Annotated in this window: 58 protein-coding genes and 4 pseudogenes (1 of these 62 running past the window's edge); 30 read left to right on the top strand and 32 right to left on the bottom strand. The window is 44.0% G+C overall.

Features of this window, described 5'->3' with window-relative positions:
* The 3 genes from E5342_RS03435 to radC all read left to right on the top strand — a co-directional run.
* Positions 1-702, top strand: partial view of an LrgB family protein gene (locus E5342_RS03435; protein ID WP_135958827.1) — the 3' portion only. 3 nt of this gene lie to the left of the window's left edge; the window shows 702 of its 705 coding nt (coding positions 4-705); its start codon lies beyond the left edge, outside the window; its stop codon occupies positions 700-702.
* Between the two features lie 101 nt (positions 703-803).
* Positions 804-1,370 carry an elongation factor P gene (efp, locus tag E5342_RS03430; protein ID WP_121737042.1) on the top strand — a complete coding sequence of 189 codons (567 nt, stop codon included), beginning with the start codon at positions 804-806 and terminating at the stop codon, positions 1,368-1,370.
* An 83-nt stretch (positions 1,371-1,453) separates the two neighbouring features.
* Entirely contained in the window at positions 1,454-2,158 is a 705-nt protein-coding gene (gene radC, locus E5342_RS03425) for a RadC family protein (protein ID WP_121737041.1), read from the top strand.
* Between the two features lie 15 nt (positions 2,159-2,173).
* Here the strand turns inward: radC and E5342_RS03420 are convergent, their stop codons facing one another.
* Entirely contained in the window at positions 2,174-2,929 is a 756-nt protein-coding gene (locus E5342_RS03420) for an outer membrane beta-barrel protein (RefSeq protein WP_121737040.1), read from the bottom strand.
* 207 nt (positions 2,930-3,136) lie between these two features.
* Here E5342_RS03420 and E5342_RS03415 point away from each other — a divergent pair, with 207 nt between their 5' ends.
* On the top strand, positions 3,137-3,454 hold the full coding sequence (locus tag E5342_RS03415; RefSeq protein ID WP_121737039.1) for a metal-sulfur cluster assembly factor: 318 nt from the start codon (positions 3,137-3,139) through the stop codon (positions 3,452-3,454).
* Positions 3,451-4,209 carry a UDP-2,3-diacylglucosamine diphosphatase gene (locus E5342_RS03410; RefSeq protein WP_135958826.1) on the top strand — a complete coding sequence of 253 codons (759 nt, stop codon included), beginning with the start codon at positions 3,451-3,453 and terminating at the stop codon, positions 4,207-4,209. The genes E5342_RS03415 and E5342_RS03410 overlap by 4 nt, the downstream gene beginning before the upstream one ends.
* Before the next feature lie 135 nt (positions 4,210-4,344).
* On the opposite strand, the gene E5342_RS03405 is transcribed toward E5342_RS03410, so the two are convergent.
* Positions 4,345-5,163 (bottom strand): PstS family phosphate ABC transporter substrate-binding protein, encoded by an 819-nt coding sequence (locus E5342_RS03405; RefSeq protein WP_135958825.1) that lies wholly within the window; start codon positions 5,161-5,163, stop codon positions 4,345-4,347.
* An 85-nt stretch (positions 5,164-5,248) separates the two neighbouring features.
* Positions 5,249-6,535, bottom strand: coding sequence for a hypothetical protein (locus tag E5342_RS03400; protein WP_135958824.1), 1,287 nt, complete (start codon positions 6,533-6,535; stop codon positions 5,249-5,251).
* A 245-nt stretch (positions 6,536-6,780) separates the two neighbouring features.
* Between E5342_RS03400 and E5342_RS03395 the strand changes: the two genes are divergently transcribed.
* Entirely contained in the window at positions 6,781-7,851 is a 1,071-nt protein-coding gene (locus E5342_RS03395) for an NAD(P)H-dependent flavin oxidoreductase (protein ID WP_121737035.1), read from the top strand.
* Between the two features lie 56 nt (positions 7,852-7,907).
* Here the strand turns inward: E5342_RS03395 and E5342_RS03390 are convergent, their stop codons facing one another.
* From E5342_RS03390 to E5342_RS20095, 14 genes and pseudogenes are all read right to left on the bottom strand, one after another.
* A complete protein-coding gene (locus E5342_RS03390) occupies positions 7,908-9,356 on the bottom strand; it encodes a DUF3868 domain-containing protein (protein ID WP_135958823.1) in 1,449 nt (482 codons plus the stop codon).
* Between the two features lie 18 nt (positions 9,357-9,374).
* A complete protein-coding gene (locus tag E5342_RS03385; protein WP_005861186.1) occupies positions 9,375-9,941 on the bottom strand; it encodes a DUF3575 domain-containing protein in 567 nt (188 codons plus the stop codon).
* A gap of 171 nt (positions 9,942-10,112) precedes the next feature.
* The gene (locus E5342_RS03380) at positions 10,113-10,724 is read right to left on the bottom strand and encodes a response regulator transcription factor (RefSeq protein WP_005861184.1); all 612 of its coding nucleotides are present in this window, start codon (positions 10,722-10,724) and stop codon (positions 10,113-10,115) included.
* 10 nt (positions 10,725-10,734) lie between these two features.
* Positions 10,735-11,424, bottom strand: a complete 690-nt coding sequence (locus tag E5342_RS03375) for a hemerythrin domain-containing protein (RefSeq protein ID WP_010185248.1) — start codon at positions 11,422-11,424, stop codon at positions 10,735-10,737.
* A gap of 82 nt (positions 11,425-11,506) precedes the next feature.
* Entirely contained in the window at positions 11,507-12,661 is a 1,155-nt protein-coding gene (locus E5342_RS03370) for a Rid family hydrolase (RefSeq protein ID WP_081031951.1), read from the bottom strand.
* Positions 12,662-12,672: 11 nt separating this feature from the next.
* The gene (locus E5342_RS03365) at positions 12,673-13,380 is read right to left on the bottom strand and encodes a hypothetical protein (protein ID WP_005866753.1); all 708 of its coding nucleotides are present in this window, start codon (positions 13,378-13,380) and stop codon (positions 12,673-12,675) included.
* A gap of 9 nt (positions 13,381-13,389) precedes the next feature.
* A complete protein-coding gene (locus E5342_RS03360) occupies positions 13,390-14,625 on the bottom strand; it encodes a porin (RefSeq protein WP_121737033.1) in 1,236 nt (411 codons plus the stop codon).
* Between the two features lie 22 nt (positions 14,626-14,647).
* Positions 14,648-16,054, bottom strand: coding sequence for a di-heme oxidoredictase family protein (locus tag E5342_RS03355; protein WP_135958822.1), 1,407 nt, complete (start codon positions 16,052-16,054; stop codon positions 14,648-14,650).
* Between the two features lie 17 nt (positions 16,055-16,071).
* Positions 16,072-17,283: an imelysin family protein gene (locus E5342_RS03350; RefSeq protein WP_135958821.1), complete on the bottom strand. Its 1,212-nt coding sequence runs from the start codon at positions 17,281-17,283 to the stop codon at positions 16,072-16,074.
* Positions 17,284-17,315: 32 nt separating this feature from the next.
* On the bottom strand, positions 17,316-18,629 hold the full coding sequence (locus tag E5342_RS03345; protein ID WP_121737031.1) for a porin: 1,314 nt from the start codon (positions 18,627-18,629) through the stop codon (positions 17,316-17,318).
* A gap of 517 nt (positions 18,630-19,146) precedes the next feature.
* Complete coding sequence (locus E5342_RS03340) at positions 19,147-20,052, bottom strand: transcriptional regulator (RefSeq protein ID WP_135958820.1); 906 nt, start codon at positions 20,050-20,052, stop codon at positions 19,147-19,149.
* A gap of 15 nt (positions 20,053-20,067) precedes the next feature.
* Entirely contained in the window at positions 20,068-20,337 is a 270-nt protein-coding gene (locus E5342_RS03335; protein WP_005861164.1) for a hypothetical protein, read from the bottom strand.
* Positions 20,338-21,033: 696 nt separating this feature from the next.
* A pseudogene (locus tag E5342_RS20100) lies at positions 21,034-21,307 on the bottom strand (HTH domain-containing protein); the annotation flags it as partial.
* An 8-nt stretch (positions 21,308-21,315) separates the two neighbouring features.
* Positions 21,316-21,480, bottom strand: a pseudogene (locus E5342_RS20095) (AAA family ATPase); the annotation flags it as partial.
* Between the two features lie 367 nt (positions 21,481-21,847).
* Between E5342_RS20095 and E5342_RS03310 the strand changes: the two are divergent.
* From E5342_RS03310 to E5342_RS03295, 4 genes are all read left to right on the top strand, one after another.
* Complete coding sequence (locus tag E5342_RS03310; RefSeq protein ID WP_135958819.1) at positions 21,848-23,395, top strand: sulfatase family protein; 1,548 nt, start codon at positions 21,848-21,850, stop codon at positions 23,393-23,395.
* Positions 23,395-24,957 (top strand): arylsulfatase, encoded by a 1,563-nt coding sequence (locus E5342_RS03305; RefSeq protein WP_135958818.1) that lies wholly within the window; start codon positions 23,395-23,397, stop codon positions 24,955-24,957. The genes E5342_RS03310 and E5342_RS03305 overlap by 1 nt, the downstream gene beginning before the upstream one ends.
* A gap of 104 nt (positions 24,958-25,061) precedes the next feature.
* Positions 25,062-25,721 (top strand): LysE family translocator, encoded by a 660-nt coding sequence (locus E5342_RS03300; RefSeq protein ID WP_005861153.1) that lies wholly within the window; start codon positions 25,062-25,064, stop codon positions 25,719-25,721.
* 1 nt (position 25,722) lies between these two features.
* Positions 25,723-26,364 carry a carbohydrate-binding family 9-like protein gene (locus E5342_RS03295; RefSeq protein ID WP_121735404.1) on the top strand — a complete coding sequence of 214 codons (642 nt, stop codon included), beginning with the start codon at positions 25,723-25,725 and terminating at the stop codon, positions 26,362-26,364.
* Between the two features lie 43 nt (positions 26,365-26,407).
* Here E5342_RS03295 and E5342_RS03290 read toward each other — a convergent pair whose 3' ends face one another.
* The gene (locus E5342_RS03290; protein WP_121735405.1) at positions 26,408-26,815 is read right to left on the bottom strand and encodes a DUF6249 domain-containing protein; all 408 of its coding nucleotides are present in this window, start codon (positions 26,813-26,815) and stop codon (positions 26,408-26,410) included.
* Between the two features lie 503 nt (positions 26,816-27,318).
* On the bottom strand, positions 27,319-27,930 hold the full coding sequence (locus E5342_RS03285) for a DJ-1/PfpI family protein (RefSeq protein ID WP_121735406.1): 612 nt from the start codon (positions 27,928-27,930) through the stop codon (positions 27,319-27,321).
* Positions 27,931-28,147: 217 nt separating this feature from the next.
* On the opposite strand from E5342_RS03285, the gene E5342_RS03280 reads away from it, so the two are divergent.
* The 3 genes from E5342_RS03280 to rpsA all read left to right on the top strand — a co-directional run bounded on the left by E5342_RS03280 (position 28,148) and on the right by rpsA (position 30,955).
* Positions 28,148-28,705, top strand: a complete 558-nt coding sequence (locus E5342_RS03280; protein WP_135958817.1) for an RNA polymerase sigma factor — start codon at positions 28,148-28,150, stop codon at positions 28,703-28,705.
* Positions 28,698-29,054, top strand: a complete 357-nt coding sequence (locus E5342_RS03275) for a hypothetical protein (RefSeq protein ID WP_121735497.1) — start codon at positions 28,698-28,700, stop codon at positions 29,052-29,054. Before E5342_RS03280 ends, E5342_RS03275 begins: the two co-directional genes overlap by 8 nt.
* Positions 29,055-29,164: 110 nt before the next feature.
* Positions 29,165-30,955 (top strand): 30S ribosomal protein S1, encoded by a 1,791-nt coding sequence (gene rpsA / locus E5342_RS03270; RefSeq protein ID WP_121735412.1) that lies wholly within the window; start codon positions 29,165-29,167, stop codon positions 30,953-30,955.
* Positions 30,956-31,039: 84 nt separating this feature from the next.
* On the opposite strand, the gene E5342_RS03265 is transcribed toward rpsA, so the two are convergent.
* A complete protein-coding gene (locus E5342_RS03265) occupies positions 31,040-31,282 on the bottom strand; it encodes a hypothetical protein (RefSeq protein WP_121735413.1) in 243 nt (80 codons plus the stop codon).
* Positions 31,283-31,461: 179 nt separating this feature from the next.
* On the opposite strand from E5342_RS03265, the gene E5342_RS03260 reads away from it, so the two are divergent.
* Both E5342_RS03260 and E5342_RS03255 read left to right on the top strand, forming a co-directional pair.
* Positions 31,462-32,109 carry an HAD family hydrolase gene (locus E5342_RS03260; RefSeq protein WP_121735414.1) on the top strand — a complete coding sequence of 216 codons (648 nt, stop codon included), beginning with the start codon at positions 31,462-31,464 and terminating at the stop codon, positions 32,107-32,109.
* Positions 32,110-32,207: 98 nt separating this feature from the next.
* Positions 32,208-32,483 (top strand): HU family DNA-binding protein, encoded by a 276-nt coding sequence (locus E5342_RS03255; protein ID WP_121735415.1) that lies wholly within the window; start codon positions 32,208-32,210, stop codon positions 32,481-32,483.
* 80 nt (positions 32,484-32,563) lie between these two features.
* Here E5342_RS03255 and E5342_RS03250 read toward each other — a convergent pair whose 3' ends face one another.
* The 4 genes from E5342_RS03250 to E5342_RS03235 form a co-directional block, all read right to left on the bottom strand.
* Positions 32,564-33,658 carry a sugar phosphate isomerase/epimerase gene (locus E5342_RS03250; protein WP_121735416.1) on the bottom strand — a complete coding sequence of 365 codons (1,095 nt, stop codon included), beginning with the start codon at positions 33,656-33,658 and terminating at the stop codon, positions 32,564-32,566.
* 24 nt (positions 33,659-33,682) lie between these two features.
* Entirely contained in the window at positions 33,683-33,949 is a 267-nt protein-coding gene (locus E5342_RS03245; RefSeq protein WP_236651371.1) for a hypothetical protein, read from the bottom strand.
* 434 nt (positions 33,950-34,383) lie between these two features.
* Positions 34,384-37,074, bottom strand: a complete 2,691-nt coding sequence (locus E5342_RS03240) for a LamG-like jellyroll fold domain-containing protein (RefSeq protein ID WP_135958816.1) — start codon at positions 37,072-37,074, stop codon at positions 34,384-34,386.
* 102 nt (positions 37,075-37,176) lie between these two features.
* On the bottom strand, positions 37,177-37,404 hold the full coding sequence (locus E5342_RS03235) for a hypothetical protein (protein WP_246867053.1): 228 nt from the start codon (positions 37,402-37,404) through the stop codon (positions 37,177-37,179).
* A 239-nt stretch (positions 37,405-37,643) separates the two neighbouring features.
* Here E5342_RS03235 and E5342_RS03230 point away from each other — a divergent pair, with 239 nt between their 5' ends.
* The 10 genes and pseudogenes from E5342_RS03230 (at position 37,644) to E5342_RS03185 (ending at position 45,726) form a co-directional block, all read left to right on the top strand.
* Complete coding sequence (locus E5342_RS03230; RefSeq protein WP_168354443.1) at positions 37,644-38,072, top strand: carboxypeptidase-like regulatory domain-containing protein; 429 nt, start codon at positions 37,644-37,646, stop codon at positions 38,070-38,072.
* Positions 38,073-38,106: 34 nt separating this feature from the next.
* Positions 38,107-40,065, top strand: coding sequence for an outer membrane beta-barrel family protein (locus E5342_RS03225; RefSeq protein ID WP_135958814.1), 1,959 nt, complete (start codon positions 38,107-38,109; stop codon positions 40,063-40,065).
* Positions 40,066-40,300: 235 nt separating this feature from the next.
* Positions 40,301-40,429 (top strand): glycosyltransferase, encoded by a 129-nt coding sequence (locus tag E5342_RS03220; RefSeq protein ID WP_246867052.1) that lies wholly within the window; start codon positions 40,301-40,303, stop codon positions 40,427-40,429.
* Positions 40,395-40,511: pseudogene (locus tag E5342_RS20275) on the top strand (PD-(D/E)XK nuclease family transposase); the annotation flags it as partial. The gene E5342_RS03220 and the pseudogene E5342_RS20275, both read left to right, overlap by 35 nt.
* 120 nt (positions 40,512-40,631) lie before the next feature.
* Entirely contained in the window at positions 40,632-41,399 is a 768-nt protein-coding gene (gene surE, locus E5342_RS03210) for a 5'/3'-nucleotidase SurE (protein ID WP_135958813.1), read from the top strand.
* A 24-nt stretch (positions 41,400-41,423) separates the two neighbouring features.
* Complete coding sequence (lpxB, locus tag E5342_RS03205) at positions 41,424-42,557, top strand: lipid-A-disaccharide synthase (RefSeq protein ID WP_135958812.1); 1,134 nt, start codon at positions 41,424-41,426, stop codon at positions 42,555-42,557.
* A 94-nt stretch (positions 42,558-42,651) separates the two neighbouring features.
* Positions 42,652-43,413, top strand: coding sequence for a NigD-like protein (locus E5342_RS03200; protein ID WP_135958811.1), 762 nt, complete (start codon positions 42,652-42,654; stop codon positions 43,411-43,413).
* Between the two features lie 132 nt (positions 43,414-43,545).
* Complete coding sequence (locus E5342_RS03195; RefSeq protein ID WP_121735421.1) at positions 43,546-44,076, top strand: RNA polymerase sigma factor; 531 nt, start codon at positions 43,546-43,548, stop codon at positions 44,074-44,076.
* 2 nt (positions 44,077-44,078) lie between these two features.
* The gene (locus tag E5342_RS03190; protein ID WP_121735422.1) at positions 44,079-44,615 is read left to right on the top strand and encodes a hypothetical protein; all 537 of its coding nucleotides are present in this window, start codon (positions 44,079-44,081) and stop codon (positions 44,613-44,615) included.
* Positions 44,616-44,640: 25 nt separating this feature from the next.
* A complete protein-coding gene (locus tag E5342_RS03185) occupies positions 44,641-45,726 on the top strand; it encodes a hypothetical protein (RefSeq protein ID WP_121735423.1) in 1,086 nt (361 codons plus the stop codon).
* A 45-nt stretch (positions 45,727-45,771) separates the two neighbouring features.
* Here E5342_RS03185 and E5342_RS03180 read toward each other — a convergent pair whose 3' ends face one another.
* The 7 genes from E5342_RS03180 to E5342_RS03150 all read right to left on the bottom strand — a co-directional run bounded on the left by E5342_RS03180 (position 45,772) and on the right by E5342_RS03150 (position 51,956).
* Positions 45,772-46,149, bottom strand: coding sequence for a hypothetical protein (locus E5342_RS03180; protein WP_236651374.1), 378 nt, complete (start codon positions 46,147-46,149; stop codon positions 45,772-45,774).
* Between the two features lie 2 nt (positions 46,150-46,151).
* Complete coding sequence (locus tag E5342_RS03175) at positions 46,152-46,715, bottom strand: RNA polymerase sigma factor (RefSeq protein WP_121735425.1); 564 nt, start codon at positions 46,713-46,715, stop codon at positions 46,152-46,154.
* A 10-nt stretch (positions 46,716-46,725) separates the two neighbouring features.
* A complete protein-coding gene (locus E5342_RS03170) occupies positions 46,726-47,133 on the bottom strand; it encodes a DUF6249 domain-containing protein (RefSeq protein ID WP_008773927.1) in 408 nt (135 codons plus the stop codon).
* 172 nt (positions 47,134-47,305) lie between these two features.
* Positions 47,306-48,964, bottom strand: coding sequence for a Gfo/Idh/MocA family protein (locus tag E5342_RS03165; RefSeq protein WP_121735426.1), 1,659 nt, complete (start codon positions 48,962-48,964; stop codon positions 47,306-47,308).
* Between the two features lie 5 nt (positions 48,965-48,969).
* Positions 48,970-49,476 (bottom strand): DoxX family membrane protein, encoded by a 507-nt coding sequence (locus E5342_RS03160; protein WP_121735427.1) that lies wholly within the window; start codon positions 49,474-49,476, stop codon positions 48,970-48,972.
* A 117-nt stretch (positions 49,477-49,593) separates the two neighbouring features.
* Positions 49,594-50,448 carry a 3-keto-disaccharide hydrolase gene (locus E5342_RS03155; protein WP_135958810.1) on the bottom strand — a complete coding sequence of 285 codons (855 nt, stop codon included), beginning with the start codon at positions 50,446-50,448 and terminating at the stop codon, positions 49,594-49,596.
* Positions 50,449-50,471: 23 nt separating this feature from the next.
* Positions 50,472-51,956 carry a Gfo/Idh/MocA family protein gene (locus E5342_RS03150; protein WP_121735429.1) on the bottom strand — a complete coding sequence of 495 codons (1,485 nt, stop codon included), beginning with the start codon at positions 51,954-51,956 and terminating at the stop codon, positions 50,472-50,474.
* 291 nt (positions 51,957-52,247) lie between these two features.
* Between E5342_RS03150 and E5342_RS03145 the strand changes: the two genes are divergently transcribed.
* The 5 genes from E5342_RS03145 (at position 52,248) to E5342_RS03125 (ending at position 56,873) form a co-directional block, all read left to right on the top strand.
* On the top strand, positions 52,248-52,475 hold the full coding sequence (locus E5342_RS03145; protein ID WP_121735430.1) for a DUF4492 domain-containing protein: 228 nt from the start codon (positions 52,248-52,250) through the stop codon (positions 52,473-52,475).
* A 13-nt stretch (positions 52,476-52,488) separates the two neighbouring features.
* The gene (locus tag E5342_RS03140; protein ID WP_135958809.1) at positions 52,489-54,045 is read left to right on the top strand and encodes a cytochrome ubiquinol oxidase subunit I; all 1,557 of its coding nucleotides are present in this window, start codon (positions 52,489-52,491) and stop codon (positions 54,043-54,045) included.
* A 40-nt stretch (positions 54,046-54,085) separates the two neighbouring features.
* On the top strand, positions 54,086-55,237 hold the full coding sequence (locus E5342_RS03135) for a cytochrome d ubiquinol oxidase subunit II (protein WP_121735432.1): 1,152 nt from the start codon (positions 54,086-54,088) through the stop codon (positions 55,235-55,237).
* Positions 55,238-55,551: 314 nt separating this feature from the next.
* Entirely contained in the window at positions 55,552-56,466 is a 915-nt protein-coding gene (locus E5342_RS03130; protein WP_121735433.1) for a ribonuclease Z, read from the top strand.
* Positions 56,467-56,552: 86 nt separating this feature from the next.
* Positions 56,553-56,873 (top strand): T9SS type A sorting domain-containing protein, encoded by a 321-nt coding sequence (locus tag E5342_RS03125; protein WP_121735434.1) that lies wholly within the window; start codon positions 56,553-56,555, stop codon positions 56,871-56,873.
* A gap of 217 nt (positions 56,874-57,090) precedes the next feature.
* On the opposite strand, the pseudogene E5342_RS20270 reads toward E5342_RS03125, so the two are convergent.
* Positions 57,091-57,168: pseudogene (locus tag E5342_RS20270) on the bottom strand (DUF6383 domain-containing protein); the annotation flags it as partial.
* Positions 57,169-57,671 lie beyond the last annotated feature (503 nt).

Raw genomic sequence — 57,671 nt, 5'->3', positions numbered from 1 at the left:
GATAATCTGGCGCATTCCGAGATTTTCGCTCTTACCTTGGTAATTGGTACCTACCTGACTTCCTTGGCTCTTTACAAGAAAGTCCATATCAGTCTTTTGCATCCTTTGCTTACGACCATCTTCGTGATTATCGTGGTACTGGAAGTCCTAGGCATTCAATATGAGTCGTTCCAGCAAAGCAGTCATTTGATCCATTTTATGCTGGGGCCTTCCGTAGTGGCCCTTGGCTATGTGTTATATGAGCAAATCCAATATCTAAAGGGAAATGTCGTTTCGATCTTGACTTCCGTATTTGTCGGAGCCATTGTCGGAATCGTAAGCGTAATCATCATCGGTAAATTGATGGGAGCCGACCAAGCGTTGATCGCCACGCTCCAGCCGAAATCCGTCACCACCCCGATCGCTATGGGGATAGCGGAGAAAGCGGGCGGCATACCTTCACTTACCGCCGTCATTGTCGTAGCGGTGGGAATCTTTGGTAGTATAGTCGGCCCAATCGTGATGAAAGTACTGGGAATAGATAGCCATATAGCTAAAGGATTGGCGTTAGGGGCCTCCTCCCATGGAGTAGGGACAGCGGCGGCCATTCAAATCGGGGCCATCGAAGGAGCATTAAGCGGACTGGCGATTGGCTTGATGGGTATAATGACAGCGGTCTTGGTTCCGGTTATTCGGTTGATTTGCAACTATTTTTCCATATAAATACGCAAAACTTTTTGCTACTTTAGCAGGAATATACTACTTTTGTATCCGAAAATTGTTAAGGATTACTCTATAACATACTATAAATAAAGAAAATAAATATGATCAATTCACAAGACATTAAGAAAGGAACTTGTATCCGCTTAGACGGAAAACTCTATTTCTGCGTCGATTTCCTTCACGTAAAACCGGGTAAAGGTAATACCATCATGCGTACGACATTAAAAGATGTTGTAAAAGGCGGTCAGATCGAGCGTCGCTTCAATATCGGTGAGAAGTTGGAAGATGTACGCGTAGAACGTCGCCCGTATCAGTTCACTTATACGGAAGGCGAGCATTATCATTTCATGAACCAAGAGACATTCGACGACGTGATCATCGACAAAAACTTGATCAACGGCGTTGATTTCATGAAAGAGGGAGAAATCGTAGACGTTGTTTCTGATGCATCTACCGATACGGTTCTTTTCGCCGACATGCCTACAAAAGTTCAATTAAAAGTTACTTATACAGAACCGGGTATTAAAGGTGACACTGCTACTAATACCTTGAAACCGGCAACCGTAGAGACTGGCGCGGAAGTTCGCGTTCCGTTGTTCATCAACGAGGGCGAGATTATCGAGATCAATACGACTGATGGTTCTTACGTAGGGCGTATCCGCGAGTAATCCGGGTCTTGTCAAAATATACGGTTCCCGCTTGATAAGCAGGCGGGAACTATTTTTTAACCCGATCTAAACCTTTCCTGGCTATGAAAGAAACAACAGAAAAACTTTCCATCAAAGAATGGGCCGAAGAAGACAGGCCCCGTGAGAAAATGCTTCAAAAAGGTGCTTCCGTATTAAGCGACGCCGAATTGATCGCCATACTAATCGGCTCTGGAAACAATGAGGAGACAGCCGTACAACTCTCCCAACGGATACTTCACTCCGTAAACAACAATCTAAATAAGCTAGCCAAGCTTTCTATCAAGCAACTTACAGCCGATTTCAAAGGAATCGGCGAGGCAAAAGCCGTCACTATATGCGCCGCCTTAGAGTTGGGGAAACGACGGGGAGCCTCCGAGGGCCTTCAATCAAAGCAAATACGTAGCAGCAACGACGCATATCTATCGCTGCAAGCCGAATTGCGAGACCTACCCTACGAAGAGCTATGGATCATACTCACCAATCCGGCCAACCGGATATTGAAGAAATGCAAAATCAGTCAAGGTGGTATCAATTCTTCCGCCGCTGACATTCGTCTAATCCTGAAAACCGCATTAATGGAAACAGCTACCGGATTCATCCTATGCCATAACCACCCCTCCGGGAATATCAGGCCCAGCCGACAAGACGACACGTTAACCGAGCAGGTACAAAAAGCAGCCAAGATCATGGATCTTATCTTATTAGATCACATAATCTTGGCCGAGGGTATCTATTACAGTTATGCTGACGAGGGTAAGCTTCGCTAACCTCCGCTAGAAGGATCAGAACGTATATCCGAACGTAAAGCTCACTTGGTGGTTACGGATTCGGAGATCGTTTTGGTCCTTATGGTATTTGCCCCAAGCCAAATCATAACCAATCTGGAAAGAGACACGTTTCACCGTGATACCCACCGAGGCTGTACCGCCCCAATCAAAACGGGGAGCACCTTTCAGCGTAATGCCATTACCTAGCGTCTTCTCTTTAAACGGGTTGAAATCATAGTTATAACTATAGTCTACCTTATTGTCTATGGTCTGAAAGGCAGATGCGGTACCCCCTAACGCAACCGCCACATACGGACCTACCGCCAGATTCAAACGGATATCATCGCAAAGCTTGAATCCCCAGTGTGCCATGATAGGTAATTGCAGGTTATAACGAGTCATCTCATTGGCACAAACCCCTATGGTATGCTTGCCTCCCTCACCGCTCATTGATGCCTGGCCATACCCCCCGGGATAAAACTCATTCTGATAGCCATGATAATTATACCCGTCATTCCATGTATGCAAATCTCCCTTTTGCATCAATAGATACAAGCCGGACTTTAAACCAAAAGAGGGCTTATTTCCTTGCGCCTCCTTTATTTGGTACAATACACCGGCACCGACCTTGAATCCCAAGGTTGTCTCACTTTTCCCCTCATTCTCCTTGTTCACGGTAAGACCGGCTTCCGGCGTAACCAACCAACGGGACTGAGCGTTCACCGCCACACTACTGAAAACCACTGCCATTAACAAAATCAACTTTTTCATACCTCGTATATATTTTTATAATGATGTTTTGTATCTACAAGACAAGCGCATCAGCCAAAACCCCTACTCCTCTCTTCTTTTTTTCATTAAACCTTCCATATGGGCAATACGGATACAAGCGTTAATAGTCTCAAATAAACATCGCCAACTCTCAACTATTTCGTAAGTTTGTAGTTCAATACAGGATTCACGAACTTATAAAAGAAGATGAACAACGAATTTCTCCAAACAGAAGAAGCGATCGTCGCTATGCTTAAGACGGTATACGACCCGGAAATACCCGTAAACGTATACGATCTTGGACTTATATATAAAGTAGATATCGATGAAGAAAAGAATGTACGCATCGATATGACCCTCACCGCTCCGAACTGCCCGGCTGCCGATTTCATATTGGAAGATGTACGCATGAAGGTAGAAACGGTCGATGGGGTGAACAACGTAGAGGTAAACCTCGTATTCGAACCGGAATGGGACAAGGACATGATGACAGAGGAGGCTAAACTGGAACTAGGTTTTCTATGAAAATATATTTCGCCTCAGACGCACATCTGGGAGCCCGTTTCCACAAGGACCCTTTAGCTATCGAGAAGAAACTGGCACGTTGGCTGGATAGCATCAAGGAAGACGCTTCCGCCATTTGGTTTCTGGGAGATCTATTCGACTATTGGTACGAATACAAATACGTCGTGCCGAAAGGCCATGTACGTTTTCTGGGGAAATTGGCCGAGTTAGCGGACAGAGGCATAGAAATACATATCTTTATCGGTAACCATGACATCTGGATGTTCGACTACTTGCCGAAAGAGATAGGCGCCATCATCCATCGGGATACCTTGACAGTCGATTTATTAGGGAAACGTTTCTTCCTCGGGCATGGCGATGAGGTAGATTTCCGGAGTAAGGCATTCCGTCTGATCAGGGCTATTTTCCGGAACAAGTTCTGCCAATGGTTATATGCGGGAATACATCCCCGCTGGACGTTCGGGTTCGCTTTAGGCTGGTCGCTCAACAGCCGGAAGAGCGGACTGGAAAAGCAAGAGGCTAAAAAGTATCAAGGGGAAGACGCAGAATATATGGTTGTTTTCGCCAAGGAATATCTAAAGACGCATCCCGACATTAATTTTTTCATTTTCGGCCATCGTCACATCATGTTGGACTTGATGCTCAGCCGTACCTCCCGTATCCTGATAGCCGGGGATTGGATGCAATTCTTCTCTTATATCGTATGGGATGGCGAACATCTGTATATGGATCAGTTCCTTGAGGGGAATGAATAAGCGATCGTTTCTAAAAGTTAAAAGGTTTCTGCGAATTTCTTAGTGAGAAACTTTTGTTTCTCCTAAGTGTAATTGTAGTTTCTTCATAGGGAAACTTTTGTTTTCCCTAGGAGAAACAAAACCTATATAAGATATTTATTTTACCGGAACATAACCGCCCTTCTTCACCGTCGCTTGCCCTTCGGCCGACATTACATAATCAATGAATGGTTGCACTTTTGAGGCATTCTTCGTCTCATAGTAATAGAACAACGGACGAACAATCGGGTAGGTCTTATTCCTCGCGTTCTCCAAAGAAGGCTCCACGTAGGATTTTCCGGCATCATACGATACATGGATCGGCTTCACCTCTTTGTTCAGATAAGCGAGACCCACATAGCCGATAGCTCCTTTCGTCTGGCTCACGCTTTGGATAATGGAACCTGTAGCCGGCATGCTCAAGATACCGTTCATATAGTTCTTATTTTTCAATACGCTCTCCTTGAAGAACTCGTAGGTTCCGGAAGAAGTCTCGCGGGAATAGGCCACGATCTTCATATCCGTACCACCCACTTCTTTCCAATTCTTGATCTTGCCGGTAAAAATGCCTTCCAATTGCTCCCGGGTCAGATTGGATACCTTGTTGGAAGGATGCACGACAACAGCCAGAGCGTCGTAGGCGATCACCTCCTCTTTCGTCTTCTTCCCGGCTTCTTGCAACTTCATGCGCTCGTCGAATTTCATCTTACGGGAAGCCATCGCTATATCCGTAGTACCTTCCATCAAAGCGGAGATCCCCACGCCGGAGCCACCACCCGTCACCGTGATCTTAGCGGCTTTGTCTTTATTCATGAAATTCTCGGCTTCAGTCTGGGTAAGAGGCAAACAAGTATCACTACCCTTTATCTTCTGGGCAAACACATTCGTAGCAAACAAACAGGCTGCCATGGCAGCTAATAAAATCGTCTTCTTCATTACTTTGTATTTATCTTTTATTTACGATACAAAATAAATACTTCGGTATTTCAATGGGATGAAACAGATATTACAATCCTATGAATTAAAACTTATATTGAAGACGGACTGTCAATACATTATCCTTCCGGTCGTTCTCGTAGCCCTTCACGAGGTTACTTTTCTCATTAAAGTTAAACTCGTAGTAAGCTTGTAGACGGATATGTTTATTGAAATTATAGATACCGCCGATACCTATCGTGCTTTGAGCCAAGTCGGTTTTTGAGGTGAAACTGTTTTCCGCCCCGACCTCATTGCCACTCACCTTCGTATTCGGATCGTAAACGTCATATTTCAATACGGCGGAGAAAGGAGAGGTGCCTATATCCTGTACCAAATAAAAGAAGTAACCGAGGAAAGGGCGCTTGAACAAAGAATTTTCCGGCAAATTCTCCGGTCGGGTACTGTAGTTCGGGCTTTTACTGCTTCCGGCGATACCAGGTTGGGTACCGATCAAACCTTCCGCATGGAGAGTGGTCTTTCCTAAAGATGAAAGAAAACTAAACTGTCCATCCAAACCTAAATACTGGCGCTTCATATAAGTACCCGTCTCTCCCATATCCCTCTTAACGAAATGATTGCCACGCATCTCATACGCCTCGGTTGTCGGGTTGTAGACAAAGCCATGGTAATAGGAGAAACCGGCTCCCCATTTTCCCCAGTCGCCTATCGCCTTCTCGGCACCCAGACGCCCGATGAAATCTTTCCGGCTATCCGTCTCCCGGTTAATACTGTTTCCGGCAAACACGCCGGCATCCAATCGCAAGAAACTCAATGGGCTGGTAGTTTGGGTACGTAAGGTAAGCATCGCTCCCAAGTCACGCTCATCCGGGAAGAAATACTGGATAATAGTCGCTCTCTCCGGAGATTCGAGAGCACTCGTAGAATAACAGACCTCATAGCCGAAAGGACGGTTGAACACACCAGCCATCAACTGGCTACGTTTCGTCCAAGGATCCTTGATACCGATATACAGATCACGGAAACTTACTCCCTTATCATTCACCTCGATCTGGACAGCACCTGTTCCGATCCCATCATTGTACTCAAACTTCATACGCCCCCGGCGGATACCGATCCGGTTAAACCCTTTATCCAAGTTCTCGTTCTTATCGCCCACTTTCAAGGTAGCGTCTTGCTGTCCATATTGGTATTGTCCTTGGATATAAGCGGAAACCTTGAATTTGCTTAGCTTCCGGACTACCTTATCCAAGGTAGTCACTTCCGTAGCCAAGGAATCGATACGTTTTTCCACCGGCTGATCCATCTCCTGCGCTCCCATGCTAAATGGAAGCAGCACTAGCATGAACGCTATAACTTTTCCTACTTTCATTCCTAACAATAAAAACTATATTTGCGTCGCAAAGTTACAACGCCTCCGTTTCACATACATTACAATCCTGTTACAAATCGTCTTGTCTAATTATTTAGGGACGAATTTACATAAAATAATCTGTTCGTTCCATACATTGCACATAACTATAATATTTGCGCGATAATTATGGTTCATTTTGCACATTTATTAGGATATTGTGCTACCTTTGCCTCGATTTTTGAAACACTATATTTATTTTTTTAATGAAGACATTAACAATCGGAGACCTAAAGGCTCGTATTCCAATCATCCAAGGTGGAATGGGCGTAGGTATCTCTCTTTCCGGCTTAGCCTCGGCCGTTGCAAATGAAGGTGGGATCGGCGTTATCTCCGCAGCCGGTCTCGGACTCTTATATAAGAAATTGTCACCCGGCAATTATACGGAAGCTGGGAATCTCGGGTTAGCGGAAGAGATCCGCAAGGCTCGGGAAAAAGCGAAAGGTATCATCGGCGTAAACGTAATGGTAGCTCTTTCCGACTTCGCTGAATTGGTGAAAACCAGTATAGCGGAAAAGGTAGACATCATTTTCAGCGGTGCCGGACTGCCCTTGGACTTACCTTCTTTCCTCAAGAAAGATAGCGTCACCAAGCTGGTTCCCATCGTTTCCAGCGCACGTGCCGTACGTATCATCTGCGAGAAATGGAAGAATAACTATGATTATCTTCCGGATGCGGTGGTACTGGAAGGTCCGAAAGCGGGTGGACATCTGGGATATAAGGAAAACCAGTTGGAAGACCAACAGTTCTCTTTGGAAGAGCTGCTACCCCAAGTCATAGAAGAAGTCTCTCATTTTGAACAAAAATACGACAAAAAGATCCCGGTAATCGCAGCAGGAGGCATTTACACGGGTGAAGATATCAAACGCATGATAGACCTTGGAGCATCAGGCGTTCAGTTAGGAACCCGGTTCGTTACCACCACGGAATGCGATGCCTCGGAAGCCTTCAAACAGACCTACATACAGGCTGAAGAGAAGGATATAGAGATTATCAAAAGCCCCGTCGGTATGCCTGGACGAGCCATCCATTGCAGTTTCCTCGAGAAAGTGAAGGCAGGAATCAAGCAACCGAAAGTTTGTCCCTTCAACTGTATCAAGACGTGTGATATATCACGCAGTCCGTACTGCATCGTCACCGCCTTGTACAATGCTTTCAAAGGTAATTTCGAGAATGGATACGCTTTTGCCGGCAGCAACGCTTGGCGAGCGAATAAGATCACTTCGGTACGGGAAACCATTACCGAATTGATGAATGAATGGAAAGCGAAATTATAAGCACAAAAAAGCCCCCGAAACGGGGACTTTTTTATCTTCGGAGGTAAGTATCTCCATTATTGCTCGGCCAACCAAGCGGTCAGTTCATTCCGGTTCGCGGCGGCATCCTGCACGCCGGCTTGGGCTGCTTGATCGAAATATTGCATAGCGGTCGTATAATCCTTCTTCATCGCATAAGCGACACCTAGGTTATTCCATGCTTCCGGCAAATTAATGCCTTGCAAACGACTGATGGCCGGATCGTAAGCGCCTGTCTCAATCTCAAGAGCCGCCGTATTCAATTGAGCGATTGGGTCGCTCGGATAAAGACGAACAGCGATATCAAATACCTCCTTGAACTGATCGCTACCTTTATCATAGGAATTAGCCACCAAGAACATCTCATTCAAACTTAAATATTGAGGCTTCGTTCTGATCACTTGCTTAGCCTCGTTCACGTCGAACGGACGTGCGATATAAGCCAAGGTATAATCAATGCGTCTTAAAGGAGGATAGTATTTATCCAATAATATCTTATACGTCCGACCTCCGTTCAAGGCTTGCAATTTAGCTTTGCGCTTGTTTATATCTTGAATATCCAAGATCTCCAGAATCTCCTTTTTATTCGCTAGATCTGATTTCATAATCGCTTGACGCAACCCGATCCAATCCTCACCCATCCAATTTACTTTCATCAAGGAAGGATCTATATTCTCCTTATCTTTCATGTAAGCGACAAAAGCCTTGGCACGGCTCTCGGACAATCTCATATTATAGTCGTAACCACCTTCCGGGGAAGCGTATCCGGTAACCTTAAATTCGGTAAAACTAAGATTCTTATCGCTACGGACTTCCGTTACAATCTTATTCACCTCATTCAGTACGGTAGTGTTATCCTTGAAAGCACGTAACAATACGGACTTGCCTACCTCAAAATTCAAATAAGCGGAATGCGTCTCACTTCGCTGTTTTACCGGTTCTACCGGAGGAGTAACATAGCTAAGCTCATAAACGGGAGGAGCCAACGGAGGCAATACACGGTTCATCACCCCATAGGTTTCATCTGATACCTCGCAAGAAGCGCATCCCGTGGTATTCTCATCCACCATCAAGGTAGCGTTTCGCATCCATCCCGCATAAGGCACGGACAACTCCACCGGAATCAATTCGGGCCCCTTCTTCGTCTGACGGATAATCAAGCTAGGAGTTTGGGGAAATTCATAACTATTGAAACCCAACTCACGGTTCAACGCCTTCATACGTGCCCGCCCGGTAATCACGATCGGGTTAAACTGGTAAGACTGCGATTTATCCACCGATTGCAATACCGGTGTCAGGATGACCATCTCTTGGGATTTCAAACGCAGATTGCTCAGATTGGTCGTAAAATTCATCATAAGCTGGCTTCCGTCCTTCTTTGCGCTTACATTCTCGAAACTAACAGTTCCCCGCACACCGTTCTGTGCCTGTAGGCTCACACCTCCGAGGAACAATAAAGCGATACATATACTCAATAAATGTCTCATATCTCTCTAGATCGTTTTTTAGTGGATAAAATAAATGATAGAAAGGGCCGCTTTCGTTACACCCCAATAGTTCGAGTTCTTGGTCTCGATCTTGGAGCCACATTCCCCGCAATTATACTTATCATAATGTACACGGGCATAACCGGCGCCGATAGCGGCTTCTATACTCCAACGCTTATTCAGTATCCATTGATGTCCCAACGTAAGTCCGCCACCGTACAAATAACCATCATAACGATGGTCCTTCAAATTAGGGAATATGCCAAAGGGTAATTTAATCCCGGCGATATTATACTGTCCGCCCAACGCATGCACGCCAATAAACGTACCGTTGAATTTCTCGCAAGTCCAATAACGCACTTCCGGCATGACAAGCCAATGCTTCAGTTTCTTACCGTCATTGAACTTGAAAGGATTATATCCCGCCGAGACATCCAATGTAACCTTTTTGCTTAAGCCCACCTCGAATCCTAAGTTCGGAGTCGTAGTCGCGTCGTAGAGAAGATTGTTCTTCAACGCGAAATGTTGTGCGCTCATAGATAAGGAAAATAACAATGCTAATCCAAGTAAAAATGCTTTCTTCATTTCTTATAAGCTTAATGATTTGAAGAAGAAACAGGAATAAACGGGTTTTAGTTTTCGATAAGCGTTAATAAGATATGATCATTAAATTTAATTATATTAATAGTAAAGGGAATGCGGAAGGCGCTTTTATCGCTTATCCACATTCCCTTTAACTTACTTATAAATATACGATTACTGTTTAATGTCGCCTAATTCGACCAGCTTATTGACAATCGCATAGATCGTAAGACCGCTGGCACTATGAATTTGAAGTTTCCGAGCGATATTACGGCGGTGGGTGATGACCGTATGCGTAGAAAGAAACAAACGATCCGCTATCTCCCGGTTTGTCATTCCCTTCACGACGCAGACTACGATCTCTTTTTCCCTCGAGCTTAACGATTGTTGCTCGTCATCCCCTTCCGGCTCGTCATCCGGAAGTACCTCGGCGTTCAACCGTTCCAATTTGTGCTTGATCTCATCAGGGCTATCGTATATGTTAATTTGTTCATCATAAGAACGCAATAACACACTGTCTGAGACAGAATATAATAAAGCGATACATTTCATCTCGGCACAGCCGCTTTCCTCCTTCAAATGTTGCAACGTGAAATAGCCGGGCAAAGCCGGATTCACGATCAACACATCCGGTTTGTGCATACGAAGCGAGTCGAAAAGAGATTCCACCGAATGAATCTCCACCATCTGGATACGGAAACCCGGTAACCGTTTCAACAGGTTCTCCAGTCCGCTCCTTATGATAACAGAAGGTTCGGCTATCGCAATCTTTAGATTTGTACTCATCGATTCATGCTTATAATTGTTTTTCCAAAGCCAATATGGCCGGTACAAACAAATAATCCTCCACACGGGTATGTGAAGCCAAGTCTTCCTCCGTGGCAAAAATATCGAACAAGACACTATTCAGCATATTCGTACCCGCTCCCGGATAGTATTTGATCAGGATATTTTTCAACTCCGTGATCTTCATCTCGATCTGATCATGACGCTTACGGAAGATCGTAATATTGTATTTCGGATCTCTCTTTCCTTCCAACAAATTACGGACATAAGGGAAAACAGCACGTTCCTCATAAGACATGTGTTTATTTACCTCCTCCGCATACTCATCGAAAAACTTCGTGATCACAAAAGCGACATCCTCCGGGCACCCGGATATAGCGTCTACCAATTTACGACGGATATGTGGCAAGCGGAAGTTCAAGAAGTAATCATGGGCATTATGCAAATAGCGGATCAAGTTCTCGATCGACAGGCATTTGCTGATATTCTCGACAGGCGTATTCACTTCCTCGACCAAGAAATTCACGACCGTCAGGAAAGTACAAGCATCCACCCCATTCTGCCGGCAAACCTCCCCGATATTCTTCTCTCCGAACCCGAGCGCTATACCAAAGCGGCTCATGACTAAAACCATCGGATAGTTCTCGCAGATCAGATCACTCATTTTATCGGTTTCCCGGTACATTCCATTTTTATACATAGGCTTCTTTCTAACTTGTCTTGGTGTTTGAATAGCCAAATATACTCCTTTTTCTTCCATATCTCGTACATTTATTATTATTTCACAAAGGCTTAAAGGACGACTCCGTCGGCACGACCGCTATACACTCAGTCTCTATCAACCATCCGGGACGGCAAACGGGGGCCAAGACTATCAAATGTGGCAAATCCGGGTAATGCGCCTCAAAATACTTCTTAACCACCGCATAATCAGCCATATCTCTCAAATAGGTGATCGCCTGCGTAATATCACGAGTAGTAGCGTCCGCCTCTTTCAGCAACACGCTGATATTTTCCATCATCCGCTCGGTTTGTTTTACGATATCGCCCGGATAGACAATCTCTCCCCGGTTATCTATACTCGCCGTACCCGAGATGAAGACCTGTTTACGATCCCCATACGTAACAGCCGTACCCCGCTCGAAGGTTACTCCATATTCATAAGTAGGATTCAAGTGCGTGGGAGCGTAAAGGAACTGAATCTGTCCCGGCTCCAACCCATCCACCGCATAACTGTCCATCTGTACCAACACCGAGGGATCGGCATGACGTCCCTCGATACCCGTACTAGCGATATAATGCGTCTTCTCCGTAAGATTCTGCGTGATAAAAACTTCTTTCCGGGCTTTCACCACACCGGCGTAATTCACGTCTACGTTTTGCACAAAGAACCAAGTACGGACACAATGAGAGGCCAACGTACAACGCTGCCCCATCAATTGCATCACATAGTCATTCAATAAAAGCCGGGTCTGGTATTCCGAATTGGCCGCCTTATTGAAGGCACCTCCCCCCCAGAGGTGCCTATAACCGTTATGCGACGCTTCCAGTAAACCGGAATCGTACGTTTGTACCGACATGCCCGTTTGCAAATAAGTCCACATAGCGATCTTTGTTCCATTCAAAGGCGGTTGCTGCACGATAGAGAGCGGACAAAAGGCGCTCTCGCACTCCCACTCCATCACGCTATCCGTCTGATTAGCCGCGTCACTTAAAAAATAACGGCGGAAAACGGCGGTAGCGTCATTCGATAGCTCTTCCTTCACGACAGTCACATAAACCCGCAAAAGGTTTTGCAATTGCTCCACGAAAGACAAACAAGGGTCTGTAATCGATACCATCACCTGATATTCCGTTGTTCCACCTTTGCCCGTGAATGAAGAGATCTGAACCTCTACCGCTTTATCCGTATCTATTTTTCTCGTATAATTCATCATTTTCTTTCTTATCAATTATCCAATGCCCCTCCTAAGATCCAACCTTGGATCAAAGCAAGGACCTCCTGTTTCCCGGAACTATTGAACATATCCTTATGTACCGGATTATCCTCCAATATATCCAGCAAGAAACTATCGTTTATATCACCCGGGGTCACGTAGTTCTTACCCTCTTCCGAAAGGGGCGCCTTGACATTCACTAAGGATTTATAGGCTACATCGTCCCTAAGATCCAGCTGACCGGCCAATCCCGATCCCCCGCCATGACAAGACAGGCAATTCAAGTCGAACACCTGCGCTTGTACACGTTTGAAGCTCGCTAAATCCAATTCGCCCACAGACAAATCAAGCGGTTCGTCCGAATCATCCACCGGAGACGTATAATAGGAGTAAACCAACCGCAATCCCCTACTAATCACAGCGACCTCTATACTCCTCGTATCCGGAGTGACATTATTCAATCGGAGTTTTAGTCTTTTGCCGTCTTCCGCCGGCTTACTGATACGCTGGGTTTGCAAAGGTTTCGACTTATCCTCGCCAAAAGCGCATAACGAGAGCATATTCTCCTTCGGCCAAGCTTTCAGGCCAGTGAAAGAAAGTGACACGGTAGCGGTTCGCCCGGAATCAACCGTCTCATCCGGATAAATCTTACCCTCATCACAACCCAGCCCGAATAACAGGAATAAGGCATACATTATATATAGACTATATAGTTTCATACCCAAAGATTAGAACGTGAACTGCAACATAGCCGTAGCGGAGTGACGAGCCAATCCAATAGCGTCCTCATCCCGGTCATTCTGCGTAGCATGACCGCTACGACCTAAATATTGATACATAACCTGTAGTTTCAAATTATTATTAAAGAAATAATAATTCAAACCAGCGGCGGGCATATTTAACAAACCACCCTCATCCGTAGCGTTTCGATCATAGAAATCATATCGCAAAGCACCCTGTAATTTCGGAGTGATGAAATAGCCCAATTGAGCGTAAGCTCCCCAGAAATTCTTATCCGGCTTTTGCATGATCTTGGTAAAATGCATATTCATATAATAACCTTCGGCTGCTACATACCAGCGGTTCTTGATCCATGCGAACTCAACGCCCACACGGGTGTCGCTACTGGTCAAGAACTCAGCCTCCGCATTATAAGAGGCAGATACGGCGATAGACATCTTATCGTCGTTCAGATTCTCCGGCGAGCCTTGAGACGTTGGCATCTCCCCCTTCGGCATAAAGGCCAGACGACCCGCATATAACAGCGAAGGCAACCATTTATGATCATCGCAGTTTGTCTTAGTCGCCAAATTCACGTCGATACCCGTACCATTAAAAATACCGACTTGATAATTCCATTTATCATTGATCAAACCATGTACCTGTACACCCAAGTCGAATCCCGTGGACATATTCGGTATAACATAATTCACGTCGTAAGGAAGCAATACGGATTGGGAAGCGGAATAAGGCAGTACCGGAAACAACGTCTCCCCCAAAGTACTTAAATAGCCATGCATAAACGGTGTCTTGAACTTACCGACACGGATACGAAACGATTCCTTGATCGCTACGTCGAACCAAGCCTGTTGCAATAAGGCCCCTCCACTCTTAGCGGCATTCAGCGATAAATTGAAAGTAACCCGTCCAAAAGCCTTACCCGTAAAACCGAGAATAGCGTTAGGGATCGCGAAACCAGAGTTCGCTACGCTCTTGGCATAATGGCTTTCCAGCCCTTGGTCGTCATACCGGTTGTAGCAAGCGCTTGCCTGTACCAACGCATAGGGCTTAAACAAAAAGTCACCAGCCTTGGTAGAAAAGGAAAAGCCCTTCTTTCCCGCTAGTGAAACCACATCGTTCTCTACATATTTATCATCCATCTCTTTCTTTGTATCTTGAGCTTTCACGGAGAAAACACCCGCTGATAGAAGCACCACAAGCAACGTCCTATATATTTTTTTCATTTCGATTCTATGCGTTATTTATTCATAAACTTTGTAGGAATTTAATCAAAGCGGCCCGCTCGTCTTTTGTCATACGAGAGAATAGGGTACGCGACGCAGCCCCTTCCCCACCATGCCACATAATAGCCTCCGTCAGGTTCCGGGCACGGCCATCATGTAAATAATAGGTATGGCCGTTTACGACCTCTTGTAATCCCAATCCCCATAACGGGGTAGTCCTCCATTCATTACCGTTAGCCAAGCCACTGGGATAATCATCCCCTAGCTCAACCCCCATATCATGCAATAAAAAGTCCGAATAAGGATGGATCACCTGATTACCTAATTGAGGCAATTCCGTATTATTCAAAAGGACAGATCCGCGAGGGCGTGTCTTCAAGGAAGTCACATGGCATAAATGACATTTCGCTTGATAGAAAAGTTGCTCTCCTTGAACAACCGTAGGATCATCCACATTCCGACGGGCGGGTACCCCCAAGGTCTGGAGGTATAAATCCACATCTTCCATATCTTCCGTAGAGACCTGCGCCCCGGTCATGGCAAAACCCATCATATTACTCTGTCCTTCTCCTACCTCATGCGGGAAACGATCGTTCGTTACACCGAGGTCGGAAGAGAATCCCAATTCCACCGTTAAGTCGGCATGATTCGCCTTATTACCAGAGATACCGATCTGCTTCTTTCCCTTTTCCGTCACATAGTTTATACGTCCACTAATACCATATTCCGGATAATTGCTTTTAGCGGCGATCTGCTTTAGCATATCCAAGTCGAGCGCCATCATCTGCCCCATTCCGACATGCCGTAAGGGTTGACGTACGGAAATCCGTAAATCCGACATCGGGATACTATCGGCATACCATTCTTTTATCTCATAATGAGGAGTGACCAACTCATATTCCTCCCCATCGGGAAACGTATATTTTTGGGAAGTAGTAGTAATCTTAACCCTTCCCTCCGGTTTCGTTCCGTATATCGCTTGATCATGTAGTACCCGGCCGTAATCTTGAAAATAGCCGCCACTTTTACGTGATATATAAATAAGCATGGATGAGAAGCCGGGGCCGGAACCTCCATCAGCTATAGCCGGACGGGTCCGCCCGGTACTTTTATGACAGGAACCGCAAGAATATCCGGCATAAAGCGGCCCTAGTCCTCCACCATCCACATTCTCAACACCGCGAGCATCGTCGTACAATCCATCACCACGATTAAATCGCGTCTCTAATTCGCCCGTAACCCAGTTTGCCTGCGTATCGTACGCATCCGGGGCATTGGAGAAAATGGTTGAGATACCCGCGGACAACTCCTTCTCGGAAGCTACCTGCCCATTGGGTTTCTTAACCTGCCAATTTTCCAAGTCCTCGGATTCGCAACTACACAGCAGACTACCGGATAAAGCGAATAATAGAAGTAATCTTCGTTTCATCGTATCGGCTTGTCCGATTAGTTCGTGAACTTAGACTTAACAACGCCCAAACCTGTCGTTAAATCAGCGCAAGCTTCTGTAACCGTATTGATATGCTCCGTATCCCCTAGATTGTTACGGAAAGGATAGCCGATCGCATTGATAGCGTCGATTGTCTTATCAATTTGAACTACCATCAAACTATCCAACGTAGGATTAATCATTTTAGTCAACGCATGCAAGCTACTCTCGGAAGCGGATTCCTCATCCAAATCACGACCGCCGAAATAAGCGTTCTTGATACTTACGATATTGTTCTTATAGTCGTCCAAGGAATTCCAGCTATACCAAGACTCTACAGCCAAGACACCGGGGTTATTCGGGTCGGTAGCGTCTTTATTACTTCCATTCCATGCAGTCACCGGGTCAGTTATCTTAGCGGAACCTACTTCATTGGAGATTCCAGCCATACCATTATTTCCATTCAGCATAAGCTCAATCGCCTGATACACATTACCAATGGAATAGGCAGAACCGTCATGTTTCTTCATAGCCTCCGCATAAGAAGAAGGGACATCCGAAGTTCCTAAGCCTTTCAACCAACCATTGTATAAGTCTTGAGTATCAGATAACATACGTTCGGACACTAACTTCAAATACTCCAATTCATTCTTTGCGAACGGGCTTGTTTCCAGATCACGAGGCTCGCCGTCTAAGAATAACATCTTTTCCGCCGTATGGAATCCACGTAAATTTTGAGGACCATCTTCCGCGTCTTCGTCTACAGCTCCTGAAATCTTGCTGAATTCTCCTGTAGCTATAATCTCCTCTATACCGTTCTTATCCAAAGGCCAGCTATCCAAGCTCGGGTCGAGCTGTGCCAAATCCGCCACACCGAACAAGAATGCCTCACTTTGTTCCCAAGGTACACGAACCGCACGCCAAGCGTCGCAGGCATCCGCTAAATCATTCTTAGAACCAGACGCAATGAACTTGTCTATCGCATTTTTATAGGCGGTCATCTTTGTCAACATGTCCTTATAGGTAGGCAAAGCTACCTCATCAACGAAAGTAGCGACAACCGCACTCATCTGATCTTCTGTTGGTTTTGTACCCGAATCCGCAGGAAGATTCTTAAAGTCATAAGTTACAACATCGGGGTCCTTGCCCGGATCATCGTTGTCTCCACAAGAAGTGAAGCTCAAAGCCACACCCATCAACATCATGGGTAATAAAAGTACTTTTTTCATTTTTTCTTACATATTTATTTGTCAATAGTCTATTATCTTGATAAGAACCAGCCGATATAAGCGATACCGACAGAAACCATATTCTGGCTATTATAATCCCCCTTACCGACAATACGGTGCGTATAATCCGCCTTTACGACCAGATTAGGCAATGCGTAATAGTTAAGGCCAGCCGTAATCACGCTCTTTTGAAGACGTCTATCCGCCAGTTTATTACTGCCTTTTTCTACGGATTGCATCGGATTATAATATTCGTAGCGAACGAAAGGATAAATTCTAGGGGCTTTCCGACTAAAAAAGGAACCTACATTATAGCCAACCTCAGCCGCATAACTGACAGCGGTCTCCGCCACGGTTGAATTAGGATATCCGGAAGCTGAAGATGAGTTATTGTTTACCTTCGTCAGAGCGTTGCTGTTGCCCAGATGGCCGTAAACGATATTACCTCTGGCGATCAAATTATTGTTCGGACTTTTATATTGAGCGTCCGCCGTCACGATGGTAAGCGGATATTTCTCACCTTGGTTACGCAGCGGTTTGCTACTATTCTTAGAGGGTTGGTTATAATAAAAAGAAGCGCCCACACGTAAGCCTTTAAATTTCTTCACTCCATTATAGTTGACACGAGCCACAAAGGCAGGATGCGTAAATTGAGTTTCCTCGAAAGCGCCTTGCGTACCTTTGCCAACCCAGTTCTCCATACGGAAACCTTGTGGGTCCAGACCGGAAACGACTTGTAACTCGTAATCGAAATTTCCTAAATCACCAAATAGAGCCACACCCGTCTCATGCCAAGTAGAAGGTAATAGGGTAGTCTCTCCTTCCGGACGATATACACCAAAAAAGTTCAAGGGTTCATGATGTGCGTTGGTCAAGCCTACCGGTACGATCATATGTCCAAAACGGAAGTTTAAATGCTTGTTCATCAGATAAGAGATATGGAACTGCTCCAAGGCGACCTCGCCACCTTTCTCGATCTCGGTCTCATATTCTCCATTCTCCTCGTACCACTCCACTTCCCGTGCGGCGCCTGTTCCTCCATACTCAAACTCAATCTCGGAACTCAGTACCCATTTGGGAGAGAACTTATAATCAAAAGCTAAAATAAAACGAGGGATAGAGACAGTAGCCCGATTCATATGTGATGTACCTTGAGGTGTCACCCAATTCCAGTCATAATCCATATAACTGGCAGCCATCTCACCATATCCTCCAAAACGGAATTTAGAAAAACCGTCGGCATACATCTCCGATGCCTTTACGGTAGAGCTCATATTACTCTCTTGAGCATGTAGAGCGGTAAAGGAAAGTAATCCAATCGCTAATAAATTTGTTAACGTTCTCATTGCGTTTTATAATTTTTGGCAAAATTACAGAGGCTGAGAATTTGCTACAATCGCCCGAAGTAGGTAAAATAAGACCCTAATTACCTACTCATAGGTATCCCGGAAGAATATTTTCAGGACGTCATACCGAATAGGCCCCATTATTGACCCGCAAGACAACTTGATAGTTAATTTTGGAAAATACGGTTTTGTATTATTTCAGAGGTAAGCGTTAGTTATTACAAGCGAGAAGATCATTAGTTCTAAAAATCGATCTCCATGAAAAGATATATAACAATTAATAGGTATGAGCTCTCCTTTTTTACATATATATAGGTATTGCGCACCCTTATAGGCCGACGTATCTTTGCAATGTCAAAAAGAATGTAACACTATTAGTATATCGCAAACCAAAGCCTTCTGCTAATTTTATGTAAGCATATAAGATGATTAACACCGTAGTGTCGGGAAGTTTTTATTGGTTATTTCCGGCATCACATAAAAAGGGCCTCCCTGTGAAGAGAGGCTCTTTTTGTGTTCAGCTATCCGGCTCATTGATGATGTATTGATAGAGATCCGAGTCTCCGGCCTTATTCATGATCTTATGCTTTTCCAGCTGAAATTTTAACTGGTCTAAACCGAGAGGGCCGAATCCCGGAATCTTCAACAAAGAATCGAGCCCTTTCTTCCTAGCGTAGCGCAATAGGTCCTCCATAGTCTCCAGCTCCAATTTTTGGAGGCATTTACGGATGTAGGGAGACAGGGTTAGGCTTGTGACCGGTAGGGAGATCCGTCTGGCCGCATCCGTGGGGATGTCGAACGACGATTTCGGAGCATCGAGACTCAAGCCACTTTTGAGGACTGCTTTATAGAGCGTTCTCAGCTCATATTCCATGTTTCGCTTCTCAAGCCGCAGGCGCTCTATCTCTAGGTCTTGACAGCTGATCGTTTTCTTATATTCGGCTAAGAATCCGGTGTTTTCCTGCAAGCGGAGTACTATGTTCTTATATCGGTAGCACATCCTATCGTAAGATATATCGCAGCGTTTGGCTACGTCCAGTATTTTTGCCCCAGAGGTTATTTCCGTGAATATATACCGATCTTGCTTATCATCTATAAATGTGGATAGTTCGGCGATGATTTGTTTAAGTAGGGGAGAGATGTTCTTTAAGGATCGTAGGCAGAAAAGGTAATCGTCGTACTGGGCGATAATCTCGTCGGCTTCCTCCTCCTTGTCTTGAATGACCAGTTGCAAGTATAGTTTTTGAATCCCTAGATGTTCGATATGGGTTATGAAATCACGTAGGTTCCCAATATCTACCATACGTGTACCGGTTCTCGTATGGAAAGAGGTTATCTTTCGGGATTTTACCCAATCTTCAATCTCCTCGTACGGGAAACCGGTAATACGGGCGGCTTCTTCTATGGATATGAGTTCTGGCATAAGCATAAGATTGTATTACGAATAAAGTTGTTTTTGTTTAGTTAAAATGCGGAATTTGGAACCGACCAATAACGGTAAGTAGATCAGGTATTCTTTTCGCATCTCAATTAAGAAATAAGAGCCATCATGGGACACTCCCGTGATGTCACTATATCTCCGCACGATACCATGTATCTGGAATTCCCTCTCATTACAATAAAACCCTAACTCTGGAAAATACTTGCTGAAACAAGCGGAGTAGTAAATAAAGAGATTCTGGATCTCATCAATATTACAAGCGTCCATAAGCCATTCACTTTACATAATTAATTATTAGATTTACAAGATCCGGACATGTTTTAGAAAAGATGTCCTTCGTAAAGACGGGCGCTATATGGCTTTTGTTAAGTAGTGGTCCTTTCATTAAGATATAAGGAAAGGGCGCAGACTGAACATTTACATGATTGAAGGTTCGGCAAAGACCCAACTCCCAGTAAAGTCAGCCACACGCCCCCTTTATCTATATACAATAACATACCTCTACTACCTACGGCAGCATAGATAACACGTATAGTCGGTAAAGGGTTGCGGGGCCTTCTTTGTCCATTGGGAATTGTAAGAAAATTTTGCCGATTTTCAATCAATGGAACAAATATCACTCGCAACACGAGGCTCTTAACTTAAAAGCCTTTTCTTGTCGCAAATATACGTATTAATAATATTTCAACCTAAGATAATCCATATGTTTTTTAGTTTATCATTGTTTGATACCTATTATTTGCTTTGACTTATCCAGTCATGCAAATGTATAATATTTTATTTGATTTCCAACCACCAATGCCTCACTTTCAAAGTAAGCTAGCTTCGTTGGCAAAGTAAGTTAACTTACTTCGGTATTTTAATTAACTTACTTTGCCAACGAAGTTAACTTACTTTTTTCGCCCAATTTTGTCTCCAGTTGTAGAGACGCAGCGTGCTGCGTCTCATCCCCTCAAAATGGTAACTTAAAATAATACGCCAATAACCACCAAAGTCTGCGCCTTCACGAGACAATATACCCATAGAACGCAATTTTGCGATTTGTTTCTCTACAGCACGGGAACTTATACCTAATTTTATAAGCCATAGCTTCGGCTGACATAGAAAGGTCGGAAATGACAAGGTCGATGATCTTCTGTGCTGTTCTACCTATATTTTTAGGCTTATCCGCAGTGTCTCCGAACTCACTCTCCGAACTTTTATGGGGCTCTCCGAACCTTCTCTCCGAACTTTTCTTCATTTACAAGAATGTTTGCTGGCATCCACTTGGGTAGGAAGTGAATCCCATGTCATGTGCATACACTTCAATATCAATGAAAGAAGTTGTTGAGAATTACATTCTACACTTTCATTACCCACTCTTGTATAGGCAGTGCGTGTTCCGTCTTGGTAATAATAATATACAATAAGGTATACAAATGGCACAAATATATAAATTGCTTAATATCAACACCTTAAAAACACGATTGTGATTTTTGAAAAACACGTACGTGTTTCTGTAAAAAGTCGTACATGTTTTTCGGGAAACACGTACGACTTTTTACAGCATTATACGATAAGGAGCAAGAGCGTACATGAAAATATACGATAAGCCCCCCTTTTAACCAGAGCCAAAAAGCATTTCTTCCTAAGCTCCATCTCATAGATATTTTGGTGTGGTTACCCTTATTCTGAAATAATTTGGTTATTTTTGTATATAATTCAATTAATGTCCATAGAACATGCCATGAATAAGAAATCGCAGATACACAACAAGAACATCTAAATAATAAACAACATGAAATCAACACTTATCGTAGGGATCGGTGCCTCGCTTCTTACAGCCGGTATCGCAAAAGCCCAACAGAGACAAGACATTACACCTAGAACGCCAAACGTATTGTTCATCTACGCGGATGACTTGGGATATGGAGACTTGGAATGCTACGACGGCACACAAGTGAAAACCCCGAATATCAACCGGCTCGCCAAGAACGGTATCCGCTTCACCAACGCTCACGCGACCGCCTCTACCAGTACGCCCTCCCGATATTCCATGCTAACCGGAGAGTACGCATGGCGCCGCCCGGGAACGGACATCGCCGCGGGAAACGCCGGAATGATCATACGACCGGAGCGTTATACGATAGCCGATATGTTCAAGAACGCGGGATACGCCACGGCCGCTATCGGCAAATGGCACCTTGGCCTAGGAGACAAAGCGGGCGAGCAAGACTGGAACGCCCCACTCCCCACCGCCCTTGGCGATCTGGGATTTGATTATTCCTATATCATGGCGGCGACGGCAGACCGTGTACCCTGCGTATTCATCGAGAACGGGCAGGTGGCGAACTACGATCCGGATGCCCCGATCTATGTCAGTTACCAGAAGAACTTTCCCGGAGAGCCGACCGGAAAAGATAATCCGGAATTATTATACAACCAGAAGCCTAGTTTCGGGCACGACCAATCCATCGTAAACGGAATCAGCCGTATCGGTTACATGAAAGGTGGCGGCAAGGCGCTTTGGAAAGACGAGAATATCGCCGATTCTATCGTGACACACGCCATCGATTTTATTAAGGAGAATAAAGAGAAGCCTTTCTTCATGTATTTCGCCACGAACGACGTGCATGTACCCCGCTTCCCGCACGACCGTTTCCGGGGAAAGAACCCGATGGGCGTGAGGGGCGACGCTATCGAGCAATTCGACTGGAGCGTAGGCCAATTGATGAAAACATTGGATGAGATGGGATTGACGGAAAACACCTTGATCATCTTGTCAAGCGACAACGGACCTGTCGTAGACGATGGTTACGCGGACCGGGCCGTGGAGCTATTAGGCGATCATAAACCCGCCGGACCGCTTAGAGGTAATAAATACAGTGCCTTCGAAGGGGGAACCCGTATCCCGGCTATCGTACATTGGCCAAAGGAGATCAAGCAAGCCGCCGTATCAGATGCGCTAGTGAGCCAGATCGACTGGTTCGCCTCCCTTGCCTCACTGACGAATTCCCGTCTTCCGGAAGGAAGCGCGCCGGATAGCTATGATTATCTGGATACTTGGATCGGGAAAAGCAAGGAAGACCGCCCGTGGGTAATCGAGCAAGCGCTTAATAAAGCACTCTCCGTCCGTACGAAAGATTGGAAATACATCGAGCCGAGCGTAGGTTCCGCTATCATGGAATATGAAAAGATAGAGACAGGATATTCCCCCGAGCCTCAGTTATACGACATGACGAAGGTCTACGAGGAAGGAAATAAGGCTTTGCAACATCCGGAGATCGTATTCCAATTGCAGGGTATCCTAAAAGGAGTTCGAGAGCAAACAATCAAGGCTAAATAATGGAAAGAAGAAATTTCATTAAGTCATCCATCGGAATCGGCCTGTGCGCGACACTTCCGGGGATGGCGCATAACAAAAGCGGGAAAGAGGCAGAGACTGCCGTCTCTCCCGCCATGCCCGTAAAGAGCGGTAAGCCTCATATCATCCTGATCATGACCGATCAACAACGGGGCGACGCCCTCGGCTGCATGGGAAACAAGGCGGTGATCTCACCGAATATCGACCGGCTGGCGCAAGAAGGCTCATTGTTCGTAAGCGGATATTCCTCCGCACCAAGTAGTACTCCGGGCCGGGCCGGTTTATTGACCGGAATGTCCCCTTGGCATCACGGTATGCTGGGATACGGACGCATGGCTTTGAAGTATCGCTACGAGATGCCTCAGATGATGCGAAATCTAGGGTATTACACCTTCGGGATCGGTAAAATGCATTGGTTTCCGCAAAAAGCACTTCACGGCTTCCACGCAACCTTGGTCGATGAAAGTGGACGGGTGGAAAGTCCCGATTTCATCAGCGATTACCGGAAATGGTTTCAATTACAGGCACCCGGAAAAGATCCGGATCTTACGGGTATCGGCTGGAACGACCATGCCGCCGGTGTCTATCAGCTAGACGAGCGACTTCATCCTACGGCTTGGACCGGACAGACCGCTTGCGAGTTGATCCGGAACTACGACAATGACAAACCCTTATTTCTCAAGGTTTCATTCGCCCGCCCGCATAGTCCTTATGATCCGCCTCAGCGTTATCTGGATATGTACAAAGACACGGATATCCCCAAACCCCATATAGGAGATTGGTGCGGACAATACGCCGAACCGAAAGACCCCCTCCAAGGAGCATCAGATGCTCCATTCGGCAATTTCGGGAACGCATATGCCATAAACTCCCGTCGTCATTATTATGCTAACATCACCTTTATCGACGATCAAGTTGGGCAAATCATCCAGACCCTAAAAGACAAAGGAATGTACGACAATGCCCTGATTTGTTTCACGGCGGATCATGGCGATATGTTGGGCGATCATTATCATTGGCGTAAAACCTATCCGTACGAAGGTTCGACCCATATACCTTATATCGTAAAATGGCCCGCCGGTATATCCAAATCCATACCAGACGGAAGCAGTATAGAACAGCCTGTAGAGCTAAGGGATTTCTTGCCGACCTTTATCGATATCGCCGGCGGATCGATTCCTCCTGATATGGATGGTCAATCTTTACTCAAGCTGATCCAAGGACAGCAGGGACAATGGCGCCCCTATATAGACATGGAGCATGCCACTTGCTATAGTGATGATAATTACTGGACTGCCCTTACCGATGGGAAGATCAAGTATATCTGGAACTTCCATAACGGAAGCGAACAGTTGTTCAACTTACAGGAAGATCCGGGAGAGACACATAATCTTAGTAAAGACGCAGCCTATCAGACTCAATTGTCCGAATTACGCGAGGCGATGGCAGAACACCTGTCCGAGCGAGGAGACTCATTCGTGAAAGACGGTAAACTGATGACTCTCGATACGACCCTATTGTACAGTCCCAATTTCCCGAAATAAGGGACGAGGCTTGTTCGTCCCTACAGTCTCTTACGTTTTTTACCTTTTTTTTATCACAGAATGGATGTATCTTTGCCCGGAGAAACTAGAAGAGACTCAACTTAATGCTAGGAATCGTCAGTAAAGGAATCATTATAGGTGTATTGGTTTCGGCCCCCATGGGCCCCATCGGTATGCTCTGTATACAAAGGACACTAAATAAAGGACGTTGGCACGGATTCGTCACCGGATTAGGGGCTGCTCTATCCGACGTGATTTATGCGGCACTGACTTGTCTGGGCATGGGAGTTGTGGTCAACTTCGTGGAGGCGAACCAGGCGCCCCTGCAATTGATCGGAAGTATCGTTCTCGGCATTTTCGGGTATTATATCTTCCAAAGCAACCCGACTAGGAACCTAAAGAAACACCGAGAAAAAAAATTATCGTTCACCCAAGACTTTATTACAGCTTTTCTACTTACCTTTAGCAACGTGTTAATCGTCTTGCTCTATATCGGATTATTCGCCCGGTTTGGTTTCGTGCTGCCTGAACATTCGTTTTGGCTGCTGGTATTGGGCATTGTTTGCATAGGGTTAGGGGCCGTTCTTTGGTGGTTCGGCATAACATATATTATTGGAAAACTGAGAAAATGGTTCAACGTTAGAGGTATTTGGTTACTGAACCGGATCGTGGGCTCTGTCATTATCGTATTGTCTATTATCGGTGCCCTATCGGTTTTATTGACCTCCTACTTACAATGGCCTTTACTTCAAATCTATAGTTAAAATGAAAAGACTGAAAGTTCCTGTTATCCCCGTTCTGGATGTACTCGATATAACATCCATAGAACCGATTCTTGAGGTGCAATCCCAACGTGGGTTCCTCACCCATGCCAATTGGCGTGAATATCCATATAAACCAATCACCGCTTTTAATATAGCCCGGACAGAGAAAAATCTATATATACGATATAGCGTACAGGGTAATTCGCTGAAGGCGTCTTATGAGATAGACGATTCCCCGGTCCATAAAGATAGTTGCGTGGAATTTTTCATGAAAAAGGAAGGTGACTCGCATTATATGAATTTCGAGTTTAACTGTATCGGGACTTGCGATGCCGCCCGCCGTACCTCACGGGATATCAAGACATCGCTTTCGCAAGAAGAGTATAAAAGCATCATAAGGCTCCCGTCCGTGAAAAGAGGGACGTTCGAGGAGATTAAAGGTATTCATACGTGGAGCTTGATCGTAGTCATACCACTCGAGTTGATGGGGTTAGCTCCTAGTAATCTGCCGGAAAAAATACTAGGGAACTTCTATAAATGCGCCGATGAGACAATGAATCCGCATTTCGTAAGTTGGAACCCGATCAACCTTCCCGAGCCTAATTTCCATTGCCCGGAGTTCTTTGGGGAGATCTACCTGTAGTATAGACGTAGCGTGCTGCATGCAGCACGCTACGTCTATATGGCTATTTATTAGTCTTGCCTAGTTTCAGTTCAATGACAAAGGCTATTATCAAGCCGATTCCCCCGAATAAAAGAACCGAAGCCCCATAAGCCGTACCTGCTACCTCATTCCTATACCAACCATCATCATAACAATAATTTGTCGCCATACACATGTTAATAATAAAGCCGACCAACAGACCTAATCCGATTCCCGCCAAAAGGCATCCGACCTTTAAGCTGCTGAACGAGAAGTTTCGCATGTAATTAGGTAGTCCCAATTTTCCATCGAAAGCAGAGGCATCCAGTTTATCACCAATCTTCTCGATAATCGCCAAACGCTCTCTCTTGCGAACAAACAACTCAAATAATCCATAAATGCCTGCACAAACGATTCCGACAACTAACGGAATAGAAATAAAATCCATCATAACTGTATAATTTTAAATTGATTTATAATTCATTCTCATCTCTGTTTGCCTTTTTGACGCAACAAATTCCCATAGGTTACACCTTTGGCTAAAAATATTTTCTTTATCTATAGGGCAAAACGATGTACCCTGGCTTAGTCAAGTAATATATACTAACTTTACCAGCACAGTATATATTACTTGACCAAATCAGTATATCTTCCGCTAAAAGAGCGTTTACCTCCCATAGCAAGTATGGCATGATGCTAATCCTTTTGATTATCCTGCTTGAGTTTATATCGGCTTATTCCCATTGACACTCCTCCAATCAAGAGATAGACCGCAGCATAGATAACAAACCATATTTCCATGATGTCAAAAAGCAATCATCTCCCTGCAAGGTTACAACCAGCCATGTCAAGACTGCTTTGCGATCATTTTCTACAGTCAAATTGCATTTCTTGTAAAATAATCAAATGTATTGCGGACAGACTCTAAGAAATCAAGTAAACAGATCACTGTCTTCAATTTTCAGGGAATAAGGCGCAGAACCCTTGTTTATTGAACTGATAGTACATTTCGATGCGTTCCGGCGTATCGTTCTCAAGCAATAATAAGAGTTCTTTAGCGAACTCGAGCGTCGCTGAGCCGTTTGCGGTCACGATGTTCTTATCTCTAGCTGCTTGAACGTGGATGTAGCCATCGGCATTCGTATAATTGTCACCGCCCCAAAGTTTCAATTGATCTAGTCCGTTGCCGGTATGCTTCACCGCATTCAGAAATCCGTGCTTAGCCATAAATGACACAGCATTGCAGATAGCACCTACAATGTGGTTTTGCTTAATGGCTTTTGTTACGATCGGAACAACTTTCTCCGCCACAGAGGTACTCCATCCGAAACCTCCGATCAATACCAAGGCGACATAATTGTCGGGCATCGTATCAAACGAATAATCGGGCAAGGTACGGAAACCTCCGATTGATTGGACAGGTTCCAATGTAGGGGCAACAATCCTGTTGACATACTTCGGATTTTCTTTCAAAGCAAATTCATCGGAAGCAATGGCTTCCATGAGATAGACCGTTTCATGATCGGCGTAATTGTCTAATAACAGATATAACACCTCATTTTCCATTCTTATTTTCTTTTAATGGTTTAACTTTGTTGGATCATTTCGTCTACAAAAGTAGCTGAATTACGCAAGAATCTCTATCATCATATGACTTTATTCGTTCGCTTTCAACGCCTTTTTCGTCAAGAAACCACTTTAATCGCAAAAAGTATTAAATTATTTGGTAATTTTGTAGACGCAAGTTGTAACCTATTAACCAAGTTTGCGTCCATTAAGTATAATGGAATTGTATACCGACACATATTATATACAGAGGATACAAGCGGGGGACGTGAAGTGTTTCGCTTGCCTTTTGGATAAGTATAGCCGCCCAATACATTCGCTGATTCTCAAAGTGGTACAAAGCCAAGAGGATGCAGAGGAACTGGCGCAGGATACGTTTATGAAGGTATTTAAGAACTTAGCCTCGTTCAAAGGCGATTGCAGTTTCTCTACATGGCTTTACCGGATCGCTTATAATACGGCGATATCGTCCGTAAGAAAGAAGAAACATGAGTTCCTGACGATCGAGGAGACAACATTGGATAATGTATCGGAGGAAGAGGCCGCTAACTTATTCGGGCAGACCGATTCCACGGAACAAGTCCAAAGACTGGAGATCGCCCTTGAACAGCTTCCTCCAGATGAACGGGCCTTAATCTTGCTCTTCTATTGGAAAGAAAAGACAATAGAAGAAATAGTCTCTATCACCGGCTTGACCGCCTCGAATATTAAAGTCAAGCTACATCGCATCCGAAAAAAATTGTTTGTATTATTAAATGGAATGGATCATGAGTAAGCTAAACACAAATAAAGAACAACCCGATTTCTTGGGGGATTTATTCAGCCGTATACCAGAGGAGGAGTTGCCTGCCTCGTTCCGTTCGAACGTAATGCGACAAATCATGCTTGAATCCGTCAAAGCGAAGAAACGCAATGAACGATTCAGCCTGCTAGCGGTAATCCTTGCGTCGCTTATCATGATTTCCCTCGCCGTCGCGTCTTTCATCTACATGGAGATACCTCAGATCAGCCTCCCAGTCCTAGACACATCGGCCTTGGTTTTTTATCTATATATAGGAGCCATAGCACTCATCCTCCTACTAGCGGATTACAAATTGAGAAATATGCTTCACAAGAAAGGATAAGAACACTTGTCAGTCAGAAAAAAAGCATTACCTTTGCCCCAATTTTTGAGAGATGACAACATAAAGTCTAACTTACTAATTAAAACAAACTTAGTATTAACAATTAAAGAATGGAAAATTTAAAAAACATCCAGCCGGTTGAAGATTTCAACTGGGACGCTTTTGAGCAAGGCGAGACTTACACCGAAGTAAGCAAGGACGATCTTGTAAAAACGTATGACGAGACCTTGAACACCGTAAAAGACAAAGAGGTGGTTATGGGTACCGTTACTTCTATGAACAAACGTGAGGTTGTTGTAAACATCGGTTTCAAATCTGACGGTGTTGTTCCTATGTCCGAGTTCCGTTATAACCCGGATTTAAAGATTGGTGACGAGGTAGAGGTTTACATCGAAAGCCAAGAAGACAAAAAAGGACAATTAATCCTTTCACACAAAAAAGCACGCGCTACACGTTCTTGGGATCGTGTTAACGAGGCTCTTGAAAAAGATGAAATTATCAAAGGTTACATCAAATGTCGTACGAAGGGCGGTATGATCGTTGACGTATTCGGTATCGAAGCGTTCTTGCCGGGTTCTCAGATCGATGTTAAACCGATCCGCGACTACGATGTCTTTGTAGGTAAGACTATGGAATTCAAGATTGTCAAGATCAATCAAGAATTCAAGAATGTTGTTGTATCTCACAAGGCTCTTATCGAGGCAGAGTTGGAACAACAGAAGAAAGACATCATCTCCAAATTGGAGAAAGGACAGGTATTGGAAGGAACTGTCAAGAACATCACTTCTTACGGTGTATTCATCGACTTGGGTGGCGTAGACGGTTTGATCCACATCACAGACCTTTCCTGGGGACGTGTTTCTCATCCGGAAGAAATCGTTCAGCTTGATCAGAAGATCAACGTCGTTATTTTGGACTTCGATGACGAGAAGAAACGTATCGCTCTTGGCTTGAAGCAATTGACTCCGCACCCATGGGATGCTTTGGATCCGAACTTGAAAGTTGGTGACAAAGTTAAGGGTAAAGTTGTCGTTATGGCTGACTACGGTGCGTTCATCGAGATCGCTGCTGGCGTAGAAGGTTTGATCCACGTATCTGAAATGTCTTGGACTCAGCACTTGCGTTCCGCTCAAGACTTCATGAAAGTTGGCGACGAGATTGAAGCTGTAATCTTGACTTTGGATCGCGACGAGCGCAAGATGTCTCTTGGTATCAAGCAATTGAAGGCTGATCCATGGGAAAATATCGAGGAGCGTTTCCCTGTAGGTTCTCGTCATATGGCTAAGGTTCGTAACTTCACTAACTTCGGTGTATTTGTAGAAATCGAGGAAGGTGTTGATGGCTTGATCCACATCTCAGACTTATCTTGGACGAAGAAGATCAAACACCCGTCTGAATTCACTCAGATCGGTGCGGAGATCGAGGTTCAAGTGTTGGAAATCGACAAGGAAAACCGTCGCTTAAGCTTAGGCCACAAGCAATTGGAAGAGAATCCTTGGGATGTATTCGAGACAATCTTCACGGTTGGTTCTATCCACGAAGGTATGATCATCGAAGTATTGGATAAGGGTGCTGTTATCTCTTTGCCTTACGGCGTAGAAGGGTTTGCGACTCCGAAGCACCTTGTAAAAGAAGATGGTTCTCAAGCTCAAGTAGATGAGAAACTCTCATTCAAGGTAATCGAGTTCAACAAGGAAGCTAAACGTATCATCCTTTCTCACAGTCGTATCTTTGAAGATGAGCAAAAAGGTGCTAAAGCTACTTCTGAGAAGAAAGCATCCCCTAAGCGCGGTGGTAAGAAAGAAGAGGAATCCGCAATGGTAACTGGTCCGGTTGAGAAGACTACATTAGGTGACATTGAGGAATTGGCTGCCTTGAAAGAGAAACTTTCTGGTAAGTAATTGATTCTTCCTTAAGATTATAACAAAAGGAGATATCTGATTCAGGTATCTCCTTTTTCTATGTTATTCCTACTGCGGCTTTATTTAGGAGAAACTTTCTTCCGTGGCACGTGTCTCACATGGCTCGGAAATGCCTAACAAATCATTGATCTCCTTTCTTTTCTCTAAATCCGTGAAATAAGTCTCTACAACTTTATAAATATCAAAACCTCCCGTAGAACCGGCCGCTAAGTTTAATGACTCTACCAACTTACCTGTAGCTTTGTGAATCTCAGCTTGTTTCAGCAAATGAAATTCATTCCCGTGAATTAATTGATTCTTTCCCATGATGTTCCAATTTTAGGTTATACAATATATTACAAAGGATTTCTATTCCTGTCCTAAAGATACGAATATCTTATATATGACCTAATACTTTTTATCTATTTTTAAATCGGTTCATCTATTTTATCAGTCGAAAGGAAAAGTATGTCTCCACATTCCATTAATTTTGCCAGAAAACTAAAATGAAAAAGTTAGTAATATTCGATCTTGACGGAACATTATTAAATACGATCGCAGATTTAGCCCATAGTACGAATCATGCGTTACGGCAAAACGGCTTTCCGACGCATGACGTAAACGAGTATAACTTCTTTGTAGGAAATGGCATCAACAAGCTATTTGAACGTGCGCTGCCCGAAGGCGAGAAAACGAAAGAGAATATACTAAAGGTAAGGGAAGTATTCTTAAAGCATTACGATCTGCATAACACGGATCGCAGCGTTCCCTACCCCGGTATCCCTGAGCTATTAGCCATGTTGCAGGAAAGAGGAATAAAACTGGCAGTCGCTTCTAATAAATATCAAGCCGCTACTCGTAAACTCATCGCCCATTTCTTTCCTTCCATACAATTTACAGAAGTCCTCGGGCAACGTGAAGGAGTAAAAGCGAAACCAGACCCTAGTATCGTCAATGAGATCGTAGGACAAGTGAACATATCCAAAGAGGACACTCTTTATGTCGGAGACTCGGACGTAGACATGCAAACCGCAATCAACAGTGAAGTGACATCCTGTGGAGTAACATGGGGTTTTCGCCCTCGTGCGGAATTAGAGAAATACGCACCCGACCATATTGCGGAAAAAGCAGAAGATATACTCAAGTTTATCTGACCTCTAAAAAAAATAAACCCTATTGGGAATTATCTCTTTCATCCAGCGTTTGAATTTCAATATATTTTTATAAATTGCCGTCATAAAAATAATACGATATGAATAAAAGTCAGCTAATCGAGGAATTATCGAAAAGAGTCGGTAATGACAAAGAAGAAATCCGGTACATATTGGAAGAACTGAATAACATCATCTTAGAGAAAACAAAAGCCGGAGAAAAAATATGCATGCAAGGTTTTGGCGTTTACACACCCCGCTTACAGACAAGCAGGTTGGCTAGAAATCCGAAGAGTGGGGAAAGTGTCATGTTAACTCCTAGAACGATCATCCATTTCAAATGCGCTCCTAATTTGATAAAAGAGATCAATAAATGAAAAATAAAGGGTCGGCTCCACAAGGAATCGACCCTTCCATCATACTTATTAATGACATACCAAAGACAACATTCTATAATCTACATCAATATCTGTCGAGCATATTTCACGCAAGTGCCTACCTCTTTCACGGAATCAGACCAAGGCTTAATATCATATTCCAGTTCTATATCGCAATAGATAGGCCATTTCTCTTGTTTGATCAACAAGAGCACGTCTTCTAGCGGCATCTCACCTTGTCCCCATACCTGATTCGTATTCGGCTGATCCCCTGTCGTAGGTCCCGTCTTGTCTTTCAAGTGGATACTATAGATCCGATCATGGTATTTCTTGATCATCTCATTCGGATGGATACCTGTAGAGCCAAAGAAGTGGCCCGCATCAAAATTCAACATAATAGAAGGAGAGACCGCTAAGATCGGATCGCAACTAAACCCCTCTTCGGCATATTGCATATGATTATGGAAAGCCATATACATCCCATGCTTCTCGGCGAATGGAGCGACTCTTTTTGCCGTCTCCAAATTAATCTCGTCCGTCACGGCTTTAGCGCCCATGGCCTTGGCCACCTTGAAGGCATAATCGAGCTCTTCGTCCGATCCCATGCCGGAAGGTTGCATTTTCACGATATGCACCGATATTCCAGCGTCGCTCAATAATTTACGGGCACCTTCTACTTTCGATAGATCCAACCCGAGACGCCACGCTTTCATCTCAGCCTTATATTTATCAATCTCAGCCTGCTGCTCCGGAGTAAACTTCGGAGGCCCCATCCGACGAGGAGCCGCAGGTTTCTCGCCCGGTTTCGCAGCGGGTTGAGGAGCTTGCTGACGGAAGAATCTCATCATCGGATTCTCCGGAGCTCCTAAATAAGCTTCCAGATCACTTCCCATCAACTCGATGGAACTGACATTCGCCTCTTGGCAATACTTGATGATATTCTCCAATCCACCCGGCATGGAACGCCAACTATAAGTGATCGTGCCGATTTGCACGCCACCGAACTTCGAGTTCACCTTACCTGCCTCCGCCGCCGTATCAACCGGAGCGGGAGCCGCCACACTCTTCCCCGTACAAGAGAAAGCACTCGGAAGGAAAGACGCAGCCGCCAAAGCAGCGACCGATCTTCCTAGAAACGCACGTCTGGACTGACCATTGTTCACATCTTTATTCATAACTATTCAATTTATAAATTAATCTTAATCCTTAGAACATGGACGCTCTTCGTTCCCGTCTAGGTGGCTGGATGCCCGCATAAGGATAGGTACATCCGGAGCAGCGATATTCTGTATATCGCCACCACCTTGGCTACCCACACCGATACCAGCCAAATTGACCACATCGCTAGGTGCCGTATAGCCCGGTCCACCCAAAACGGAACGAGGTACGATCGCAAACGCCGCCGGAGCAGCTACTGTGCCTAAGAACTCCCTACGTGTGAAGCTCACCGAATTCTTGTCAGACATAGTATTAAATTAAAGTCGAAAAAAAAATATATATATAGTAAAACACAACTTCGCTTCCTCGTGCGAAACAACGAGAGCGAATATAGGGATCAGCAGTAAACCATGAGTTAACGAACGCTAAACAAGGCATTAACCCAGGGCTAATTTAAGGCTAATTTCAGATTTTCACAAAGCATAATTCACATAATAACAGCGATATAAATAAATCAAGAAATATTTATAAAAATCTTCGATAAGTCAGAGGCATAGCATCTATCTCCCTATTCGAAAGGATCGCTATCAGTGAGGCGCATACATTGCCACAGTAATGGCAGAGGAGTGCCACAACGATGGCACAGGCATGCCATAACGGTGGCACGGTCTTGCCACAACGATGACACAGATGTGACAATAGCGATGGCGCAGCCCTGCCAATGAGAAGGCACAATAAATACTTACTGGGGAGATTGCTGACTCATCAGCGGAGACGGTACGATCTGCTCAAAAGAAGAAGGGAAAGCCTCGCCATACATCTCTTGGTATAAAGCGCAAAAGCGGTCGTACGCATAACGGGCCAACTTGAAGTTGTTCTGGTAAATCAAGGCTTTGATCTTATAGAGCAAAGCCTCCTCATTGCAAGGATCGTTCAGAAGGATCTGGTCTGCTATCTGGATCACCCGATCCGCCTCATCCTCGATCGAGTAAGTGTCGATAAAGCGAGACAAGACATCCACCGTACTATTACAGATATAACTTTTAAAATCATCCATCCAATCAAACGATTCCCCTTTGAACACTTCTCCCTTGCTGATAATATCATAGAAATATTCAAAGTCCGGCTGAGTCCGTACCCGTTTATCTTTCAGCCAATCCAAACAAACCAAATAATCGCAATAGACATCCTCCGAAAGCTGGAGAATATATCGATTCGCGTTAAATAGGACCTCGACCGTATCGATACGCTCCAATATCTTCCGGAGTTTCAATATAGATACGCTTCGAAGGCTCTTCGTACTTTTCGAGGGGTTGTCATTCCCCCAAATCATCCGTGTCAAGTCCTTGCTCGATATCCCGAAACCTCCGCGGGAAGAGTGAAGCATAATCAAGATAAACAGCTGTTTTAATTTGGGGGTAAATAGAGAGGTTATATCATTTCCATCCCGGTCTAGCACATAGAACTCACCAAACAATCGGATATAATTACGCCGTGCCGGAACCTCCTCGATCTCCTCCGGCATCTCTCGCGAAGAACGATCCGGCTCCTCGATTCCTTCTTCGATTCCCTCCTCCGCAACCGTTCCCGCATCTGTCTCATCCTGCCTTGGCTTTTTTTTCACCTTCCGATAGCCTAGATAAGCTATCGAGGCCAAAGCCATCAAGATCAACACAACCCCAAGGACATCCAACCAAGTAATCGCATTCGATATATGTAAATCTAATAACTGGTTGCTCAATCCCAATATCTCCTTATCGCTCAAGACACGAGACCAAATACAAAGATTATCCAGCACACCCACGAAGTTCGAGGACTGACTGAAATTCACGAAACCGACATATAAGCTATCACTACCCAGGTAAGCCGGACGATCGAAAGAGATCGCGTCCAGTTTTCCATTCACGAATATAGCCTGCTCCCCATTCCGCTTATTATACCGCCATACGACATTGTACCATTTGCCCGGCTCGATCACCGTGTTACCAACCAGATCGTTGTTAAAGAATCCCATATACGGTTTCCGGTTCCGTATCAACAGATGCAACGCTTGTTGATAAGTACTGTTCTTAGCGCCCAGAATACAATAATCCTCCTTCTCCGGCAAGTACTTAGGTATTTTCAACCAAACGCCGACTGTGAAATCATGATCCCGCATATGAAGTTCCGAAGCGGTCGGTAAATCTACACGAGCCTGATTCTCCAAGGAAGCGACCTGCCCCCGTATAGGGTCCTGAATAAACTCGACATTCCTAGATACCGTGAGATTATGATTGGACGAACCATCTTTCTCATCGCCCTCAAACGGTAAATAAATCTCTATATCCTCGTCAATCCGCAAAGGCCTGGCCTTAAAATCGCCGGCGAAAGCCTTCCTTTGGGTACCGGAGACATAAACCGTAGCCGGCTCTATCCTATAGCCCGGAGAGACCGGGGAAAGCATCAACTCGGCCCCGGGCTCTAGCGGAAAGCAATATTTACCCGTCGTATAATTAGACATCCCATCCCAATTCACGTAGTTAAGCAGCTCATTGTTATTCGTAACCGCGCCGTAGATGATATCGAAATTCCGGAAAGTAACCAACGAGACATCCAACCATGCGTAATATTTATCTACTAAGACAAAATTGGGAACCCTTCCATCCCGGATCCACGCCCTTTTAAACGATTCTATCAAATAGGGCGTCTGCCGGGCTAAAGCCGAGATATCATTGCTATTTCCCCGGGAAGTCTCCAAGAACTTATATCCGGTAAATAAAGACAAATTCTTTTTCAGCCGCTCATCAAAACTCTCAACCCCTTCCGGTTGGTTTCCCCAATCAGCGTCCGTATGCTCCACGAAATCCCTCATATTATGCAACCATGAAGGACTGTTCAAATGTTTCTGAACCTCGAAAACGACCAACCGCTTTCCTGAACTCAACATATCCTTCAGGGATGGCCATCCGTTTTTCGTATCATACTCAAGTACATACTCCATCAAGCCTATTTCCTTAAAAGAGGATTCCAGCTCCGTCTCTACATAGAAATCAAGGAAAAGCGTCATAACCTTAGTGGAGTCCGCATCCAAGGCCGTCTTAATGGCTTCCAATGACTCACTAAAAGGGGTAAACGTACCATCAGGTTTCCTCAGTAACAATACATTTGTCTCCGTATCCCGCTTCAAATAGAAATAAAAGCCTTCGATCTGCTTCCGAAGCAACTCGTCCAAAGAAAGTTTTTCCGGGGAATTGGAGGATAGACAAGAATAATTAGATAGGATATAGACGCTCTCGTTATATAAAAGACCGGCCTCTACATCCTCTTGACGTTGAGCAACCAGACGTTGTGCCGAAAGTAATTCCGGCAAGGTGATTAGAAGGCTAACAATTAAACATATATAACGAAACCACGCTATCATCGTATACAATATCTTAATTATAAGATCATCCAAAAATAAGGCTTTAATATGACATGACAATGTTTTTAGATTATTATCTTCGCATCAAAATAAAGAGTTCAATACGGAAGTACTTACGGATGAGCTTTTAATTTATTAGTTTAGTATTAATACTCCCGCATGTTCTACCATCGCGGTATACTTGAAAGAACCACCAGCCTTATACTGGATCAAGTATACACCAGAAGGAATCATAGTTAATATAAGGCTACTATAGTCAGCAGAAGCCTTAACCGTAATATTTTGTGAAGCAGCGGTAGGAGTACCACCATCCATCTTATTCGTATTCAGTGTCAACACATTCGTACCGTCCAATTTAGTCATGTAGATGTACTTGTCAAATCTTGTCGTTACAGTTTTTCCTTGACTAGACCAATAAGATATCTATTATTAATAAAAAAACGTTACTTTTAGCGCAAATTCAGGATCAAGCTATTAAAAAATGACCATCGAACTTATTTTTTAGATGCTAACTCCTTAGATTTTATAAATTTAATTACTTAATGAAGAAGACGTGTATCGCTTTTGCTAACATGAATAGAAAAAAAATATTTATTTTGGTTGTGGGATTATCTTTACTTTCTCCCGCTTATTCATCTTCTTATTTTGATGTGGAGACTGCGATAATTTCAGATGTATCCTCTCCGGAAAAGATTAAAGGAAAGATAATGGACAAGGAGGGAACACCGATTCCATGCGCCCTTATAGCTGAACAGATAGATATATATAGTAATAATATGGTGGAAAGTGACAGTACAGGATACTTCGAGATTGATGTTAAAACTGGCTCCTCGCTTATCGTGTCCGCTGTCGGTTATCTGCCACTCGAGCTTAAACCTTCTGAATATCAAAGAAGCAAGCAGTTGAACATCACACTGGAGATGAATCCCGATGTCAAGATGGAGGATGTCATTGTCACTGCTAAACGTAAGACAATCGTCACTACCCCCACGGGATTTATTTATAACATGAATGAGAATCCATTGAAATAATGATGATGCACTTGAAGCCTTTCGCTTTGTTCCGATGATGATGGTAAAAGACGATCTCCCCTCTGTCGTGGGAAAAGGAGTGCCAGTTGTTTATATAAACAACCGTAAATTGAAACTCTCAGGCCAATCGCTGACGGCATATTTGAGATCTTTGCCGGCTAAGAGTATCGAAACGATAGAGATCATCCGCAATCCGAGTGCCCGATATGGAGGAGCAGACTGCGTATTGGAGATCAAGTTGAAAAAAAGAGAAAATGATGGCGTGAAAGGTTTCATTAACGGTAAAGTCTGGAAGATCCATGACATCGAAGAAGATTTGAATGTAAGTTTGGACTACACGAAAAACAAATGGAACAGCTTTTTAAATGTATTCTTGGGAGATCGCAGGGGTTATTATGACAACAGTTATGAGACTCATTATTTGAAAGAGGCCTATACAGTAGACCGTATCAGTTTGGATAAATCAAATGGAAAAGTAGGCAACATGAACTTCATTGGTGTCTATCAGTTTTCCGATACACATAGTTTAGGAATCAATGCTAGTGCGTCTTTGAATGATAACGATGGAAGTAGAACCGGCATGACTGTTTACAACAACAAGCAGCATGTTTCTTCTTTGTCTGAAAGAGAAGGAACCGTTTGGGGAGCTACCGCCAATTTGAATTATCAATATCACTCAAAAGACGGAAAGAGATATTTTATTGCCGATGCCGATTATTTGTACAATGATTACCAGCAACACGTAACCAATGAGATGAACAATGTGGACGAACAGGGAAACTTACAGTCTTTGTATCTGAAAGAGCGGCAGAATGTCCCTCAGAGAAGCGACATCTATTCCGCCAAAATGGAATATGGCGGAAAGTCAGATAATGGATTCAGCTATGACTTTGGGGCAGATGCCTACTACTCTCATATACATACGGATAATCAGTATTGGAATTGGGACAAGAACGAATTTGAGTTCGATTCACGCTATAGCAGTGATTTCAAAATAAAAGAATTTACCCCGGCCATATTTTTTGATCTTACCAAATGGTGGAACGAGAGATTTTATACCTCTTTATCTGCACGTATGGAATATACGAAATATGACGGCAAGGAATATCGGCAAGATACGAAGTTTGAAAATGACTTTTTTAGGGTGTTGCCTAAGTTGAATATGTATTACCGTATTTCACAATTCCAAGGCATTTCGTATATGCTTTCGTATGGGTTGTCGCGTCCGTCTTTCTATGATATGAACCCATTTGTTCAGCGTATATCCCCTACGGAATATTCTGTAGGCAATCCTTATTTGCAACCAGTCAAGATATTTTTCACTGAGTTGAATTACACGTTAAACAATAACGTGTCGTTTTATCTTCAATATCAACTAAAAGACGATATCCAGACCACCACCCAAAAGGATATGGGTGAGGGGGTAGTGGAAAACAAGCCTGAAAACATAGGAAAACGTAACTATGTAGGTTTTGGTATCACAGGATATATTCCCTATATGAACAACAGAGGTACTTTAAACATGAATGCCAATTACGCATGGTTTAAAATGAGCGGAGACACCGAGGTTGGAAAATTGGACTATTCTCGCCATTTGGGAAGTGCAACAATCAGTAATAGCTTTTTACTGTTTCCCAAGCAAAATATCCGATTCAATCTGACAGGAGAATTTCGTACAAAAGAAAAAAATGGTTATATGGTAACACCTTCTTCTATTGCAGGATATGCGGAATTGAATACGAGTTTCAAGAATTTTTCTTTTGCTGTTTACTCACAGCTTTCCGGCTATATGTATGACGGAAAGCTTTCTGGAACTATGAGATCTACGATGACAAATGACTTTTTGAGGGACTACCAGTTTTCCAAGGGCAGGAACTTTCAAGTAGGGCTTCGTCTCTCTTATCGCTTTGGTAATAATAAGGTAAAACAAGTTCAGCAAAGAAATACTTCTAATTCGGGAGTGAGAGGACGTGTGAATGTAAATTCAAAGTAAACGATATAAGGTGAAATCCGAAAAGCCTTAATAAAGTAAGAATTAACTTAATTTTCAAGCGTCATGAAAAACAAATTTGGTCGTGTAAAGGCTTTTGTTTTAAGATACTGGGTGAAAGTCGGAAGAACAATTATCCCGAGTGGGAATATATCCTATAGGATAATCAAAAAATGAATGACTTTGCCCAAGCTATTATCCGGAGTATTGGGATATATATCAAGCATTTCCTTACAATATGCAACGATGGGATGCGATACGCTATTTGATATTATATCGCATGGGAGGGATGTATGTTGATTTTGACTATCAATCCTTAGAGCGAATGGAAAATTTATCATTTCGGCTTCAAGCACATATTCGATAGGGAAATGGACAAGGACATACTAATCGAGTTCCTGAACGACCTCCTCGAAGGGGAGCATACGATCATGGACTTGAGGATCATAAAAATACCTTTCGCCTGATCAACAATCGACTAGGCGAAAGGATAACTCCTATCCCTCACACCCCAACTATTGTTCGCAAATTATTGTTACCTTTGTACAACACAATAAGGATAAAATGATATGACAAACGAGAAACCATTAATTCTGGTCACGAATGATGATGGCGTATGGGCCAAAGGTATTAACGAATTAATTGAGTGCCTGAAAGATCTAGGCGATTTAGTGGTATTCGCTCCCGATGGACCTCGTTCCGGAATGGGTAGCGCCATTACATCCTTAGTTCCTATCAAGTACACCTTGTTGAAAAAGGAGGAAGGGCTAACCATCTATAGTTGCACCGGGACACCGGTTGATTGCGTTAAATTAGCGATTAATGAGGTTTTGGAGCGCACGCCCGATCTGCTGGTCTCCGGTATCAACCATGGGGGGAATATGGCTATTTGCGTAAATTATTCCGGAACGATGGGTGCCGCCGCCGAGGGGTGTATTTTCAACATCCCTTCCATGGGTGTATCCTTACTAGATCATGCGGCCGATGCCGACTTCTCCGAATGCTGCCGCCTAGGACGTATGCTGGCACGCCGGGTGTTAAAAGAAGGCTTACCGCACGGAACCTACTTAAATCTCAACGTGCCGAAGCTACCCCAAGTGAAAGGGTTGAAAGTTTGTCGCCAAGCGGATGGCCGTTGGGTACGTGAATTCAAACGTTCCGAGAACGCCAGCGGAGAACCCGTATTCTGGTTGACAGGAGCTTTCGAGAGTGCTAAACCCATCCACCCGGACAATGATATGCTTGCGCTGGACAGCGGATACGCCTCCCTAGTCCCCTGCAAGATCGACGTTACGGACTATGACTTCATGGCCACCCTAAACAACTGGATCCTTTAATTTTCAATCCTCAATTTTCAATTCATGAAGTATTACTTGATAGCCGGAGAAGCCTCCGGAGACCTGCACGCCTCGAATTTGATGGCAGCCTTGAAAGAGAATGACCCGAAGGCCGAGTTCCGCTTTCTGGGCGGCGATCTGATGAGAGCCGTTGGAGGAACCCTTGTCAAACATTACCGGGAAATGGCATTCATGGGCTTTATCCCGGTATTGCTGAACTTGCGTACCATCTTAAATAACATGAAGACGTGCCAAGAGGATATCCGCCGCTATCAACCAGATGTCGTCATCTTAATTGACTACCCGGGATTCAACCTGAAGATCGCCAAATACGTGAAAACCCAGTTAGGGCTTCCGGTATATTACTATATATCCCCCAAGATATGGGCCTGGAAACAATACCGCATCAAGGACTTCCGGCGTTATGTAGATCGTATGTTCTGCATCCTGCCGTTCGAGACCGAGTTTTTCCGGAAGCTTAATTATTCGGTAGATTACGTAGGAAATCCTTCTGTAGACTCCGTAGCCTATTACAAGGAGCACCAAGCGATCTCAAGAGATACATTTATCAAAGAGGAAGGATTGGCCGACAAGCCTATCCTCGCCTTGCTATCCGGTAGCCGCAAGCAAGAGATCAAGGACAACTTACCGACTATGCTGAAAGTAGCCTCCGCATATCCCGACTACCAGCCGGTAATAGCCGGAGCGCCAGGCATCGATCCAGCTTACTATCAAGAATACGTAGGCTCTTATCCCGCCAAGATCGTGTTCGGTAAAACCTATCCCTTGCTACAACATAGCGCCGCCGCCTTGGTAACCTCCGGCACGGCAACCTTGGAAACCGCCCTGTTCCGGGTTCCGCAAGTCGTTTGCTACTACGTCGTAGCCGGACAGTTGGCCAGCTTTATTTTCAAGCATTTCTTCCATACGAAATACATATCCCTCGTGAACCTGATCGGGGGACGGGAGATCGTACAAGAACTATTCGGAGCCCGCTTCTCCGAGTCGCAAATACAAGACGAGCTAGGACGCATCCTACAAGATCCAGCCTATCGAAAACGGATGCTGGACGGATACGACAAGATTATCCATACGCTAGGAATGCCCGGGGCTTCAAAGCGTACGGCACGGCTAATCGTTGAATCCCTTGGTTCTTAACATCTTTTATTAACGTCTTTTGCAGCATTTCACCCCGAACTTACATCTTTCCTCATAGAACGATGAAATGTGAACTTTTTAAGAAACAAAAGGAATGAAGACGTTGAGAGCTTTTTTATTGGTTATCGGGATCGCTTTAGTATCCCTCACCCTACCCTCTTGCTTAGATGACGATGACTCGTATTCTTTAGGTGATATCTGGATAGCGGTCGCTACCGTAGTACCGGAAGGCAATAACGTATATTACTTACGGCTGGACGACGGAGATAAGCTATGGCCCGCCGCCACGAACTATCCGAACTATCAGCCGAAGCCTAACCAACGTGCCTTGGTGAACTTCACGATATTGGCGGATTCCACCCAAAGTAACCTAGGAGGTTTCTCCCACTATATCAAGGTGAATGCGATCCATAACATCCTTACGAAATCCATCGCTAAGAACGAGGGAGCGGCTAATGATTCTATCTATGGTACGGACCCGGTAAGTATTTATAACAATAATATGTGGATCGGAGACGGATATTTGAATATCTATTTCGAGACACTTTGGGGAGGCAAGACCGCCCACTTTATCAACCTGATCCAACCGGATGCCGAGAATGATCCTTATACGCTGGAGTTTAGGCATAACGCTTACGATGATCCCCAATATACGATCGGGGCCGGACGTGTGGCGTTCAATTTGTCTTCCTTGCCGGATACCAAAGGAGAGACGGTCGATCTTGTCGTAAACTATTGGACTTCCGAAGGGAAACAGGCTTATAAATTAAAATATAATTCGGATAAGAGCAAAATGGAGGATACTTCGCAAGGCTATACGAACGATAGTATCTCCAATATAACAGACATGAAATAAACCTTCCCACATAACTTTTATTTTTATCATTTAGTTCAGGAGGAGAGGCGTCGAGATGATGCCTTTCTTTTTTTTGTATTTTTACGCTACAAGATGCAACGGTCAAGGCATCACTCTCGTTTATATAAACAAATGGACAAAGTAACCGAACATCTGATCGAGGGTTGCCGCCGGGGAGACCGGAGCTCGCAACTGAAGTTGTACAAACAATACGCACAGCGATTGTATATAGCCTGCTTGCGTATCGTAGGCAACTCATCCGAGGCGGAAGAAGCCATGCAGGACTCGTTCCTCAAGATCTTCACACGCTTGGACCAATATCATGACGGGCAATGCTTTGAGGCATGGATGCATCGCATCGCCATCCATACGGCCATCGATTATGTACGCCGCCAAACACCGGACCAAGAGGAGCTTTCCGACAATCTGGCCGAACCGGAAACGGACGGACCGGACGAGGAAGAAATCCAATATTCCGTGGCACAGATAAAGGAAGCTACCAAGAAGTTGCCGGCAGGCTACCGCATAATCCTCTCGCTTTACCTCTTTGAGGGATATGATATGGAAGAGATCGCCTCTATCCTGAAAATTCAACCGCCAAGCGTCCGTAGCCAGTACCTACGCGCTAAGCGGAAATTGTTAGACATTATAGCAGCCAATTAAACATGGATAAACTAAAGAATTTCATAGACGCAAACCGTGACGCATTCGAGGAAGATGAGATACTTCCCGAAGGCCACTTCGAACGTTTCGAGCAAAAGCTGCCGAAACCACGGAAGAACCGTGTGGCTCTATACAGCCTATCGGCCTTTGCCATAGCCGCCTCTATCGCCTTGTTGCTCCTATTCCGCTTGCCGGGTGGAACTTACATACCGGAGCCCGTGCAAAAAACTACGGCCCAAGCCTGTGAGACCCAAGAGGAGATAGAGGAACTACGCTTATATTACAATATGCAAATGAATGAGGTATTGGCGCAGATGAAGAAGTTGTATAAACAGGACCAGACACCGGGAGCGGAAGAGTTATTGCAAGAGAGCAAACGAATCCTCACGGATAATTATATGTTCGAGGAAACGATACTCCCTACCTTGCCTTGTTCCAACGACGGTCTTTTCGCCATGACCCAGCATTACAGCAATAGCTTGGAGGGCCTCACGCTGATGCTAAAGCAAATGGAACTAGTCACAGATAACCAGAAATAGTAATAACAATTAATACATATCAATCATGAACACGACACACGTAAAATTAAGTCCCGCCGTATTGCTGACTTTCGTATTGCTGCTATGCAATCTATCGGCAATAGCTAGGCCACAAGAGAAGATCAAGAAAAAAGAGATATCTCAATCCTACAGCGTAAGCGCTGGTGATCGTCTCCAAGTAGAAAACCGTTATGGAAACATCACCGTTACCCACTGGAATCAGAATACGGTAGCTATACGGGTTGAGGTAGAATGTAAGGCTCGCAGCGAGGAACGTGCTCAAGAGAACTTGGACCGTATCCAAATCGAGACCAAGAAGATAGGTGGTATTGTCTCAGCGATCACTACGATAAAGAAGGAGATGAATAGTAATTCGAATAATGAGTCCATGACGATCAATTATTATATCCAGATGCCACCTAAGCTCGGTGCAGACTTGAACCAGAAATACGGAAACATCAACTTGCCAAGCGATAATAACGGCAACATGGATATCCATGTAAAATATGGTAACCTGAATGCGGGTAATTTTATCGCCAACGCAATGATAGAGGCTAAATATGGTAACGTTGAGGTAGGGAATCTGCAAGATGCCCAACTGAATCTGGGCTACGTAGGGACTGCCAAAATCCGCAACGCTAAAGAATTAACGATAGACAGTAAGTATTCCAATCTGGATATACAGAATATACAATCTTTACGCATGGAGATTAAATACGGTAATTTTACAATCGAAAGCGTAAGTAGACTAGACATGGAAATTAAGTACAGCGACGCTAAAATCGGGACTCTTAAAGATGCCTTGAATGTAAGTAGCCTTAGCTATAGTAACTTAAAGATACGAAACTTGTCTCCCTCTTTCTCGAAAGTGAACGTAGAATCCCATTATGGGAATTTGGAAGTAGCGCTTCCCGCAAAAACGTCTTTCCGGATAGTAGCGGAGAACATGAAGTATTCAAGCTGCGACGTGAACGGTTTCAATATCACCCGCAAGCATTTTGACGATGAGGATCGTGACAAGAATTACACCTATGAGATTAATGGTGGAAAGCAACCGACGATTCACTTCGAAGGAAATCGTTACGGAAATCTAAAAGTCAAGGCCAATTAATTAGTTGTAGAGACGGGGCATGCCCGTCTCTACAACCGGATATTTTTATTTTGAGGTGTTTTGCCGGTGTATCTCTTCTCTCTTCAACCAATTATCGAGTTGTGTAAACAGGAAGAAACAAGAGATCCCGGAAGCAATCGTTAAAACAATCGGGAAATAGGCTCGCAAAGAACCTAAAACCGTTTCCGCCCCGCCCGGAGAAAGCTTAACCAAATACAAGATGCCTACTAATACAAGCATATAAGCGACAAACATGCTAAAAATGCCTACAGGCGTAAACCGCTTCTTGATATAGTACTTATATACCCGCTTCTTCTCTTGCATAATCAATGCCATAATACGGGAGTTTAATGAAGCCGAAGGTTGTTCTGCCGTTCCTCGCATCAACTTACGTGTCAAATGATCAATATCTTTCTCATTCATATTCATAACAAATCAGCTGTCTCTAATTTCATTTTATCTTGCAACACTTCATAAAACCGTTTCCGTCCACGAAATAGTTTTACTTTCACATTAGAAGCGCTCAATTCAGTGATCTGGCAGATCTCTTCCACCGAGCATTCCTCCAAATAATAAAGAGTAAGCAACAAGGCCTCATCAGCCGGAAGCTTTTTCAACGTACGTGCGATCATCTCTTTTCGATCCTCACGCTCCAATAAAGCCGTAGCCGATTCAACTTCGTCATTCAAAAGGTCTATAGATCCTACCTCCTCATAATTCACAAATATACGCTGTTGCCTCAAAGCTGTCAACGCCGTACGATACACGATCCTATAAAACCATGTTGAGAACTTACTATCGAAATGAAAATCGGAAAGAGCACGATACATCTTCACGAACGCATCCTGTACGGCCTCTTCTGCCTCCTCGCGATTTTCCAAGATACGAAGAGCGATGGTATAAGCCATCTTCTCATACTTTGCGACAAGGCAGGAGAAACTTTGCGTGTCCCCTGCCAAAATACGTTCTATCCACTTTCGCTCATCCATCCGGTATCGTTTATTCTTCCAGACGCATTTTCTTCTCGTCCTCCAATCTCTCCTTCTCCATTAAAGAACGGGAAAGAAAGAAATAAATTATAAAAGCTACTCCACCGAACATAATCGTAATAGCCGGAACTAACAAAAAGAACCAATCGCTATCGTAAGTGAAAGCAGAGTCGACCATCATACCGACAATCACACCCAATGACAAACCGATCATAAAAATACCGTTACGCAGGGTATTATAACGATTAGGCCTTCTCTCGGGCCGCATAGCCTCTTCCAACACAATTCCTTTCTCAATCATCGCCATCTTTTCCTCATGCTTACTTTTAATGGTCATGTAACTAGCGATAATACCTAACAATACCGGCATACCTACCGCACAAATAACACCTAAAATAGGAATCCACAACTCGTTCATATCTTTTATTCTTTAAAGGTTTAATAAATTATTCGCTTTTATCAATAAGACATGAGCAATCACAAATCGGTTACAAGAAAGAGAAGAAATTTTATACATGCGCACAAAAAAGCGAACCTCACCACTTGTGAAGTTCGCTTTTTTGGAATGTTATTTATCGTCTTTTTAATACTTACGCTAGTTCACCTCTTACGATCTCTTCCTTATCCTTATCCCAGTACATCGTACGTCCTTCCAGATAAGCGCGAGTACCCATATGAGCGGTCATAGCCTCTTGGAAAGCAGCGTCAATATTACAGCTAGGAGTCTTGCCTTGACGGATACATTCCAGCCATTCGCGGATATGCAAGTGAGTCGTATCATAACGCTTGCCATTTACATAGGTATACAGCAAACCGCGCTTAGCGAAATACAACTCCGTAGGAGATGTAACGGAATCCGAGCTATTTTGTCCCGGTACATAGGTATAGAACGGGGTATCTGTAGGAATAACACCTTCCTTGATCTTATCCGCATAACGAGTGGAATTTTGGTCAACCGTAATAGCTAGGATATTAGAAACCTCCATAGAAGCGTCATGTCCCATAAATACCTTGCCACGGTTACGGCTACTTGCCAATGTAGCGCTATACAACATCGTCAAATCGCGATCCGGCCACTCGAAAGTAGTCTGCAATACATCAGGTACCGTACGTCCGTCCTTGAAGAAATAAACACCACCGGATGAAGTTGCGGAATGAGGTATACCCACATGCATAATCTGATTGACAGCGTCATACTCATGTGTCAACAAGTCACCGGAAAGACCTGTACTATAATCCCACCAACAACGCCAGCGGAAGAAACGTTCCAGACTGAACTTGCTACGCTCGTCCGGACCGATATATCTTTCAAGCTTGTTGGATGTCATATAATCCATATATTCCTTAATACGCTCAGGATCACCCTCGAACTGCTTCCAATCAATCGTATTAGGATTAGAGCCTTCGATAATATCATATACCCAAGCACCATTTGGAGAGTTACGGTTCGTACAAACCTCAATCAAGTTAACAGGACCTAATAATCCGTTACCGATAATCTCCTCGGCCTTCTGATAACAGTCGGTCTGACGCCCTTGGTGACCTAACTGGAATACAACGCCGGTCTCCTTGATCACTTGGCGAACCATATAGGTCTCAGGCACCGTCCATGATAACGGCTTCTCGCAATATACGTGCTTTCCGGCACGTGCCGCAGCCATAGCGATCGTGCTATGCCAGTGGTCCGGACCAGCGATAATAACGGCATCCACATCCGGAGCCGCTACCAACTCCTGATAAGTCCGGTAACGCTTCGGAGCAGGCCCGAACTTACCGTCGCTACCCTCACGATGGATATTGGAACCAGTCAATACAGCGGCTTCACCATATACATCAAATATATCACAAACAGCGGTTATCTCAATATTCAGATCATCTTGCTCCATATATTGTTGATAACGCGTGTCTTTCTTATTCAACTTATTAGCCTCTTTCATCTTATCGATCCAAGAAGGCTCAGCAAAACCAGCGGCACGCATCAATTGCTTTCCACGAATACCGAAGCCTACCAAACCGATACGGATCTTCTTACCATCGCCTTGCGGCTCTAAATAAGAGGCCTGCCTGTTACTTACCTGAAATACATCTGATATGTTACGACCCCTTAAAGCGTCTTTCCTTTTTTGGTAAACGCCATATGCCAAAGCACCTAAGATAGGCACTGTAGCCAATGTCTTCAATGTGTCCCGACGTCCTTTATCGGGCATTTGCTCCTGAGAAGGAGTATTCTTTGCATCTTCTGTTGCCATGGGTATCAAATAAATTTAAGTTTATGCAATATCGGACACACACGTCCTAACACACGATCGAATCCTATGATTTGTGATGTAGGGAATACGCACATCAAGCCTAAAGCGGCGAACTCCACAAGGTTCTTATCAATCCATAAATAAGAGCCTTCAAATGGCATCATATAGCTTGCTCCCACGAAAGAAGGGTGGGATAACGTGTACATAGCGAGAAGAATCATACCTCCAACAGAAGATAAACGATACAAACAACCTAAAGTCAAGCCTAGGCCGATCAATAACAGAGCCCACTCATTCAAAAAGTTGATGGCCGTCATCAAACTGTCATCTTGAGTCAATTTGATAAAAAATGAAGCAGCGGGACCCTTTGAATCGAGTAGATAGGGTAAAGATGTCCATTTTGGGTTCATGATTTTTACTAGGCCTTCATACATAAAGTGCCAACCTATAAAAAGACGCAGCATCATCAGCCAAATCATCTGCGCTTTCGTGTAACCTTGTTCTATTTTCATTTCTTGGTCCTAAAAAATTGGTTTAGAAAAAGTCAATTATTAAAAACATAACACCCGAAGTTTAAATCATAGATTTAGACCCCGGGCGTTATTTATGCTAGAATATGTTTGATACGATTAATCCAAAACCTTAACAGTAATGTTACGGAACCAAACATCATCCCCATGGTCTTGCAATCCGATGTAGCCTTCTTTGTTTTCACCACCACAGTTCAACAACAACTCGTAAGCCAACGGCCATTTCTCTTGGCTGAACTTACTCTTGCTCAACATTTCCTTCCATTGCGGAGTCCATAAGTGGTACTCTACAACCGGCTCATCATTCTGATAATGAACCACTGTACCCTTATAGCACATGATTTTCACCTTGTTCCACTCTCCATGCGGTTTAGCATTCTGCGGTTTAGCAGGGATCATATCATACAAAGAAGAAGATTGACGGATACCCAATACGCTACCTAACTTCGCATCCGGGTGGTTCTCGTTATCCAACACTTGACACTCAGGAGCTGAGATATAAGAAGGTTGACCTTCTACCTCTTGGATGTAATAGAAAATACCGGAGTTAGATCCCTTAGCCACTTTCCATTCCATTTCCAATTCAAAGTTCTTCAACTTATCAGCGAAGATCAAGTCTCCACCGTTATTAGCACCAGCCTCACCAGCACCAGAACCATTGATTTTGATAGCACCGTCCTCGATTGTCCAAGCACCCGGAACATCCGCACGGTTGTAACCTCTCCATCCGTTGAAAGTCTTACCATCGAAGATCACGTATCTACCCTCTTTGTCTTTCGGGAAAGTCGTGATGTCTACCTCTGGTAGTCCTGTCATGAGCTTATACTCAGGAGCAGCTGCCTCAGTCTTTGTTTCATCTGCTGCAGAAGTTTCATCTGCCTTTTTTCCACCACCGCAAGACGTGAAATAACACATCAATACAGCAGCACTTGCTAATAATACTGACTTTTTCATTTTTATTTATTGAGTTAAATATATTATCTCGGCATATCTACCAGCTTCCAACCATCACGATAGTTGTGCTTGATCAAGCCTGCGGCAAATTCTTGAGCGTTGATAGGATCCGTCCATACAGTCTTAAATTTCGGGTCACCATCAATAACCTCAAAGGTATCTTTCTTGATAATTTTGATTGTCTCGCTCGGATCGATATTCGTGAATCGCATGTTAGGACCATCCCATTCCAACACCTTGTTCAAACGTTGCAAGCGAACAGCCAATACTCCCATCACAACCATCTCATTGAACGGACCAGCCTCCAAGAAGTTAGACTTAGTCTCTACGCGACTGCCCTTGCTCTCCTTACATGCGCGGATCCAATCTTGCTCATGTCCACTGCTACCTTTCGGAACACGACGTTCTGTCTGAGGAGCGTTAGGCACACGACCTGAAAGCAACCAAGGATTAACACCGTAGCAACCACAAATCAACGTATCTTTCGTACCGTGGAAGATACACAATCCACCACCTTCACCCATTAATTCCTTACCTTGAGGGAATCCTTCTGGACGATCCGGCATCATACCGCCATCATACCAGTGAACCTCAACCTCCGGCATTGCTACCTTCGGCATATTGTCACGAGCCGGGAAGATCAACTTCACATGTTGAGCGTTAGGAGCGCAGTCCTGCAACAATAACGTAGAAGAACCTTGAACATGTGTCGGATAACCTAAGTGCAAAGCTTTAAATACCGGATGCATGATGTGGCAAGCCATATCGCCTAATGCACCTGTACCGTAATCCCACCATCCACGCCAGTTCCAAGGATGATATGTCTTGTTGAACGGTCTCAACTTAGCAGGACCCGTGAACAAATCCCAGTTCAAGGTAGAAGGGATCTTATCAGCCTTCTCCGGAGCGTTCAAACCTTGCGGCCAAATAGGACGGTTCGTAGCGCACTCTACTTTCGTAACCTCACCGATCTCGCCGTTAGCGATCCACTCACAAATCAAGTTCACGCCATCACCGGAAGAACCTTGGTTACCCATCTGAGTAGCGACGCCTGTGCTCTTAGCCAAGTTTGTAAGCAAACGAGACTCGTAAACAGAGTGAGTCAACGGTTTCTGAGTGTACACGTGTTTACCAAGTGTCATAGCGTCAGCCGTAATGATGGCATGAGTATGGTCGGCCGTAGCTACCATAACGGCATCGATAGACTTACCCATCTCATCGTACATCTTACGATAATCCCAATATTTCTTAGCTTGTGGATGACGGTCGAATACCGGTTTCGCATACTTCCAATCGATATCACAAAGAGCTACGATATTCTCAGTAGTCTCCATGTTCTTCAAGTTAGCGTTACCCATACCTCCGATACCTACACCGGCAATATTCAACTTATCGGTTGGGGCCATGTGACCATGACTTTTACCAAGAACTGAACTTGGAACAATTGTCAACGCTGCAGCGGCAGCTGTACCTCTTTGAAGAAAAGATCTTCTAGTAATGTTTGACATAGTAATAATTTTTTATAGATTAGCACTTAACAATAATATTTCATGTGTCTTTACACCTTTACAGGCAACAAATTGTCGCAAATATAGCCAATACTGTATTATTGACAAAATCAAAAGACTGCTTTCTTATTTAAAATAGTTTTTTTTAACAGACAGGATAGATCTTATTTATAATTTCATAAATATTATCTATAGGATTGGGGGTATTTTATTAATGCGATTTGGATATATTTGTAAAAACATGAAAACATATTCATATTAACAACTGTTATCTTAAATAAGAACAACTATATGAAAAAAGAATCTGCATTCATACGAATATACCGCTTTTATCTGGAAGGATTCCGGGAAATGAAGCTGGGCAAGACTCTTTGGCTAATCATTTTAGTCAAATTGTTTATCATGTTTTTTATCTTGAGATTATTCTTCTTTCCTAATTATCTAGGGCAGTTCGATAGCGATAGAGAGAAAGAGAACCACGTATCGAACGAACTCATACAACGGGCAATAAATCCTTAAAACATTAATAAATATGATTGAAAACATTGACACTTCATTGATCGATTGGTCGAGGGCCCAATTTGCCCTTACAGCCATGTATCATTGGCTCTTCGTGCCACTAACACTAGGACTTGGCGTCATCCAAGCCATTATGGAGACGATTTATTATCGGACCGGTAATGAGACATGGAAAAAGACCGCCCAATTTTGGATGAAATTATTCGGTATCAATTTCGCTATCGGTGTCGCTACGGGATTGATCCTTGAGTTCGAGTTCGGAACCAACTGGTCTAACTATAGTTGGTTTGTCGGGGATATTTTCGGAGCGCCTTTGGCTATCGAGGGAATTCTCGCCTTCTTTATGGAAGCCACTTTTATCGCTGTCATGTTTTTTGGTTGGGACAAGGTTAGCAAACGGTTCCATCTCGCCTCGACTTGGCTGACGATCATCGGCGCAACTCTTTCCGCTCTCTGGATCTTGATCGCTAACGCATGGATGCAATATCCGGTCGGCATGCATTTTAATCCGGATACGGTCCGTAACGAGATGTTCGATTTCTGGGCCGTAGCTTTATCGCCTGTCGCCATTAATAAGTTTTTCCATACGGTATTGTCCGGTTGGATCGTAGGTGCCTTATTCGTGTTAGGAATCAGCTGCTGGTATTTATTAAAGAATCGGAATACCACATTCGCTTTGTCAAGTATTAAAGTCAGTGCGATATTCGGACTGGTAGCCTCCATCCTTATCCTCTGGACAGGTGATGGTTCCGCTTATCAAGTAGCTCAAAAGCAACCGATGAAACTAGCCGCTATGGAAGGTCTTTATCAGGGTGGTAACGGGGTAGGACTCGTAGGCATCGGTATCTTAAATCCGGCAAAGACAAGTTATCTGGATAACCAGAACGCATTTATTTTTGACATTAAATTCCCCAAACTCCTTTCCTTCTTAGCAGAACGTGACATGGACGCATACGTTCCAGGTATCGTAAACCTAATCGAGGGAGGCTATACGACCAATAAGGGAACAGTTGCACTTTCCGCCAAAGAAAAAATAGAGAAAGGTAAAGCCGCTATCAAAGCGTTAGCCGATTATCGCAAAGCGGTCAAAGATAAAGATACCGCAGCCGCCGGGCAATACAGGGTAACCTTGGAAGAGAATTTCCCCTATTTCGGATATGGTTATATTAAGGATCCGGCAGAGTTAATTCCGCATGTAGGATTGACATTCTATTCTTTCCGTGTGATGGTGATCCTTGGCTGTTTCTTCATCTTACTATTCATTATTACATTGATATGGGATAAAAAAGGGAAAATCGCTGATACACGTTGGTTGCAATACGTGGGCCTATGGTCTATACCTTTAGGATATATAGCAGGGCAAGCTGGTTGGATCGTAGCAGAGGTAGGACGTCAGCCTTGGGCTATACAGGATATATTGCCGACCAGCGCTTCGATATCCAACTTAAATCCGTCCTCGGTACAGACCACTTTCTACCTGTTCCTTATCTTATTCACGATCCTGCTGATCGCAGAGATTGGAATCATGGTTAAGGCCATCAAAAAAGGGCCGGAAACTGCCGATCATTAATTTTCAAAACTCAATTATCAATTCTTAATTAGGAAGTCCTATGGATAGTACATATATATTGTTACAACATTACTGGTGGTTTTTGGTATCTCTACTGGGAGCGCTATTAGTATTCCTTCTTTTTGTACAAGGAGGCCAATCTCTTCTCTTCACTATCGGCAAGACAGAGATACAGCAAAAAATGTTATTGAACTCGACCGGACGTAAGTGGGAGTTTACTTTCACTACGTTAGTCACTTTCGGAGGTGCTTTCTTCGCCTCTTTCCCTCTATTTTATTCCACAAGCTTCGGTGGAGCCTATTGGGTATGGATGCTGATCTTGCTTTGCTTCGTGATACAAGCTGTATCTTACGAGTATCAAGCGAAAAAAGGTAACTTACTCGGGAAAAAGACGTACCAAGTATTTCTTATGATCAATGGTATAGCAGGTCCGATCTTGCTCGGAACCGCTGTAGCCACCTTCTTTAACGGCGCCGAGTTTATTGTCAACAAGGAACAGTTAACTGATGTAGCCATGCCTGTTATTTCTACGTGGGCCAATGCTTGGCATGGACTAGAGGCGGCTTTGGTATTTTGGAATTTGTGCCTAGGACTGGCAGTTTTCTTCTTGGCACGAGCTTTGGCCCTACTCTATTTTATCAACAATATCGATGATCCGGAGATTGTCGCTAAAAGCCGGAGACAGTTGATTCCTGAGACAATCTTGTTCCTCGTCTTTTTCTTGACATTCTTGATCCGCTTATTACTGGTGGACGGTTTCGCTGTAAACCCGGATACCGGAGAAGTATTTATGCAACCGTATAAGTATTTTATGAACCTGATCGAGATGCCAATCGTGTTGGTTGTATTATTGATCGGCGTGGTTGGCGTACTATTCGGCATAGGGAAAACGGTATTGTCGAAGACTTGGAGAAAGGGCATTTGGTTCGCGGGAGCAGGGACTGTCTTGACCGTATTAGCCTTATTACTTTGCGCAGGATGGAATAATACCGCTTATTACCCATCTTTGGCGGATCCACAAAGTTCATTAACGATCCAGAATAGTTGCTCAAGCCCATTCACGCTGAAAGTAATGAGTTATGTATCTATTCTCGTCCCCTTCGTATTAGCCTACATTTTCTATGCTTGGAGAGCACTTGATCTACATAAGATCAATAGTAAGGAAATGCAGGGTAACGGACATACATATTAAGATTTATGAATCATAATTCATTAGATACAGATATTTAGATTTCAAATTAACTACAAAAAAGGAAACGGCGAAGCTCACGCTTGGCCGTTTCTACATTTAACCGTTTTAAACAAAAAGAAAAAGTTAGTTAAGGCTTAGAAAAAAATATCTTAAGTCTATTTACCGACTGTATATTCGCTTTCCCGAAGGACAGCAAACAAATATATGGAATCCCCATCATCCCGCATACATTACACTTTGTTTTTTTGTTATTTTTCACAGAACAGAAATGCTTTTGTATTATCTTTGCACTCAATTATTCCCATAGACAACGAATGGCTGATTTTGATATAAACATATTGGGATGCGGTTCCGCATTGCCCACGACCCGCCATCTGGCGACCTCTCAAATCATCGATTTACGAGATAAACTATACATGATCGACTGCGGAGAAGGCACGCAAGTACAAATGCGTCGTATGCGTATAAAATTCAGTCGTTTAAATCATATCTTCATCTCCCATCTACACGGAGATCATTGTTTCGGGCTACCGGGATTGATCTCTACCTTAGGTATGCTGGGACGTAACGGAGAATTGGTTATTCATGGGCCGAAAGAGATCGAGAGTTATATGCGTCCGATACTTGATATCTTTTGCAAAGGGTTGCCTTATGAGATCCGTTTTAACTTAATCGACCCGACAACTCATTCGTTGGTCATGGAAGATCGCTCCCTAAGTGTTTATTCCATTCCGTTAAAGCACCGGATACCCTGTTGTGGCTATTTGTTCGCCGAGAAAGCCAAAGAAGCGCACATCATCCGAGAGATGACGGATTTCTATCAGGTTCCTGTCCGTATGATGCAAGAGATCAAAAGGGGCGCTGATTTTGTCACCCCGGAAGGAGAGGTAATCCCGAATGCCCGTTTGACCCGCCCTGCCGTCGCTCCCAAACGGTATGCTTATTGCTCGGATACAGCCTTCCATTCCTCTATAATTCCCATCATCGAAGGGGTGGATTTATTATACCACGAGGCGACTTTCGCTGAATGTGACGCCGCACGTGCGAAAGAGACCTTCCACTCTACCGCTCGCCAAGCGGCTGAGATCGCCTATAAAGCCCAAGTGAAGCGATTGGTTATCGGCCATTACTCGGCCCGTTACGAGGACATGGCTCCGTTAAAGAAAGAAGCAGACAAGATATTTCCCGGCACGATCTTAGGGGAAGAAGGTATGAGGCTGAGCGTATAATCATACATCCGTTTTGCGAAATAAAGCTAATTACTTTCTAATATGCAGAAAACTTTCTACATTTGTGCGAATTTAGGGACTAGTAAATGAAGCTTATACATATCATCGCTTTGGCACTTGCATGCTCCGCAAGTTATCCGGTTTACGCGCAAGCTAATAAATCGGAAGCCAAGATATTTGCTTCTAAGCAAGAAGATCCCTCTCCTATCGAAATCACGGCCTACGAGAATCACATCAAGGTAGAGAACGCTCCTGTCGGGAGTATCTTGGAAATCTACAGCGTAGTGGGCATCAAGGTGAAAGAAATCGAAATCAAGCAGTCCACCGCCGAATATGTCGTAGATATCGCAAAGGGATATTATATCATCCGCATTGACGATACGGTACGCAAGGTGGCGATACGGTAGATAAAAGCCCCGTAGGATAATCTTACAGGGCTTGTTTTTTGATCCGCTTTCTCTTCTCACGAGGATATCTGCGGAAGAATTTTAATTACTTTAGTATTAATATGCCACCTGTTCACCCGTCGCGGGATACTTTTCTTCGGGGCACAATTATTTAATTATATATTACATAAAGGCGGGTCTCCCCGCCTTTATTCGTTTAGTCCATCGGTTAGCCTCATTTTACGACTACCTTACCTAAGATGTTCGTGATAACAACAGACTTACCGGCGGCACCCTGAACGGTTACAATACCGTTTCAGCGATACATGGTAGAAGAACAGAACATCCCATGAATCTCGCAAACATCCAAACGAATAACTAAGGCTCCTTATCCAATCCATAGGTACAAAAGCCGAAACAAACCGGAACAAACGATCTTTGAATCTTATGGAAAATCCCTCACAACCTAATATATACTTCATCTAGCGACAGCGAACGATCGTTCGGCGGCAGTGAATATATATTCGCCGGCGGCGAATGATCGTTCGACGACACCGAACGAAGAAGGTATACTTATCCTTTAGAGAATAAGACAGTTACAATACAAGAATACAGACGAATCCTTAAGACTATCGACAACGACTCCCTAAGTAGACCGGCATCTACTCCCTAAGCAAAGGGGAAGTCTGCTTGCTAAGTAGTTTTCCAAACACTTTCCACGTTCCGTGGAACATTCCCTGTCGATAATCTCATCCACGGATTTTATCACATGAGCCATTTTTACCTAATGATATAATGTACATGCGTACGTTAATATAA

Origin of the sequence: Parabacteroides distasonis, from assembly GCF_004793765.1 — a bacterium.
Classification (GTDB): Bacteria; Bacteroidota; Bacteroidia; order Bacteroidales; family Tannerellaceae; genus Parabacteroides; species Parabacteroides distasonis_A.
Note: the sequence above shows the minus strand (reverse complement) of the source record. Positions and strands in the feature narration are given on the sequence as shown.

Excerpts from the sequence above, each read along its gene's own strand:
- E5342_RS03380 (WP_005861184.1), bottom strand. The coding sequence starts at position 10,724 with ATGAGTACAAATCTAAAGATTGCGATAGCCGAACCTTCTGTTATCATA.
- radC (WP_121737041.1), top strand. The coding sequence starts at position 1,454 with ATGAAAGAAACAACAGAAAAACTTTCCATCAAAGAATGGGCCGAAGAA.
- E5342_RS03225 (WP_135958814.1), top strand. The coding sequence starts at position 38,107 with ATGATGATGGTAAAAGACGATCTCCCCTCTGTCGTGGGAAAAGGAGTG.
- E5342_RS03200 (WP_135958811.1), top strand. The coding sequence starts at position 42,652 with ATGAAGACGTTGAGAGCTTTTTTATTGGTTATCGGGATCGCTTTAGTA.
- E5342_RS03175 (WP_121735425.1), bottom strand. The coding sequence starts at position 46,715 with ATGGATGAGCGAAAGTGGATAGAACGTATTTTGGCAGGGGACACGCAA.
- E5342_RS03290 (WP_121735405.1), bottom strand. The coding sequence starts at position 26,815 with ATGATGGATTTTATTTCTATTCCGTTAGTTGTCGGAATCGTTTGTGCA.
- E5342_RS03135 (WP_121735432.1), top strand. The coding sequence starts at position 54,086 with ATGGATAGTACATATATATTGTTACAACATTACTGGTGGTTTTTGGTA.
- E5342_RS03275 (WP_121735497.1), top strand. The coding sequence starts at position 28,698 with ATGAGTAAGCTAAACACAAATAAAGAACAACCCGATTTCTTGGGGGAT.
- E5342_RS03130 (WP_121735433.1), top strand. The coding sequence starts at position 55,552 with ATGGCTGATTTTGATATAAACATATTGGGATGCGGTTCCGCATTGCCC.
- E5342_RS03295 (WP_121735404.1), top strand. The coding sequence starts at position 25,723 with ATGAAAAGACTGAAAGTTCCTGTTATCCCCGTTCTGGATGTACTCGAT.
- E5342_RS03305 (WP_135958818.1), top strand. The coding sequence starts at position 23,395 with ATGGAAAGAAGAAATTTCATTAAGTCATCCATCGGAATCGGCCTGTGC.
- E5342_RS03395 (WP_121737035.1), top strand. The coding sequence starts at position 6,781 with ATGAAGACATTAACAATCGGAGACCTAAAGGCTCGTATTCCAATCATC.
- E5342_RS03335 (WP_005861164.1), bottom strand. The coding sequence starts at position 20,337 with ATGGACGCTTGTAATATTGATGAGATCCAGAATCTCTTTATTTACTAC.
- E5342_RS03245 (WP_236651371.1), bottom strand. The coding sequence starts at position 33,949 with ATGTCTGACAAGAATTCGGTGAGCTTCACACGTAGGGAGTTCTTAGGC.
- E5342_RS03390 (WP_135958823.1), bottom strand. The coding sequence starts at position 9,356 with ATGAGACATTTATTGAGTATATGTATCGCTTTATTGTTCCTCGGAGGT.
- E5342_RS03405 (WP_135958825.1), bottom strand. The coding sequence starts at position 5,163 with ATGAAGAAGACGATTTTATTAGCTGCCATGGCAGCCTGTTTGTTTGCT.
- E5342_RS03285 (WP_121735406.1), bottom strand. The coding sequence starts at position 27,930 with ATGGAAAATGAGGTGTTATATCTGTTATTAGACAATTACGCCGATCAT.
- E5342_RS03310 (WP_135958819.1), top strand. The coding sequence starts at position 21,848 with ATGAAATCAACACTTATCGTAGGGATCGGTGCCTCGCTTCTTACAGCC.
- E5342_RS03355 (WP_135958822.1), bottom strand. The coding sequence starts at position 16,054 with ATGAAACGAAGATTACTTCTATTATTCGCTTTATCCGGTAGTCTGCTG.
- E5342_RS03350 (WP_135958821.1), bottom strand. The coding sequence starts at position 17,283 with ATGAAAAAAGTACTTTTATTACCCATGATGTTGATGGGTGTGGCTTTG.
- E5342_RS03400 (WP_135958824.1), bottom strand. The coding sequence starts at position 6,535 with ATGAAAGTAGGAAAAGTTATAGCGTTCATGCTAGTGCTGCTTCCATTT.
- E5342_RS03385 (WP_005861186.1), bottom strand. The coding sequence starts at position 9,941 with ATGAAGAAAGCATTTTTACTTGGATTAGCATTGTTATTTTCCTTATCT.
- E5342_RS03150 (WP_121735429.1), bottom strand. The coding sequence starts at position 51,956 with ATGTCAAACATTACTAGAAGATCTTTTCTTCAAAGAGGTACAGCTGCC.
- lpxB (WP_135958812.1), top strand. The coding sequence starts at position 41,424 with ATGAAGTATTACTTGATAGCCGGAGAAGCCTCCGGAGACCTGCACGCC.
- E5342_RS03420 (WP_121737040.1), bottom strand. The coding sequence starts at position 2,929 with ATGAAAAAGTTGATTTTGTTAATGGCAGTGGTTTTCAGTAGTGTGGCG.
- E5342_RS03185 (WP_121735423.1), top strand. The coding sequence starts at position 44,641 with ATGAACACGACACACGTAAAATTAAGTCCCGCCGTATTGCTGACTTTC.
- E5342_RS03340 (WP_135958820.1), bottom strand. The coding sequence starts at position 20,052 with ATGCCAGAACTCATATCCATAGAAGAAGCCGCCCGTATTACCGGTTTC.
- E5342_RS03145 (WP_121735430.1), top strand. The coding sequence starts at position 52,248 with ATGAAAAAAGAATCTGCATTCATACGAATATACCGCTTTTATCTGGAA.
- E5342_RS03165 (WP_121735426.1), bottom strand. The coding sequence starts at position 48,964 with ATGGCAACAGAAGATGCAAAGAATACTCCTTCTCAGGAGCAAATGCCC.
- E5342_RS03125 (WP_121735434.1), top strand. The coding sequence starts at position 56,553 with ATGAAGCTTATACATATCATCGCTTTGGCACTTGCATGCTCCGCAAGT.
- E5342_RS03415 (WP_121737039.1), top strand. The coding sequence starts at position 3,137 with ATGAACAACGAATTTCTCCAAACAGAAGAAGCGATCGTCGCTATGCTT.
- E5342_RS03280 (WP_135958817.1), top strand. The coding sequence starts at position 28,148 with ATGGAATTGTATACCGACACATATTATATACAGAGGATACAAGCGGGG.
- E5342_RS03255 (WP_121735415.1), top strand. The coding sequence starts at position 32,208 with ATGAATAAAAGTCAGCTAATCGAGGAATTATCGAAAAGAGTCGGTAAT.
- E5342_RS03155 (WP_135958810.1), bottom strand. The coding sequence starts at position 50,448 with ATGAAAAAGTCAGTATTATTAGCAAGTGCTGCTGTATTGATGTGTTAT.
- rpsA (WP_121735412.1), top strand. The coding sequence starts at position 29,165 with ATGGAAAATTTAAAAAACATCCAGCCGGTTGAAGATTTCAACTGGGAC.
- E5342_RS03180 (WP_236651374.1), bottom strand. The coding sequence starts at position 46,149 with ATGAATGAGAAAGATATTGATCATTTGACACGTAAGTTGATGCGAGGA.
- E5342_RS03260 (WP_121735414.1), top strand. The coding sequence starts at position 31,462 with ATGAAAAAGTTAGTAATATTCGATCTTGACGGAACATTATTAAATACG.
- E5342_RS03365 (WP_005866753.1), bottom strand. The coding sequence starts at position 13,380 with ATGAAACTATATAGTCTATATATAATGTATGCCTTATTCCTGTTATTC.
- E5342_RS03140 (WP_135958809.1), top strand. The coding sequence starts at position 52,489 with ATGATTGAAAACATTGACACTTCATTGATCGATTGGTCGAGGGCCCAA.
- E5342_RS03220 (WP_246867052.1), top strand. The coding sequence starts at position 40,301 with ATGCAACGATGGGATGCGATACGCTATTTGATATTATATCGCATGGGA.
- E5342_RS03300 (WP_005861153.1), top strand. The coding sequence starts at position 25,062 with ATGCTAGGAATCGTCAGTAAAGGAATCATTATAGGTGTATTGGTTTCG.
- E5342_RS03410 (WP_135958826.1), top strand. The coding sequence starts at position 3,451 with ATGAAAATATATTTCGCCTCAGACGCACATCTGGGAGCCCGTTTCCAC.
- E5342_RS03375 (WP_010185248.1), bottom strand. The coding sequence starts at position 11,424 with ATGTATAAAAATGGAATGTACCGGGAAACCGATAAAATGAGTGATCTG.
- E5342_RS03250 (WP_121735416.1), bottom strand. The coding sequence starts at position 33,658 with ATGAATAAAGATGTGAACAATGGTCAGTCCAGACGTGCGTTTCTAGGA.
- E5342_RS03360 (WP_121737033.1), bottom strand. The coding sequence starts at position 14,625 with ATGAAAAAAATATATAGGACGTTGCTTGTGGTGCTTCTATCAGCGGGT.
- E5342_RS03370 (WP_081031951.1), bottom strand. The coding sequence starts at position 12,661 with ATGATGAATTATACGAGAAAAATAGATACGGATAAAGCGGTAGAGGTT.
- surE (WP_135958813.1), top strand. The coding sequence starts at position 40,632 with ATGACAAACGAGAAACCATTAATTCTGGTCACGAATGATGATGGCGTA.
- E5342_RS03190 (WP_121735422.1), top strand. The coding sequence starts at position 44,079 with ATGGATAAACTAAAGAATTTCATAGACGCAAACCGTGACGCATTCGAG.
- E5342_RS03195 (WP_121735421.1), top strand. The coding sequence starts at position 43,546 with ATGGACAAAGTAACCGAACATCTGATCGAGGGTTGCCGCCGGGGAGAC.
- E5342_RS03170 (WP_008773927.1), bottom strand. The coding sequence starts at position 47,133 with ATGAACGAGTTGTGGATTCCTATTTTAGGTGTTATTTGTGCGGTAGGT.
- E5342_RS03235 (WP_246867053.1), bottom strand. The coding sequence starts at position 37,404 with ATGACTAAATTGGACGGTACGAATGTGTTGACACTGAATACGAATAAG.
- E5342_RS03160 (WP_121735427.1), bottom strand. The coding sequence starts at position 49,476 with ATGAAAATAGAACAAGGTTACACGAAAGCGCAGATGATTTGGCTGATG.
- E5342_RS03345 (WP_121737031.1), bottom strand. The coding sequence starts at position 18,629 with ATGAGAACGTTAACAAATTTATTAGCGATTGGATTACTTTCCTTTACC.
- efp (WP_121737042.1), top strand. The coding sequence starts at position 804 with ATGATCAATTCACAAGACATTAAGAAAGGAACTTGTATCCGCTTAGAC.
- E5342_RS03265 (WP_121735413.1), bottom strand. The coding sequence starts at position 31,282 with ATGGGAAAGAATCAATTAATTCACGGGAATGAATTTCATTTGCTGAAA.